Consider the following 57,671-nt stretch of genomic DNA (forward strand, 5'->3'; position numbering starts at 1 on the left):
GCATAGAGAGGAAATCACAAAAGATCCTGGCCTTGATAGAATCCGGAATTTCTACAGGCAATGAACTGGCAAAGGAGTTTTACAAACAAAAGTATATAGCAGAATTCCCGCTCGTCATGTCAGAAATCATCGGCCATTTGGATTATTTGGAATATCAGGGGAAGGTCACGAAACAACTCGTTGAAAATGTAGTTCATTATCAAGCTAAATGACATCAAAAAAGGCTGAAATCGATAAGGATTTCAGCCTTTCCTTTACTGATGAAACCTACACGCACACGACAATCTCTCTGGAAAAAATGCCTTTCCTGGCAACACATCGATCAGCAATCTCAAATCCAGCTTCTTCAATCATATGATCCATCGTATCGATCGTTACGACAACGACCTTATCAGCAAAGCTCCTTGCGTGCTTAAGGATTGATAGCTGATCCTCCGGCGTCGCATGTGTATATAGATTATAAGGCATATCGATAATCGCTACATCATATTTACTGGTGACCTCCGAAATCGGACCTGTAGTTACATCACCTTCGAGTCCGAAATAGGCAATGTTCTCCCTTGAACCGTCGGTAACAAGCGGGTTGATATCCCGGCCATCAATATTGATCCCCATCGAAAGGGCTTCCACCAATACCGTTCCAATTCCACAGCATGGATCAATTGCCTTCACCCCATCCGGATGTGGAACGGCAATGTTGGCAATGGCCCTCGCCACTCTCGTGCTAAGCGCAGTTGAATATTCACGGGGCTTCTTCATATGTTTTAACCAAACCGCTTCAGGTTTGACATACTTCCCAAAATACCAACGACCGCCAAGCGTCACGATTCCAAAGACCTGATCAGGATTACGCACATCGGCATTTCCCTGAATGTGCCAGCCAATCTGACGTTCAATTTCACGCTGTCCATCATAATCTATCTTTGCTTCTTTATTCAAATCATTAATTTTCACGAATAATACTTTGAATGTCGAGTCAGGCAAATGAATACCTTTTACTTGCTCAACGATTTCGGATATGCTTTCCCCTTCAAACATGATGTCGACCCGCCCTTTTATAAAAGGGCTCCTGCTCGGTTCAATGGCTATATCACTTTTCAAAATATCCCCTGAAGTCTCAAAGCCAAAGAAAGAACGCATCTCCATTTTAGATAATGAGCGTTCGTCAGGGGTGCATGTAAATGTATATATATATGCCGGTTTGCGGCTATGATTAGTCAATCCATTCCCATCCTTCATTACTTTAGATTATACCTTTCTATCAAACATAGCTGTAATAGTATAGAAAAGCAAATGGAATCGTGCAGAAAAAAACAGGAATGCTTTTTATTCAGCATTCCTGCCACTATATTTTTCATTGTTCCATCTCTAAACGAAAGGAATTATTAATCCAATTTATACAGATGGCTATTTATATACTTCGCACGGGCCTCAATGAATTTCAGGATGAATTCGGGCTCATCATCAAATTTCTCCTTATTCCCCTTGATATATGGATCTTTTGATACATAAGGTCTTAATTGATCATGCATTTCCTGAATGATAGGTTTCATATAGGCCACTGTATAATGATTGTTCAAAATCTCCTTAAGAAGTTCTTGGTACCTGACACGAAATCCCCTTACATCAAGGATTCTAGCAGTCAATGTATTGAACCCCCCGATTCCCACATAATCCTCTTCCATCACTTTCCCGTTAACATCCCTGCCCCATGTCGCATCATAATCCCATGGAATCATTTCAAATAGACCGGTATCTCCATTTCGATACAAAGCATAGTTATGAACGAACCCATCATAGTTTTGCGTGAATATGACACCGGCCAGCCAGCGCAGATACTTTTCCACATCGACATATTTTACGATTTCCTTTTCAAAATCCACTCTTGAAATTGTATTGATTTGGAGGATCAGCTCTTGTAAATATAATTCCTCCTTTTCTGTCCCGCATTTTTTTTGATAGCCCATCTCCAATGATTTTTTGATTCCTTTATCCAAATCGCTCATCAATGAGAAATTGGCATCACCATCCACTGCATAGAAAATGGACCCATTGGGGAGCCCCCTTTTCTTCAAATAATATTCATCCACTGATTCCAATTCCAGATATATTCCCTCATCCTTTCCGTTTAGATTTAGGAAAACGAACTGGCCTTTCGGTGATAAAGTCCCTATATCTGCAAAAAAATCTAAAGATAATTTATTTCTTAGTAAAGATTTATCTTTATATTCGGCATTTAAATGAACTTCCTTGGCATTCTTAAAAGTATTAGGTTTATAAAAGACTACATTATAGGATTTTTTCCGAAAACTTCGGATATGTGAGCCACGGTAAGCAATATCAATATCAAGTTTTTTTTTGTTGATTGTTAACTTTGCAGGTAAAGGATCATTGCACCATATATCTCTGCGAAGCTCCATTAAATTAACTGGTGGAATAAAAAGCTGATACACAGGCAGCTTCTTGTCAGCATTCATATAACCTAACCCTTCCCTTTCACTTTCCTATTAAATTATGGAAAAAAAGCGAGGGGTGTCACCAAAAACAAATATTTAATAAAAATGTGCTTTTATCTCTGGCATATTACGTACAAGCGCATAGTTTAACGTATAGAAAGGGGGATATATAAATATGTCTGACATCAATCGTGATATACAAAATGCGGTGGATAGAGCTAATTCCTTCGGGTTAAGCGATTTCATGCATAATGACCCATGTTCAAAAGGCCGTTCTTCACGTAAAAACAACAATAACAGGCGAACTTCCCGCAGAAGCACTAAACGTTGCACGAGCAGGAATCGGTCCACTTCCGGCACGCAAAGGCGCTCTTGCTGGAAACGGAGATCTACATGCAGCACACAAAGGCGCACTAGCAGGAGGAGGTCCACTTGCAGCACACAAAGGCGCACCAGCAGGAGGAGGTCCACTTGCAGCACACAAAGGCGCACCAGCAGAAACCGGTGTTCCATATGCAGCAGACAACGGCGCTCCAACAGAAACCGGTGTTCGTCCAACCACTGCAGTTGGCTTTGCGGCAATAACTTTCGCAATAAACGGAAAAGGTGCTTCTAGTTTCATGGTACCGTTTTAATGTACAACTAATATTTTTTTACTGGATATTAAGCTTTACTTTAAGGTCCAAATTCTATAAAAAAACACAAAACTCGTCCTATAGGGGCGAGTTTTGTGTTTTTAAAATTATCACGATCGTTATATCCATTCAAATGTCCCGTTCCTTTAACAATAAAAACACTCTATTTATAATGACAGTGGACTTATTTGCCATGTACCTGAACCTATAAAAAAGGATCCTACCCTCTTACATACGGTAGGACCCTTTTCGGTTTCACTTATTTAACGGAGACCAATTCGAACTGTGCATACACATCCTTCAGCCCTGCTTGAATGGCTTGACCAGCCTTCCCACGATAATGATTTTGCACACGATCAATCAATTCTTCGATACCATCTTTCAGGCAATAACCGCGCAGCAGTTGTCGTATGAATTCCCTTCCATGCTCTGTAGCAAGCGTACAGGAAGCCTCGACTATTACTCCATATTTAAAGTCAAGCTCCACCGTGATCGTGATTGAATCATATATATTTCTCGCTGCCATCCCTTGTGGAAGTTTTGCATGCCCTGCAATAAAGTATGTGTTCATCATCTGATYTGATCTCCTCTATCTATAGTTAATGTACGGAAACTTGCTCGAAGGGCCATGCAGGCAATTGCTTGCGAAGCTCTTTATCTTGTCTATAGCCAAGTGCGTATTCACCCTGCATTACAGTATGAATCTCACGGGTTCCTTCGTAAATGACCGGAGCTTTTGAATTCCGCAGAAAACGTTCGACTGGATATTCATCCGAGTAGCCATAGGCACCATGAATTTGAACAGCATCATTGGCCGCTTCATTAGCAGCATTACATGATATCCACTTGGCAAGTGATGTTTCCTTCGTATTCCTTTTTCCTTGATTTTTCAAGGTGCCCGCTTTAAAGACCAGCAATCTGGAAATCTCTAAATTTGCTGTCATCTTGGCAATCATCTGTTGAACGAGCTGATGCCTGCCAATCTCTTTTCCGAATGTGCTTCGTTCATGGCAATACTTCAAGCTTGCCTCCAGGCTTGCTTCTATTAACCCTACAGCACCTGCGGCAACTGTAAACCGGCCGCTGTCCAATGCCGACATGGAAACTTTAAAGCCCTCACCTTCTTCACCAAGCCTATTCTCCACCGGAACTTTTACATCCGTTAAAAAGATCTCGCCTGTATTCCCGGCACGAATTCCCAATTTTCCTTTAATGGCTTTCGACTCCACTCCCTCGAAAGTCCGTTCCACGATAAAGGCAGTGATTCCCCTTGAACCGGCATCATGATCCGTCTTGGCGAAAATGAGGAAATGATCTGCATAATCACAGAGCGAAATCCATGTTTTTGACCCGTTTAAGATATAATGGTCCCCAACACGTTTTGCCGTTGATTTCATTGCTGCTACATCAGACCCTGCATTCGGTTCAGTCAGCCCAAAAGCACCAATCTTGATTCCTTTTGCCTGGGGTACTAAATATTTCTGTTTTTGTTCTTCCGTCCCCCATTGAAGCAGGGTCATGCTATTCAACCCTGTATGTACAGAAACTGCAGTTCGGTAAGCCGTATCTCCTCGCTCCAGCTCTTCACAAACGATGGCTAGGGTATTATAATCCATTCCGACCCCGCCATACTCTTCGGGTATACAAACGCCCATCAACTGCAATTCAGCTAACCTTTTTAAAATATGCGGCTGGAATTGACCTTGCCTATCCCACTCTTGAATATATGGAATAATTTCCTTATCCACAAATTTCCTTACCACTTTCTTCACACTTTGCTGCTCTTCTGTTAATTCGAAATTCATCATTAAAATTCCTCCTAAATAATTTTATTTTCCTTGAATTTGCTTATTTGATCTGGACTATATCCTATTTCAGCCAAAATGGAATCGGTATGCTCGCCATAGAGTGGCGGATGCTTTCTCATGGTAACCGGTGTTTTTGAAAGGTTCAGGGGAGATCCCGTCACTTTAAGATCTTCGATTGTGGGATGTTCCATGCTCACCAACATGCCTCTTGCGATGATTTGCGGATCCTCGAACATCTCTGCTATATCATTAATCGGACCATTCGGTATCCCTGCATCATCAAACAGCCTTTTCCATTCCTTCTTTGTCTTACCTCTCAACGCATCCTCTATTATCGGTATTAATTCTTCCTTGTTTTGCAAACGTTTTTCATTATGTTTAAACTGTTCCTGTTCCGCTAAATCAGGTCTGCCTATAACGGTTGAAAATCTCCTGAACTGATCATCATTTCCCACAGCCACGACAAGCTCTCCATCCCTTGTCCCGAACGTCTGGTATGGAACGATATTTGGATGTTGGTTCCCCATTCTTTCAGGGGTCAAGCCACTGAATAAATAGTTGCTGGCGACATTCACCAATGAAGAAACCTGACAATCCATCAATGAAATATCAATTTCCTGTCCTTCCCCCAATTTATCCCTATGATGTAAAGCGGATAAAATGCCAATGCATGTATACAAGCCAGTCAATATGTCAGCTATGGCCACTCCGACCTTCACGGGACTCCCATTTTTCTCTCCGGTGATGCTCATCAAACCACTCATCGCTTGAATGATATAATCATAGCCTGGCAAATCTTTATAAGGACCGGTTAAACCAAATCCTGTAATCGAGGCCATGATCAGTTTGGGGTTGATTTCCTTTAAATCCTCATAACCCAACCCCAGTTTTCCCAATGTGCCTGTCTTGAAATTTTGAATCACTATATCCCCTGAAGCCACCAACTTCCGGAAAATCTCTTTTCCTTCCTCAGATTTTAAATTCAAGGTCATGCTTTGCTTATTTCGATTTGCACATAAATAGTAAGCGCTTTCCCCTTCTACAAATGGCGGCCCCCACCCTCTCGTTTCATCCCCTGATTCATGATGCTCGATTTTAATGACATCGGCACCCAAATCGCCGAGAATCATTGAACAAAACGGCCCCGCCAAAACACGGGATACATCGATAATCCTGACTCCCTCCAAAGCTCCATTCATATCATCACCCCTTTCAAACTGTCGTGGATACACAAAAAAAGAGCCAGTAAAACCAACAATGTCATTACATTGAATGTTTCACTGACCCTTATCCACGAACTGTCTTCCTGCAAAGGAAGATCAAGTGAACCAAGTCAATTTTTATGGATTCCAGTTTTTTATGTCAAGCCGGCCATGCAACAAGGTAACTTGTTGTCATCGGTTTGGTAAATTAAGTATAGTTGTATTTTTTGAATTTTGCAATAATTTTGTTTGAGTGTTTTATTACATCTGTTCCGTATACTTTCCGTATGCCTCAGGACTCCCCCCCATCCAAAGTAATCGGAATTGCCTTTACTCGTTTGGCATGTGATGATTGAATAGGTATAACTGTCAATATATGAATTTTACATATTATCAATCGTCGCACTGCAGACAAGGAAATCTTAAAAAGGGGATGGCGCTATGGACAATAAAAAACTGGAAATAATCGAAGCAATCAAGAAATACCACACAATCATCATTCATCGTCATGTAAATCCGGACCCGGATGCATTGGGATCACAACTCGGTTTAAAGAAGCTATTGAAACACTCCTGCCCTTCAAAAGAAGTCTATGCGGTAGGCGAGGAAGTGGATAAGCTTCTATTCATAGGTGATATGGATGTCATTTCCGATAACAAATACAAAGGTGCCTTAGTGATTGTTTGTGATACTGCCAACATTTCACGGATCAGTGATTCCCGATATGATCATGGAGGCATGCTAATCAAAATTGACCACCACCCCGAATACGAACAATTCGGTGACATTTCTTGGGTCGACCCTTCTTATAGCTCTGCAAGTGAAATGCTTGTTGATTTATTCTTGGAATTTCCAGAAGGCTTCATCCTGAATAAAGAAGCGGCTAAATCTTTTTATGCAGGAATACTTAGTGATACAGGGAATTTCACGAATGGGAATACAACTCCCAGGACATTAAAAATGGTTTCGCACTTAAGAACCTATAATATTCAGCCAGAAAGAATCCATAACAGCCTTAATGTTAAGCCTAAAAACGCTTCCCGACTTCAAAAAGACATTCTCATGAGCTTCAAGGTAACCGATAAAGGGGTAGCTTACTTCATTATTACGGACGAGCTTTTAAATATGTATGGGGTGGATCGACTCGAAGCTTCGAATTTAGTCAATACGCTATCAAGTGTCAGGGACAATAAAATCTGGGCTTTCTTCATCGAATACCCTTCTGAAATCCGTGTCAGGATACGTTCACGGAATATTCCCATCGCATCAGTCGCACGTCAATTCAATGGTGGAGGACATTCACTGGCTTCAGGCGCTACCATCCATTCCTGGGAGGAGGTTGATCATGTTATCCAAGCATTGGATCAAATCTGTCCATAAAGGGAGTTCATGAACTGAGGTGTTTATATGGAGGATTATTTCCCCGCTTAATTAAAATGGATTAATCCGGCCTTTTAAAAAAAGCGCCAAAGCCAGGATGGCTGAGGCGCTTGCTTGTTATTTGGACACTTCTTCAAGAATTGATAAATCGATCATGCCTTTTATATCACTGCTAGGGATATAACCGGCTTCTTTGCTTATGTCGGCCATTTCTTGAATGACTTGCTCATTAACTTCAGTTGTCACTTCAAGGCGTGAAAATGCTGAAGCCACTTCTTCTTTGCTTAATTCTTTTCCAGTCAGTTCCTTCAAATGCTTAATAACCAGTTCTTGGCTTTCTTCAGGGTTTTCCTGTATGAACTTCACCGCTTTATCATGAGCTTTCAAATAGGAAGCAGCGAGCCCTTTTTTATCCAAGAACTTCTGGCTTGCAGCCACTACCGTGTTAGGTGAATCTTTTCCCCATGCAAATCGATCCCAGTCAAGCACCAGCTTTCCTTTTGCCTGGTTTTCCAATACATACCCCCATGGTTCCTGGGTCGCTGCTGCATCGACAGACTTTTGAACAAAAAGGGCGGTTGTGTCAGCAGGTGCTGCCGCATACAGTTCAACTGTGCCCCCATTTGTAGTCGGTTTTAAATCTACATCTTGAAGGGCCTTCCTAAGCATGACATCCTGTGTGCTTCCAATGACGGGAATCGCTACCTTTTTACCGGCCAAATCTTTTAAATCCGTAACCTTGCTGCCTTCGCTAGCCACAAGTACGGCACCTCCATTAACAGCCCCGGAGATCAGGTGGTATTCAGGGTTTTTCACGTAAAAGTTAAGCAATGGACCAGGCCCGACCGTTCCGACATCAATGGCGTTTGTGGCCATTGCTTCCATGAATAATCCTCCATTGGCCACTGTTTTGGTTTCAATCTTGACATCTTTACCGAACTCTTCTTCGAAAAAGCCTTTTTCAAGTGCAATGATCGTTGCACTGTGGGTTAGGTTAGGAAAATAACCAATTTTCACGGATTTCCCCCCGGACCCTTCCCCTTCTTCATCATTACTGCTGGATTGAGTGCATCCGCTTACTATTCCGATTAACAAAACAGACAGAATAAGGGCAAAGAATGATTTTTTCAGCATATTTTTCTCTCCTTTATAACTATTATTTTATTAAACTACCGTTACTTCACTCCCCATTTCAGTTGAACATTACGTTCAAGACGGGAGAAGACGACATTATCCACGATTGTTCCGATGATTGCGATGATGATCATCACGGAGATGACCAAATCCATTTGTCCAAGTGATCTGCCCATTTCCAGCAATTGGCCAAGACCGCCTCCCCCGCCAAGTAATTCACCTGCCATCAATGCACGCCAGGAAAAGGCCCATGCAATTCGGAGACCGGATATTATTTGCGGGACGGATGCTGGTAAAATCACCGTGCGAAGAAAATGAAATCCGGTCGATCCATATGTTTTGGCAACCCGCTGATACAACTGGGGTACATTCCGGAAGCCACTTGTTGCATTAACCGTCATCGTCCAAGTTGCGCCGATGGTGACGATGAAGAGGATCGAAAAATCATTCAATCCAAACCAAATGATCGCCAAAGGGAACCACACGATACTCGGAATGGACTGTAAAGCCGTCACGACGAATCCTAAAGTGTCTTCGACCAATTTAAAGCGCCAAATGAAATATCCTAATATCAGACCTACTATAATGGCAATCATAAAGCCGATCAGGATACGGCCAAGGCTTTTTCCGATGGCTTCGGTTATTTGTCCGCTCATCAGTCCCTTAAACAGAGTTTCCAAAACCTGAGTCAGGCTTGGGAACATGAAATCCGGAAGACTGGAAAGTCTAGATGTGACTTCCCATATCCCCGCTATCATCGCGATGAATATGATTCGTCTTAAAGCTGTAATCATTCCCCATTTCCTCCTTCAGCACTTTTTCAATTTCCTCCTGCAAAATCGATAGAACCCTTTGTTCTGTATGCAAAGTTACACTATCCGGCATAACTCCATCTTTCATGGAAGGAACGGAAATCGTCTCTTTGATTTTCCCGGGACGGGTAGCAAAGACGATAATTTTTTCGGAAAGCTGAACAGCCTCGCGAATATTATGGGTAACGAAAAAGATCGTCACTTTAGTTTTTCTCCAGATTTCGAGCAGCTCTTTATGCAAAACCATCCTCGTTTGCTCATCAAGTGCGGAGAATGGTTCATCCATCAACAGGATATCCGGTTCCATCACCAACGCTCTTGCGATGGCTACCCTCTGTTTCATTCCTCCTGAGAGTTGATGAGGATAGGAGTCAACATATCGGCTGAGGTGAACCATCTTTAAAATGTCCAATGCCTTGGCTTTTGCCTCTTCTTTGGGCATTTTCTTTATCTTCAATCCGTATGTAACATTTTCAAGTACTGTCAGCCAAGGAAATAAACCCGCCTCCTGAAACACGACAACCCGTTCCGGACCTGGCTTCACCACTTTTTTCCCAGCTACACGTATTTCACCCACATCTGCTTTATCAAGGCCGGCAATCAGATAAAGAAGCGTGGATTTACCACATCCTGAAGGGCCGACGATTGAAACGAAGCTTCCTTTCTCGACCTCTATGTTTATCTTATCGAGCACCTTTATGCTTTCTTTCTTTTCATTCTTAAAACTTTTTTCAATGCCATCTATTGTTAAATACATAAAGTCACCCCACTTTTATATCGCATCGATTTACTAAACATTATTTCTTAATAATGATTAATCCAATGGTTTTTGTCAACTATAAAAATGCAAAAATTCTAATTTATCGGTATTTTTCTATTCAACTGTCAATGTATTGATTAATATTCCAAACCTACATAAAAATACATATCTATAAATACCATTCAGCAAATAAAAAAACCCGAGCCCCTTTTAAGGGTTCAGGCTGAATATAACCATAATTTTCAACTTCAGTTAACCGCGGTCACAGCACTCTTTCAATTACCTTAAAAAATCCTGCTTCCATACAATTTATCCTTCATCTTTTGTGTCCTTGCATGCAGAGGCTTTTTCAAAATGACACCTAAGATGAACGTGATTATTAAAAAGAGAATCAAGATAAAAATGTCCTTGCCAGCTACACTCCAGGTTATTCCCCCAACAGATTCAYGAAGCAAACCCACAGCATAGGTGAATGGCAAGAAAGGGTTAATATGCTGAAAAAAGGGCGGTGTGACTTGAATGGGGAAGGTGCCTCCTGAACTTGATATTTGAAGGACCATCAAGACGACGCTTATCCCTTTTCCAATATTTCCAAGAACGGAAACGAAGGTGTAAACAATGAGTGTAAATACCGTACTTATCAGAACGGAAAACAGGATGTACTCAAATTTATCCGCTACATAAACACCGATAAGGACGATATTCCCAATGGAAACACTAAGGGCCTGCATCACCCCAATGATGAAAAATATTAGATACCGCCCGATATAAATTTGATACGGGCTGTAGACCTTTTGAGAAACACCCACGCTAAGCATGGAAATCAATATTGTACCGCCGACCCAAAGGGAAAGTGCCGTAAAGAAAGGAGACATGGCGGATCCATAGTTCGGAATCGGAAAGAGACTGTGTTTATTGAGCAGAACTGGTTCTGAAAAAAATTCACTTTCTTGTTCAATATCATTCCTTAGGAAATCGATCACTTCTTCCATATTATAAGACTTATCAATTTCCCTCATTTTAGAAGCCAGAGCCTTTATTTTCGTTTCGATTTCCGGAAACTTATTCTGTAACTTATCAATATCCGCTGTACGTGTTTCCAATGTTCGATTGGTCTCATTCAACAGCGTCCTCACCTCAGGAAGAACCTTGGTTCCCTCCTCCATCGTAAGCTGGACATTATTCAATATTGCTTCTGTTTCATTCCAGATTTCATTGAATTTTGGCCCCGTTTCCTTTGAATAGCTTTCCTGGAAGCTTGCCAAGACTTGATCGTTGTTCCTGCCAAGTTCGATAAGATTGCCGTATGCTCGGTCATTCAGCGCTTGAAGTTGGTTCGAAGCATTATCCCTAAGTTCATCAACCAGCTGTATTTCTGGCTGAAGCACGTTTTTCTCATTAAATTGATTGACTCTCACCAATAAATTATACATACTGTCCAAAAGGTACAACTCTTTATTTATCCTCGTTACACCTTGTTCCACTAGCTGATCCGACTCATTGTCAGGTAAATCCTGACCCGTTAACCGGTTAGCCAGCACTAAAATGGATTCATTATCGCTCCTTATGTTCTCGATATCATTTTTCAAGAGGGGATTGATTCCTTCGAATGCCTGCCTTGTTGAATCTACATAACTAGAAACGTCCGATACCAATTTGTCCTTCTGTGATGTTATTCCTTCTATCGAATTCAGGCCATCATTGACCCTCTTAATGATATCTTCAGCCTTTTTGACATGTGTTTGAACGGTTTTCATATTTTGTTCAAGCTCAGGCAGTTCAGCCTCTAATAAATAAACCATATTCTTCATTTTTTGAATCGTCGGCAACTCGTTTTGCAAGGTGATTCCCAGTTCATTAAAAATTGCAAGGATACTCCCACTGGCTGATTTGATAAAGGTTTTGCTCACATTGTCCACAATGCTGTTGGCACCCGCTGCCGTAATTTTAGGAGCAATGGAATTGATTTTTTCATTAACATAGTAATCAATCCCCGCCTTCTTAGGGTCATCGGTCATGATCGTCGCAATATGTTCGGAAAAGTTCTCCGGAATGATGATGGATGCATAATAATCACCCTTTTCCACCTTTTCTATCGCTTCTTTTTCCGATGTGAACCTCCAGCCCAGATCCTTATTCTCCTTTAACCCTTCCATTACTTCCTTGCCTATGTTCACGGCTTTGCCATTTAACTCCGCACCTTTATCATTATTGGCAACACCGACAAGAATTCCTTCCGTGTTTRCATACGGGTCCCATGATGCAACAATATTAAACCACGCATAAATGGAAGGGATGAACATGAGAAAGACGACTACGATACAAACAAAGAAATTTTTATAAATGCTTTTTAAATCGTCAATGAAAATTTCCTGAATATTTCTCAAAACATACCCCCGTGCAAATGTATTTTGATACTATTATTCGTAGAAATTTCTTAATCGATACTAAGTAAACATATCCATGGATTCATCAAATCAAATAAAAAAGAAGCAAGTAAAGGGCGGCTTGCTTCATGATATTTCACTAATATGAATGCCTGGTTTATTGAATGTTGTTTCATAATTCATTTTTTTATGTATCGCACCAATCGTTTAAATCTATTAATTCAAGAGGGGTTCCCAAATCAAAGACGGGGTTTCTTGTCTGTTTCCTTTACAGAATAAAGAGCAAGGTGTAAGAACATACTATCTCAAACGAACTGTCGGGAGTTTTGTAAGGGAGAAATCGTCATGTCGGAATCTGTTGAAATCATCTTTCGAACCTTTACCTCTTTTATTTTATTATGGGTATTTGTCCAACTTCTTGGTAAACAGACAATTGCCCAGAGGACCTATCACCTTTATATCGCTTCCATTACGATGGGGACAATTGCCGGAAATCTAGCATTCAATATTAAAATTAAATTCCTGTATTTTATCATTTCCATAATTATTATGGGTACCGTCGTTTTCATGCTCAATCTTCTAGCGGTTCGAAATCCGCGTTTCGGGAAATGGATTGCCGGAGAACCTGCCACTTTAATTCAAAAAGGAAGAATTCTTGAAGAGTCAATGGAACGGATGGGGTATTCACTGGATTCTCTTAAACAGGCTTTGCGGGGAAAAGATATCTTCAACATAGATGAAGTTGAATGTGCCATTTTAGAGATAAATGGCTCACTCTCTGTATTAAAAAAAGAACAATACCAAAATGCTACCAAGCAGGATTTACCAATACTGCCCCCAGCAGGTTCTGTACCGATTGAACTGGTCTATGAGGGGAAGATCTTATATGATAACTTATCCAAAGAAACCTACAATGACGAATGGCTGATGGCTGAGCTCAAAAAAATAAACCTTGCTGTTTTTGATATCTCGTATGTTGTCGTAGGGACAAAAGGAAATTTGTATATTGATTTGATTAAGGATCAATCAAGGGTATGATCTTTAGCATTTCAAAATCAGCATTAAAAAATAAATTCGGGTATGGATAGAAAAAGTGGTTTTTCCAGAAGGAAAAACCACTTTTTCACCGTACTATGGATTTAACCCTTTTCAATCACGTTTATCAATTCTCTTAAATAATCCGGCAGATCAGGTGGACGTCTGCTTGACACAAGGTTTCCATCTACGACGACGGGCTCATCTATCCAAGTTGCCCCTGCGTTTTCCATATCATCTTTAATGCCAGGTGTACTCGTTACATTCTTCCCCTGTAAAATTTTCGCGGATATCAACACCCAACCAGCGTGACAAATTTGCCCAATGGGTTTTTTATTTTCTTCCATGCTTTGGATAAGCGATATCACTTCAGGAAACCGGCGAATTTTGTCGGGTGCCCAACCGCCTGGTACAAGAATGGCATCATATTCTTCAGTTTTGATACTGCCATACTCATAATCAGATATGGCTGGTACACCATATTTTCCAATGTATGTTTCATTCGCCTTTTCTCCGGCGAGATGAACAATCGCCCCTTCTTCTTTTAAACGTAAAATCGGATACCAGAGTTCTAAATCTTCAAAATCATGGTGCACAAGACTGATTATTTTCTTTCCTGCTAATCTCATGAAAATCTCTCCTTCTTTCGTACTTTCCGCTTTACCATTCTTCCCTATTACTTCCCTTTTTCTACTGCCTGTACACATTACATGCATTAACACATGCATCAATAACCGGTCTAAAAATCAACCTTTACCAAGTATAACCCAGATGCCTCCGCCATACGGCCCGTTTGGATTCTTTCTTTTGACTCAATAATACTTGGTATATTTTCAGCATCTATTTCACCCAATCCAACTTCTATCAACGTCCCGACAATCTTTCTAACCATATTATAAAGAAATCCATCGCCTCGTACTGTAATTTCGATGAAACCGGCATTTTCTTCTATATCAATGGAATATATTTCACGTACCATGGATTTTTTCTTGGATTTTGCATTTGAAAAAGCAGTGAAATCATGTTCACCTACAAAATATTGACATCCTTTTTTCATTCTAGTGATATCCAGCTTTTTCTCTACATGCATACTGTACTTTCGCATAAAAGGATTTGTATATGGCTCGTTCCAGATTTTATACAAATAGGTTTTATCCTTAGCATTATAACGGGCATGAAACCGTTCAGGGACTAGCGTAACCTCGACAATGCTGATATCTCTTGGTAAATATCTATTCAAATAATCCATGATTTCAACTTCAGTCAGATTTTCACCGATCTTAAAATTGGCGATTTGAGCAAGGGCATGAACACCGGCATCCGTTCTGCTGCATCCGATGATCTCGATTTTTTCCCCTGCCATTTCCGTTAATACATTTTCTATTTTCCCTTGGATCGTATCATCACTATTACCAAGTCGCTGCCAGCCTTTATAGCGCCCGCCATCATATTGAATGGTCAATTTATAATTGTTCATTGCTTCCTCCTTATTTCATCTAAACAGAAAATTCTCAATAAAATACAAGCCCCCATACAACTCCTGCTGTATGAGGGAACAGATGGTTTTCTTAGAAAAACTTTTATATTGTTAAGCTTTTGTACCATATTTCGTTCGGGAGCACCCCACCGCTTACAAAGACCATGAATTATGTAAAGGTGACAGCATCTTATCTATCATTCGATAGTCAATCCTAGCTGAAATGCACTTCTGCATAGTGTACCAAAGTGGCTAGCGTCATGCAACGAACGATTCACCTTCACATGCAGTTTCTATGCAACTTTGTGCAATGCATAAAAACACACAGGAATGATATTTGGATATGCTGTAATATCAAGGATTTGAGCCTTTGTTAATTGATGACCTGTGAGGGCCCTAAATATTAAGGACAGAACTCTATCTTAATTATAAAAAAATGTAATACTTGAAAGGTAATATTCTAGAAAAATATTACTAATATGATAAGAAATGTATGATCTAATACGATATAATAAGGATATTAGCAAGTTGATAAATCAAGAAGGAGCGCAGATAGACATAGTGTCACTGGGGTCATCTGTTTTCCCATTTACTCTAGGAGGTACATTTTGAAAGAATCTATATCGAAAAAAGGATGGTTAAGTTTGGGGGCCATCGGGTTATTTTTCCTGGGGAAAATGAAATGGTTGTTTGCGCTATTGAAAATAGCTAAAGTAGGTTCCCTGATTTCTATTTTCGTTTCATTAGGTGCGTATGCCTTGGTTTACGGTTGGAAATTTGCCGTAGCCCTAGTCTATCTAATTTACATCCATGAAATGGGGCATTTACTTGCTGCAAAGAGAAAAGGCATCAAAACATCCAATGCCATTTTCATCCCTTTTGTCTGAGCATTAATTGCCCTTAAAGAAGAACCCAAGAATGCTAACCAAGAAGCTTACCTTGCCTTCGGTGGTCCTTTATTAGGTACATTAGCATTTCTACCAGCCATCCCCCTATTTATGATGACGGAAAATCCATTTTGGCTTTTAGTTATTACACTGGGAGCCATGATTAACCTATTTAATCTAATGCCTGTGCATCCTCTTGATGGAGGACGTATAGTGGGAGTCATCTCCACAAAGCTTTGGGTAGTAGGGATTATCGGGATGGTTGTATATTTATTTCTCCATCCAAATCCATTCTTAATTCTTTTCTTATTATTGGGCATTTCTAAGTGGTGGAAAGAAATTCGTAGCGAGACAACCAGAAATCAAAGAGACATCATCATAGAATTGAATCAATTTGGATTAAGGCAAGTAGAACAATATGCAGCTGCAACAGATGAAGAAAAAATTCGCCTGGTTAATATTTGGAATATGGAATCAAGCCAACAATATGAAAAGTTTAACAACATGAAGAGTTGGCATATCCCGCTATTTGATGATAATAAACTAAAAGAAAAACAGCTGACCGAGGTGAAATTAAATATTTATAGATCCTTAATGGATGCTGCTAATACGAATGAATACCAGAACGGACCGACCGATTTTGAAAATATAGGCACCTATGAACGAATAGCAGCAAAGTTCTTTAAAGAAGTGCAAGAACAAACTGAAATTAGGGATAAAGAGAAATCCTATTACTCATCGAGTCTCAAAACAAAATTCATCTGGTTCTCATTATACATTGGGCTTGCCATTTTCTTAATGATAACAAGCTTATATGCAGGTGATTTAATGGAACAATATAAAACTTTATTACCGTAATACATTATGAAAGGGGGACCTCAATATATGAGTGTCCCCTTTGACTGTCCATTTATTTAGGCTTGTGAAACATTAATGTTAATTATGTATAAATAAAAGAGATTACTTCTTGTACTCTCTTTTAACACCTATAGTACTAAAGCCCCTGTTAATCGAAGAAAGATCATCAGTATTAGCAAAAACTTAAACACCAAATATCTCAAGTCCTAAAATCAAATATACAAAAGGAAATATTACCGAAATTACAATGATAGCACTAAGCATCCAAATCTATGCCCATAACATTGACGGTTCTGATAATACCATCTTATATAGCAAGAAATTATTCTCGATTAAATTGCTTCAAGTTTGGCTGGATAAAAACATCGTAATTTTGTCTGCTGTATCTAAATTACTGCCATGAACATAAGTTTGATGAGCAGGTCATAATACTTATCTACGCAATCGTTCTCTGGAGCCGCTTGACCAATAATCTCTTTCCTCTTTATCTAGTATATGTTGTTCATTAAAACCTCTCTTCAGAGGTATGTTCAGTCCAGTGTATTTCTTTTGTCAAGCAATCGATATCTCTTAAAAACCGCGCACAAACTTTGAACTTGATTTTCTCTTTGTTTATTCATCAATCTTTCTAAGACAACTCCTCTTTCTCTGGGTCTTGTCTTATTGGATACCAGTTTAATTTCTCACTCAAAATTCAGCCAGAGAGATTCTCCAAGGAGGCTTCTTTTTCTTGTTTTAGTTTAAAGTCGGGTCTCCATTTTCTTAGAGTACATTAATTTATTAACATTTTATCCAATTCACGAACTTTATCATATGACTCCAATAGGTGTTCAGGTATTAATGTTCTCCCATAATCCCAAGCATTAGTTTCTATTTCAGATTTCAGCTTTTCTTTTTCTTCTTCGTGACCATACATTAAAATCCTTAAATCATGTTTGTTTTTCTTAAAATCTAAATAATAACCAATCATACGATAAAGAATAATTTTAACAAAATCTTCCTCCGTCTCTTTAATTCTAATTTTCCCTTTATAACCGTTAACTTGAAGGTAATTGAATTTTATAGTATTGGTCGATACGTTATAACTCATAGGTGCACTTAGATTATTGTCAAATTCATAAATAATATCCAAATTGAGCTCATTTAATGTGTTATTAATTATCTTTTCGATATCGCTTATATAAAGCATTTAACAATCACTTCCCTTTTAAAGACTTACCAAATTATAGTAGTAGATTAAATTCTTCATCCTTTATCAATATAATAAACTGTTGAGGTATTAAAATCATCCGTTAAAAACAAAGGGAATATTTACTATATAATACTGAAGTGGAGGGTAAGGGTTGTAATTCTTCTCTATATTGTTCTACCATCATTTTAAGTGAAGGCATTGTATTATACTTTTCAAGCCAAGAAACATCGTTTGCTGATATTTTGCATAGTCTTCATGCGTCATATTCAGAGCTTCCAGGAAGTATTCCCGTGCATGGTATTTAGTAGTGAGTAATCCAACACATTATAGTAAAGTGAATTTTTACCGAAGAATATGATTATGTACCTTTTAAAGAAAAGCCAAAAAGAAGGTCTTCTTTTTAACCTCCAACGTTAGCTGAATAAGCGAAAGGCTTTGCCTACAGTTCATTGAAATATTAATCATTACAAATAATTGACCTGTATTAGGGTTTAAATCCTGCTCTATCCGCCACCAATTCAGTAAATAATACATAATGAACTATATCTTTAAAAACAAAAAAAAGACCCAAACCCTTGTTATATCAAGGATTTGAGCCTTTGGCAGTTGATGACCTGTGAGGGATTCGAACCCACGACCCCTTCCCTGTCAAGGAAGTGCTCTCCCACTGAGCTAACAAGTCGTATGTAAATCAAGCTCTATAGAGCTTGGTTTAAAACTTACTTAGTTGCTGACTTCTTTTCTGAACAAGATTTATTATATAGTGGTATTCAAAATAAAACAAGTAGTTTTGCTAAAAAAGTTTTTTTCCGTAAAGTGTGGTCTTAGGCGTTAATCCCTGAAAGTTCGATCTGACCCCAAAAATTTCTCGGAATAGAATCCACCTCACCTTTTTCAAGGAGAATCCAAGGCTCATAATCATACGTTTACTCAACTTTAATTAACAAATATGATGTCCATTTACACAATCTAAGACTAAAGCAGAAAGATCTTACATTGGAGAAGGGAATCTAGCAGCCTGAAAGTTTGTTAAAGATGCTTCTGCTAAAATTTCTCCGTTTGCATCTGCGCTAAATAATACTTGTACCCGATCTCCTGCTTGTAACTGAAGGATTGTAGTAACCGATAGTCCAATAGGTCTTGATTTCTCCAAGAAGTCATTAACAATATCTAAATTATCTCCGTTTACGTTAATGGAAATGGATGCGACATATCCTTTTTTTGAAGAATTCCTTTTTTTGTCTATTGAAGAATGATGTTTTCTGCAATAATCACAGTTGCAACTATTTTTACTACAATAATCACATTTGCAATTATCTTTTTTGTTTTTTGAGGAATCATTGCTTTTACTTTTTGACGGACAAAACGAGACTTTTGCTGTTATCTCATAAATTCCATCCTTAGTTGGAATAAATGTTGATATGTGCGGATTATATTCATCCGCTAAATCAAACTGTTCAGTTTGGAATAAAACTTTTACAGAGGGAGTTAACGCTGCTTCGTAAAGTTGTGGTGTATTCTTATTAGCCCTGAACGCAGATGCTCTTACTAGTTTATGTTTCTTATTGTCACAGTGACAGTCATTATGTTTCTTATGGCACAAATGACAGTCATCGGTTTTCTTTTGCTCACAAATACAGTCACTGTGTTTTTTATGACAACAATGACAATCATCCGGTTTCTTTTGATGACAAATACAGTGTTTCTGATGGCACAAATGACAGTCATCATCTTTCTTTTGCTCACAAATACAGTCATTGTGTTTCTTATGACAGCAGTGACAATCATCCGGTTTCTTTTGATGACAAATACAGTCATTGTGTTTCTTATGACAGCAGTGACAATCATCCGGTTTCTTTTGATGACAAATACAGTCATTGTGTTTCTTATGACAGCAATGACAATCATCCGGTTTCTTTTGGTGGCAAACACAGACATTGTGTTTCTTATGGCAGCTATGACAATCATCCGGTTTCTTTTGGTGACAAATACAGTCATTGTGTTTCTTATGGCAGCTATGACAATCATCCGGTTTCTTTTGCACACATTTCTTAAGATATGTGGTGTCTATAAAGGAATTACAATGTGAAATGGAATAATGATTTTTAATTATAATCACCTTTTTCTTTTTTTATTTTCAGGTTATTTTATTCATTAAAAGAAAAGATGTTTGTACATATGTTACAAATTTGAAAATAAATCTAACTCAAACAGCAAAAATCTACTGGATTTTATATCCTATTAAGAAGGTGGTCGTTAACAATAAGGAAGGGATTTTTGTGGATATAATCGGGGAAACAGATTCTTTATTCTCAATCTGAATATGAGGTGAGGTATAATCGCACTTCAGTTTTGGTTGATGAAGAACCTAGCTACTGCGATTCTAAGGGGACTGTTAGAAGAAGGTCAGAAATTCAGTACATAAATCGTTTTTTGTTTATTTGTTAAAAAGTCTATATATTATATTAAATAAGTTATAATTTCATCTTCTTCCATTCACCCTCACAACAAAACAGAACCAAGGTTCCCTTTTCACTTGCATACAAAACGTATGTTCGCATATAATGTTAGCAAGCAAGTCAGCAAAGGAGTGACCGGGAATGAAATATATACTTCGTAAACATTTGGAAGAAAATGCTCCATTAGAAATAATTTATCTCTCCGAACAAGGTAAGATTACACAACGGAAAATCCAGGTGCTTGAAATTTATCCAGGCCATATTCACGCATTCTGTTTTCTAAGGCAGACAAAACGGACATTTAAAGTAGCCAACATCCTTTCTGCCCGCCTCATTAAGGCCAGGTTTTACAGGTCTGGCTGAAGATTGCTCTTCAAGGTTCAACCTATTAACTCTTCTTCTTCCTGGATGTCCTTTTCCTGTTCAGTTAACGATTCCTCTTCATCTCTCAGACGATGAGCTAACCTTGAGGCGGCACTCGCGGCAATGCTTGCAACGATGTCATCCAGGAAGGTATGCACGATTCCTTCTTGCTTCTTATCAAGTTCGTGTATGACGCCTATTTTATTTTTATCCAAATGGCCAAAGGTTGTTACAGCAATGCTTCCATAACCGAGTACTGCACCAAAGGCAATCGTTTCATCCACTCCGAATAGCCCTTCATCCGATTCAACAATCGATTGCAGGGGTTCTGATAGTTTTTTTTGCTCTGCCAGTTTATCCAGCTCCACACCGACTAAAATGGCATGTTGAATTTCCCTTTTCAACAGGACACGCTCAACGCTGTGGATGCATTCCTCCAGCTTAAGATCAGCCTTGTACGGGAACTGCAATTCATAAACGATTTTTGCAATTGCCTCCACACTGACACCACGCTCCAATAATGTTCGTTTAGCCGCCTTTGTCACTTCCCTGCTGTGCACGTGTACATCTGCCATTTTATTCGCCACCTTTTTTTGTATTTTTTTCTATATCCTTGTATTATAGCACCTTATAATTTAAATTTTTAGAAAATATAACGAAAATTTTATATTCCAAATTCTTGTCGCGGGAAAAAGTTGCAAGGCTATGCTAAAATAATCAAGTAAGTTGTTTTTCATTATTAATTATCATTGAGGTGCGGGAGAATGAGTTTACGCAAAGGCACAATTAAAGAGTACATGTTTAAAAGCGAAGCTTTAGCAGAAGAATTGGAATTGCTTGTCTACTTGCCTGCTAATTATTCGCCATTGTATAAATATTCGCTTGTGATTGCTCAGGATGGCCGTGATTATTTTCAAATGGGCCGAATCGGTCGGGTAGCAGATGAACTGTTAGGGAACGATGAGATCGAGAATATCATCATTGTCGGCATTCCTTATAAAGACCGCTTTGACCGCAGGCGCAAATATCATCCGGACGGGGAACAGCATATTGCATACATACGTTTTCTTGCCCATGAACTAGTTCCGTTTTTAGATGATGAATTCCCAACCTATCAAATGGGACATGGTCGAACTTTGATCGGTGACTCTCTTGGCGGTACAGTTTCTTTATTGGCCGCTTTGCAGTATCCGCATACATTCGGTAAATGCATCATGCAGTCCCCGCTTGCCAATGAAGCAGTAATGGATGCTGTACGTAATTTTGAGGATCCGCATCTCCTCGAACTTTACCATGTGATCGGGACTGGTGAAACGGATGTACCGACGACGGATGGCAATAAGGCAAACTTCATAGAACCAAATAGGGAATTGCATAAATTAATAAACCAAAAAGGATTTCCTTGCTTCTATGAAGAATTTGAAGGTAATCATACCTGGAAATACTGGCAGGCAGATTTGAAACGAGCACTATTGGAAATGTTCTAATTACTCGAAATCATCTGTTTAGGATGGTTTCAAGAAAAAAACATGTCCAACTATAATACAACAATAAAAAATATCAGGAGGTTTTATTTATGAAATATGGTGTTGCAATTTTCCCTTCAAAAAAACTTCAAGATTTAGCTAACTCCTATCGCAAACGGTATGATACGAAGTATGCTTTCATACCACCGCATCTAACGCTTAAACCAACGTTCGAAGCGACGGATATGGAAATTTCAACAATCGCGGAACAATTAAAAGGCATCGCTCAAAAGTGCAGACCTTTTACGATGAGCGTAACCAAAACGAAGTCTTTCCAACCCGTAAGCAATACGATTTATTTCAAAGTAGAATTATCCGAAGGGCTTCAAGAGCTGCATGATGCGCTTAACAATGAGGATTTCATAAAAAGTGAAAGTGAACATGCATTTGTCCCGCATATTACAATCGCTCAAGATTTATCCGATAATGAGCATTCTGATGTTTTAGGCCAATTAAGCATGCTTGACATCAGCCATGAAGAAGAGGTGAAACGAGTTCACTTGCTGTATCAACTTGAAGATGGGGCATGGACCGTTTATGAAACATTTAGATTAGGAGCTGAATGATTTCGTGTTTGTAAAAATCGCAGAGAACAGCCAAGAGCTTGAAAACGCATATATGATTCGAAGAAAAGTGTTCGTCCAAGAGCAAAACGTCCCTCTTGAAGAAGAGATCGATGAATATGAAAAAGATTCCACACATTTCGTTTTATATGATGAGCAGCATCAGCCAATCGGTGCTGGCCGCTTCAGGGTCATTGACAACATCGGTAAAGTACAGCGCATTTGTGTACTGTCATCGGGCCGTAAGAATGGTGCCGGCGCCATGATCATGAATGCTATTGAGGAATACGCAATCCAGCAGGAAGTGCCTCAATTAAAGCTTGATTCCCAAGTGCATGCCATCCCTTTTTATTCAAAATTAGGTTATGAGATCGTTTCCGACGAATTCATGGATGCTGGCATTCCTCATAAAACGATGAAGAAAACCATTTTTTGATCTAAAAAAGCTGTCCTTTCAGTCTTCTGATTGGACAGCTTTTTTTGTTCGTTCATGGACTTAAATTATCGTTTTATGAAAAAAACCATTTCCGTTCAATGGCAAACTCATCAAAAATACATAGTCTATATATAGAAAGCAAGAAGGAGGGAAAATTTTATGGGTAACAATGATTTTAACCTAGATGAGTCTCAAAAAAGACTGATGGAGCTGCTGGTTTCGAGGACTTTGAGAAAACATGGTTTCAAAAAGGAAAAGGTCGATCTAACTGAAAAAGAGAGAAACAACCTTAAAGAAACCGTACGTTATTTACAAGAGCAATCACTAAAAATCATAAACCAAGAAAAGAACATCACGGAACATGATGTTAATCCAGTTACCAATTCCATTCACAACAAATTCACGGATTCCAAAAATAAATGACGCACCATATCACCTAATCACCTTACTTGCTGGCGAGAAATAAGTAAACCGAGACATAGAAGCACTTACATTTCATTCCTAAAGCTCCAGCTTCTTTATTATTCATCCCCCACACACTAATACTATCTCTAAGTATTTAAAAAATAGACGAATGAACTGATTTATTCGTCCAACCCGATTTACCATCAAAGCATATTTTAATAGGGAATAAAACCTAAGGAGGAAAAAACAACATGAACCAAAATGTATATCGTAGCAATTGTAACACACATGATGACTCTGAAAGGTCATGGTCGGCTCTAGATTCCGCTTCCAGACATCCCCTTTCAGGATTCTGTAACGACGATGACACAAGGATTGACCAAGATGCAAGACAGGATAATAATCAAGTTCAGCTTTCTGAAGAACTTATTTACATTAAAGATTCTTGTAATGTAAATATCACTTCAACGGATGTTAAAGCGGCCCTCTCACTACAAGCTGCTCTACAAGCTGCAATTGCGGTCATCGTAAGCATTTCCGTTGCAGATGCTGATAATGCTGATAAGATCACTCAACAATTAATCCAATCTTCCAATGTTAAACAAATCACGCGCCAAAAAACAATTGTTGAAAACAGCCGTGATATCGATATTACAACAACTGATGCACAAATCGCTCTAAACATCCAACTTTTATTGCAACTATTGTTAGCCCTAATCGTGGAAATAGACATTCTTTAAGAAGTCAGCACAAAAAGGACACTTCACGTGTCCTCTTTTGTCTTTCTGGAGGAACTAGACAATTTCGTTGATGAACCTGCCTTTTCCTGTCATTCCAGCCGTTAAATCGTTCCTGACGCTCCTGCCCATTTCATGTTGATATGTGCCTGCTCCATATGCACTTACCCGGACATTATCTTGAATTTGATTTAATCCTTCAACGCTTTCCCTTTCCCTTTCCAACACCTGATCAAAACGGATGGGTTGAATGGGTGCCGCTCCTTTAACAATTCTTACTTTCCCTGCAGCTTCGACCGTCCGGTTGGCATATTGAATATAATCAAATTGTGTGACAGGTGCTATATAGTAACCCCTCCTTATATTGAAATAGTTATGTTGTCATTTAATTACCCTGCCAGAACAATATTTAAACATGATTTCCACATTCTTTTTTCCTAATCTTCTGGTATGATGAGTATTGCCGATATTTTTAATAGATTAGAGGTATCCATTTATATGAATCAAGCAAAATCTGGCAATGAAATCGTACATTTACATACCGTTTCAGCTGGTGAGCTGCAGACACTTTTTGAAAAAGGAAAACGTGATCAGCTTTCTTGTATCATTTGTCATAAACCAGTTAAATTATTTATTGGAATCCATGAGACACCTTATTTTTATCATAGCGACCCATCGCAGGGACCCTGTGAAATGCCAATTTCAGAATCCATAAATGAAGATAAGCCCTTAGAATATATGGAACAGAATGGATTTAGGATTCCAACATCACGAACCATTACTGAAACGAAAACCATTACCGAACCTTTCCTTAAAAGCCGCCCCATAACCGGCAATCCGAAATATTCAGATAAACCATATGACATGGCACAATCAGAGGAACCATACTTTCAAGAATTATCCTCTTCAGGGGTTGTTCTCGATGCAGAGCAACTCAAGGCGGTAATGACGATCGATGGACCCATCCTTGTCCTTTCAGGAGCAGGTAGCGGGAAAACCCGCGTATTGACGGTACGCACTGCCTATATGCTCACAGTGAAAAAGATTGATCCCAAAAGTATCATGCTTGTAACATTTACGGCGAAATCCGCAAAGGAAATGCAGCAGCGTCTGCTCGGTTATCCCTATATGACACCCTCCCTTGTTTCTCAAATCGTTAGCGGGACATTTCATAGCATCTTTTATAAAATCCTGATTTTCCACGAACCAGCCAAATGGCAGCGCGATTTCCTATTGAAGTGGGAGTGGGAAAAAGAAAAGGTATTGAAACAGGCTGGCAGGGAATTGGAACTTGATGATAAGGAATTTGCATATGATCAGGCCCTTCAACAAATCGGGCTTTGGAAAAACTCTTTGGCCTTTCCAGAAGATATTCACCCTAAGGACGATTGGGAGAAATCGTGTTTATTTTTATATAAGAAATATGAAGAATATAAACAGCAAACAGGGAAGTATGATTTTGATGATATGCTTGTAGGCTGTTATGTATTTTTAAAAAATCACCCAGATTATTTAAAGAAATATCAGCAAAGGTTTAACTATTTTTTGGTAGATGAGTTTCAGGATATCAATAAAGTTCAATATGAATTGATAAAACTCCTCTCTGCTGAATCAAAAAATGTATGTGCGGTTGGAGATGATGACCAATCCATCTATTCATTCCGCGGAAGCGATCCGAAGTATATTTTGAATTTCAATCATGACTTCCCTCGATCCCAAGTGGTGAAGCTGACGGAGAATTACCGCTCTTCCCATGAAATTGTCGCTACAGCGAACCGCTTGATCAAGCGAAACCAGAACCGGATGGAGAAAAAGATGAGGGCACAGCATGATTCAGGAAATCCACCTGTTTTATTTTATCCTTATGATGAAGAATTGGAAGCGACGATGATCGTATCCGATATCCAAGAGAAAATATCCAAGGGAGCAAACCCTGGGGACTTTGCAGTATTGTACAGGACACACACGATGTCCAGGGCCATTTTTGAACGGCTTGCCGCTTCCAATCTGCCATTCGTCATTGAAAAGGATGCGGATTCGTTTTATCAGCGCAAGGTCATTCGCGGCATGCTTGCCTTTATGCGCTTGAGTTTGTTCCCGCATGACAGCAAGGCAGCATCTGAAGTCCTTTCCTCCCTATTCTTAAAGCAAAGTATATTACAAGAGTTAAAAGCAATGACAATATTGCAGGATTGTGACTTCATCGATGCATTTGCTTTTGTTAAGACTGRACATGCTTTTCAAGAACGAAAATTAAAAACGATTCCTGAACAGATTCGGTCTTTAAAAATTATGTCGCCACTCGTAGCGTTAGAGATCATAGAGAAAGATTTAGGATACCAGGAATATGTAAAAAAACGCGGTAATGATGCGAACCTGGAAAAAGGATCCGATGACATCCGTGACTTAAAGGTGGCGGCAAATCGTTTTCCAACCGTCGCCGCTTTCATTGAACATGTCGATCATATGACTGCGATGGTCCAAGAGATTAAACAGCTATCGAAACACTTTAAGGACGCCATACAGCTTACCACCATACATCGTTCCAAAGGGCTTGAATATCAAACCGTATATGTCCTTGCTGCTGTCGATGGCAGCATTCCTCATGATTTCGCACTTGAATCTTACCGAAAAGGGGAACTATCCCCTCTTGAAGAGGAAAGACGATTGCTCTATGTAGCGGCAACCAGGGCTAAAAAGGATCTTTACCTTTCCATCCTGCAAACTAGACGCGGACGGACTGCCCATCCATCACGTTTCCTGAAGCTTTGACCAAAAGCCGATACTATAAATCTTGCAAATGGACTTTTTTAGTTTAAAAAACTGCAGGCAAACTCGCTTTTTTTCAAGTTTGTCTGCAGTCTGAAGGCCTGCATGATAGCAGGCCCTTTTTCATTTTTTATTTATCATATTGGATATCGTCCCGAAATCAAGTTTATTCCCTTCAGCTACGATGGAATGAACGATTTTATCTTCCGTTTCCTTATTGACCGGTTTATTCGCTATTTTTGAAACACGCTTAATGACGTTTCTAACCGTTGTTTCATCTTTGAAGTTGGCTCCTTGCAGCGAGTTTGCCAATTCTAATACATCTTTCATATTTACGCCGGTTTTACCTTCTATGTTTTTAAAAAAGTTATTATCCATACTTAAGCCCCTCCCTTTTCTGTACCTATCCTATGGCATTATCAGAAAAAAGTGCTAGGCCCATACAAAAAAAATAAAAGGAATAGGCTTCTTCTGCCTATTCCTTTTACGCCTTAGCAGAAAGAAGCCCCTACAATGATCAATAGGATGAACAATACAACGATTATCGCGAAAGTAGAACCGCCGCCGTAGCCTCCGCCATATCCGCCGCCGTAGCCATAACCGCCGCCGCCACAACAACCGTAGCCACCAAAACCAAACATACATATCACCTCGCTCTCGCTAAAGCTTACTGATAACATATGTAGGTCTGGACAAATATGTATAGGCCATGTCCCATTCCAAGGCTGCCTATTTCGCTAATTTTATCCTTTTGGCCTGAAAACCAATGCTCCGATGAATCCAAAAATGATTGCTGCAGAGATACCGGAACTCGTAATTTCAAACATACCTGTCAGTACGCCAACGAGCCCATGTTTTTCCGATTCCATCATCGCCCCGTTCACCAGCGAGTTCCCAAACGAAACGATCGGTATGGTTGCTCCTGCACCGGCAAAGTCAACCAGCGGCTCATATAAATCAAATCCGCCAAGAACAGCTCCTATTACAACGAATAAGCTTAACGTATGTGCTGGGGTCAGCTTAGCAACATCGAAAAGTAGCTGGCCTACTACACAAATCAAGCCACCGATGACAAAGGCCCAAAAAAACATTGCTAACATCGAAATCCCTCCTTTTTCATGAATTCATCCCATACTCAATGGACACTGCATGGGCGATGCACGGAATCGTATCTTTTTGCTGGACAGAAAGCGGCGACAATAACGCTCCTGTTGCGACAAGCAGGATTTTTTTATATTTACCGGAAATCATTTCATTTAATATATGACCGTATAAAACGACTGCCGAACATCCCGCACCGCTCCCGCCAGCCAAAACAGGCTGGTCCTTTTTAAAAATCATCAATCCGCAATCCTTGAATTTTTCCTGATTGATATTACAGCCCTTTTGTCTCAATAAGTCATGGGCTGTCTCACTCCCTATTTGACCTAAATCCCCAGTAATGATGAAATCATAATCATCCGGGGTCAAACCAGTATCTTTGAAATGGGCAAGTATCGTATCGACTGCAGCCGGGGCCATTGCTCCCCCCATGTTGAAAGGATCTTTCAATCCCATGTCAATGACCTTACCAATAGTGGCCGAGACAATATGTGGATATTCCCCTTGCTTGCTTCCATTAGGAGCAACCAGCGCCACCCCTGCTCCTGTTATCGTCCATTGGGCTGTAGGTGGCTTTTGCCCGCCATATTCAGTTGGATAGCGAAATTGTTTTTCAACAGCTGCATTGTGGCTCGATGCACCTGTCAACACATAGTTAGCCCCGCCATAATTAGTGATGAAGGCAGCTAGAGCAAGACCTTCCATCGATGTGGAACAGGCTCCAAACAAGCCGAAATATGGAATTCCATTGGTTCTTGCCGCAAAGCTTGTCGGTGTAACCTGATTGATTAAATCACCAGCCAAGAAAAACTGTACCTGCTCCTTGTCAATCTCCCCTTTCTCCAAAGCAAGCTCTACCGCTTTCTCCATCAAATGGCGATGAGCCTTCTCATATGAATCCTGCTCCATCCATAAATCGTCGTAAAGAATATCGAAATCACCCGCGATTTCTCCATTAGCTTCAAATGGCCCTCCTGTTACCCCTGTTTCCAAGATGACCGGTTTATTGGTGAACATCCATGTTTGTTTTCCCTTTAACACCGCTTAGCCCCCACTCATTAGGTAAATCGTTTTTATCAACGCCACGACAAAGGCTGAAAATACTCCGAATAAAATAACCGATCCGGCCAATTTAAACATATTGGATCCAACTCCAAGTACAAATCCTTCCGTCCGATGTTCGATTGCTGCAGAAATGACTGCGTTTCCGAACCCAGTGACAGGGACAGCACTCCCTGCCCCAGCAAACTGGCCAATGCGGTCGTAAAATCCGAAACCGGTCATCAAAAGGGCCAGAAACACCATGGTAGCCGTTGTCGGACCTCCAGCTGTCTGCTCTGTAAAGTTGAAAAAATAAATATAGAAGTAGGAAATGGCTTGTCCCACTATACAGAAAATGCCACCTACTAAAAAGGCCTTCAAACAATTCTTCACTATTGGTCTTTTAATTTCATGCTTCCCTTGTAGCTTTTGATACGCATCCTGTATTGGGGTCGTTTTATCCTTGCCGCTCATGTGTTGAACCTCTCTTCTAAATTAATTCTTTTTGAAGTTCTTCAATTTCCTTGAACTTCTTCCTTGCCTTTTTCTCGGGAACATCCTTTTCCTTGAGTAACTCGTTCAACCTTACTGATTCCAAAAAGATTTTATAATCGCTTGAAACAATAAAATCATTCTCTGGAAACTTTTCTTCCAGATTTTCAGTCACAGTCTTTTCAATTTTCTTCATATGAAAACGTTGTAAGTGCTTAACTTTATAGGCGACGATAATCTTTTTCCCGTTTTTCACGACGATCACGTCATAGATTGTGTCTTCATTAGCAACTGTTTCCTTTACCTTTGAGATCAGTCCCTTTTCATCCTTCTCATCCATTCCATTAATGATATCCATCGGTTCAGGATTCGTACGTTTAATCATCGCGAAATTCTCGGTTTTTCCATCATTCTGATTGCTGCACGCCGTAAGCACACACAAAACAACTATAAAAATCAGCCAGCTTCCCTTAAAATATCTTCCTTGTCTGAACATAGAATCACATCCTAATTTATCGTTCTATTGTTATTTTCTTGTTTAACGTTTTTTTTATGAATGGTAGGATTAGGAAATAAAAAAACCCTTCCAAAATGGAAGAGTTTTTTCACTCAATAGCCTTTATTTTTATTGTTATTATTACAGCCACAATCTTTCTTGATTTTGATTGGCTGATCTTTTTTTATCGGTTTTGCATATGCCCATGGATTATTCTGTTTCTGATTCAATTCATGACTCCTCCTTTAAGATCTATATCATACTATATGAATGATTAGACAAGTTGTTTCCAATCAAATGTCCATAATTTTGCTGATTATGACCTCAATTATCGCTCCTACTGCTGCAACGGCAAGGATCAATATCAGTACGTCTCCTATAAACCAATGTTGGATATATAGGAAAACCAGAAAAAGGCTGACCCAGACACCCACACACCAAAAACAACTTAGCAATTGACCAATCCACCCCAGCAGGCCCTTTTCCTTGGGCATTAAAAATATTTCCACAATTCCTTCTTCATTTTTTTCCTCTATCTCTTTAAAAAAGGGGCTGCGCAGCGGCTCCATGATTTTATCGAAAACGATCAAGCGTGTCAGCCTGAAGGAAGCCAAGCCTAATATGATAAATAAGGTAAATTCACTATGTGGGGGAAACATTTAATATTGCTCCTTCACTTGGATTCTTCAATTATTTTGGCATCGATGATATCCGGCAGACCCACGAAACGGATATGGTTCCCTCTTTTAATTTTCACTGATTCCCCTCTTATGCCCAACACATGAAACCGAAGCTTTTCTCCGTTAATTACAGCCTCACATAATGGTTTTGGAAAACCTTGATGATTGGATAGGCGGGAAATGATGTCACGTGAAGATTCTTTCTTCTCCACCTTTTTCCTTTTTCTCTTAACTGGCTTTTCATTTTCCTGTTCTATTTGTTCAGGATGTTCCATTTTTTCAACCGGAGCTTGCTCAGGGACATATTCTTCCGTGATTTTCCTTAATCCCGTAATCTCTTTTTCAATTTCCATCATGGCATCATAAACACCAAATTCGCGTTTGACCTGTTCGATTTTTTCTTCTTTATGCTCGGCTTCTTCCTGAAGTTCCGGCTCAGCGCTGTCTTGAGGTTTAGCCTTTTTCGTTCGAAAATCACTTTGCATATTTCCACGCAGATCTGATATTTTTGCTTGATCGACATATATAAGTGGTTTGGATTCCTTATCGCCATTTTTCCCTGACATGAAAACCCTCCTTAATATTTCAGAATATCCACGGACTGCAGCTGTTCCATTTGGTATTGGACAACTTTTTTCCCGAATTTATGCCTTATGAACAAACTGGATTCTTTTTTTTGTTCCAATTTCCCGAATAGTGTACGGTCATTGATGATGAACTTACAAACAGGCTTAGGTGCAAAGGCTGGAAGTCGTGACAATAGCTCCACCAATTCCTCGGCGGTATATGAAGTACTGATATTTTTTCCATGTAAATTGATATGTCTCTTCAGCGTATTTTGTATAGTTTTTTTTCCATCAGCACAAGGCACACCAACTTTTTCCACGTCCATGATACCCCTCCTTCTTTTTCTCGAATAGGGTTGAAAGCCGCTTTATGCCGATTCTCGCAAACAATGAATATCCGCTCTATGTATCATTTATATGAAACTCACCCTTCTTTATGCTGGAGATGTGACACTCCTTCAAAAAAGGACATCAACCAAGCTTGGATATGCTGGGCATTTATGGAGAAAACTAAAACATTTGAAGATGAAAAAAATCGGATAGATTTCAAATGAGGATGCAGCAATTAAGGATTCCTGAGGAGTGGAAAATCAATAAAAAAGGGGACCGATATCGGTCCCCTTCTTTTACTGTCATCCGATTATATGGTAACCAGAATCCACATGGATATTTTCCCCGGTAATCCCGCGGGACATGTCACTTAATAAAAATACTGCCGTATCCCCTACTTCTTCTGGTGTCGTTGTACGACGAAGCGGTGCTTCTTCTTCAATCTTCTTTAAAATGGTATTGAAGTCGCGAACACCTTTTGCGGATAGGGTACGGATAGGTCCCGCTGAAATAGCATTCACTCGAATGTTATCTTTGCCAAGATCACTTGACAGGTAACGGACATTGGCTTCAAGTGAAGCCTTAGCCACTCCCATTACATTATAATTAGGCATGACCCGTTCACCGCCAAGATACGTCATTGTGACGATGCTGCCGCCTTCCGGCATGATTTCTTTCGCCGCTTTAGCTACAGCCGTTAAAGAAAATGAACTGATATTATGGGCAAGCAAGAACCCTTCACGGCTCGTATTGACGAACTCACCGTCCAGTTCTTCCTTGTTAGCGAATGCGACACTGTGTACCACGCCATGAATGATACCTGTTTCTTCCTTAATCGTCGCAAAACATTTTTCAATGCTTTCATCCTTCGTTACATCACATTGTAAAATGATGGAGGGCTCCCCTTCCAATGTAGAAGAGAGTTCCCTAACGCTTTTTTCCGTACGGTCTTTTCCGTAAGTGAAAATCATCTTTGCACCTGCTTTATGTAAGGAACGGGCAACTCCCCAAGCAATACTTCTTTTATTCGCAACACCCATTATGACAAACGTTTTTCCCTCTAATGAAAAAGTCATCGTATGTGACCTCCTATTTTTAATACAAGTTATTAGTACCTGCTACTAATGACAGTATATCAAATTTCCTTTGATAAAAACACCGTTTTCTAAAGTCCTCTGGGAATGACCCTCCAGGAGGGCCATCTTTGACTTATAGTAAATAGCCCATTAATAATGTTGCTAATCCAAAATAAATAAGAATACTGATAAGGTCATTTATAGTTGTAATGAAAGGACCTGAAGCTACTGCTGGATCGATTTTCATTTTATGCATGAGAAGCGGGACGATTGAACCGGCAAGTGTGGCAACGATCAGAGTTATGAAAATCGAAATACCGACCAATAACCCCAGCATTAAATCTTTTTGCCAAAAATAGACGATGAAAATGATGGCAATTCCGCATGTCAGACCAATAATAAGGCCAGTTCCAGCCTCTCGAAGGACTAGTTTCCACTTGCTTTCCTGTTCTAATTCACCTGTTGCGATTCCTCTGACCGCCACTGCCAATGCTTGTGTTCCTGTATTTCCAGCCATGCCGCCAATCAATGGAATAAATACAGCCAGAATCGCTTTTTGGCTTAGTGTCTCTTCGAATCGCCCGATCAAACTCGCAGTCAGCAAGCCTAAGAACAAGAGGATGACCAACCATGGCAGCCGTTTTTTTGCAGCTGAAAATGGACTCTTATCAACATGATCCAGATCAGATATACCGGCGAGTTTAGAATAATCATCGGATGCCTCTTCATCCATGACATCAATGATATCATCAACCGTAATTATCCCTAACAAATGGTTCTGGAAATCGACGACCGGCACGGCAAGGAAGTTATAGTCCCTTATTTTTCGTGCCACCTCTTCCTGGTCTTCAGATACAGGTACGGAAACTACCCTGTCATCCATTAAATCACCAATTAAAGCATCTTCATCTGCAATGATCAAAGTCCTGAGCGATAAAACACCAAGCAGCTTCTTTTCCTGATCGGTAACGAACACATAATATATCGTTTCCGCATCCGGAGCTTCTCTTTTTAAGATCTGCATGGCTGATCGAGCCGTTTCATTTGCTTCAATGGCAATGAACTCTGTCGTCATGATACTTCCTGCCGTAGATTCCTCGTAATTCAGAAGTTCCTGGATTTCGCTTGCCGCTTCATCATCCATGATGGTCAAATAGCTGACGGCCTGCTCATCATTGATTTCATTCAGGACGTCAGCAGCATCATCCGCATACATATGGGAAAGCATATCGGCAGCGTAAGAAGGATTCATTTCAGCCAACAGGCTTTCATAATCCTCTTCATCTATTTCTATATTCTCAAAAAGGTCCGCCATTTCTTCCGGTGACAAATATGTGTAAATGACGGATCTGAATTCATCTGACAAGCTTGTATAAAATTGAGCCTGATCATAAGGATGCATTTCGAGGAACTCCGTACGGAACTGATCTAGATTTTCCGTTTTAAGCGCTTCAAGCAAAAACTCGTTATTCACTTGACTACTCTCCCGCTCCCTCTCCCGGTCCTTCATCTCCTCCATAACCATACACCTCCTAAAACAAATTTTTCATTTCTTCGTTTATATTTTATTTTTTAAATAATACTATACTAATACCATAAACATATACAAAACAAACAAAGGATGTGTCAAATGAACATCGATATCATAGGGGACATTCATGGATGTTTCGCTGAATTCAGGCAGCTGACCGAAAAAATGGGCTATACATGGGAGACTGGGGTTCCTGTACATCCCTCTGGAAGTATTCTCGGCTTTGTAGGGGATTTAACCGATCGCGGCCCCAATTCCCTTCAAGTAATCGAGGTTGTCCATGAATTAGTCATTAACCAAAATATAGCAAGGTATGCCCCAGGTAACCACTGCAATAAATTGTATCGTTATTTTTCAGGCAATAAAGTACAAATATCACACGGTTTAGAAACTACTGTAGCTGAATATGAATCACTGAACAGTCGGGAGCAGAAGAAAATCCGAAAAAAATTCATGGATCTATATGAACGCTCCCCACTTTATCAAATCATGGATGAAGGGCGATTGATCATTGCCCATGCAGGAATTCGCAGTGACTATATTGGTCAATATAGCAGTAAAGTAAAAACCTTTGTCCTCTATGGTGATATAAATGGCTCCAAACATCCGGATGGGTCTCCGGTCAGGAAAGACTGGGCCAAATCATACAAAGGGGAATCTTGGATCGTATATGGCCACACACCTGTCCCTGAAGCTAGACAAGTCAATCATACATACAATATTGATACAGGCTGCGTCTTCGGTGGAAAACTGACGGCTGTCCGTTATCCCGAAATGGATCTTCAAGAAGTGCCTTCAACCATGCCATATATAGCGGAAAAATTCAGGACATCTTTTGATTAACCAAAAAAACTCGCCATCTTGGTGAGTTTTTTTGCGTCCATGATTTTTTTCAAAATCCTGAATCGTTCGTTTTAATGTGCCCCGTTATAAAATCAGGAATGCCATCCTTTACTTCCATCGAGCAAACGGGACATATCTTCTGGCAACTCTTCTTGAAACAACATCATCTTCTTTGTGAAAGGATGTAAAAATTTCAGCTCAAAACAATGCAGGGCTTGGCGAGGTATACCTCTCCTGTTCCCTCCATATAAATCATCACCAGCCAGCGGGTGACCAATATGAGCCATATGGACCCTGATTTGATGCGTACGCCCTGTTTGGAGTTCCAAATCAAGGAATGTATGGGACTCTGTGTGTGCCAATACCTTAAATAGGGTACAGGCATGCCGGCCATCCTCCCTAACTTCCCGTTCGATGATGCTGGTCGATTTTCGTCCGATTGGCGCCACTATCTCTCCTACAGGTCCTTCAACGATCCCCTCAGCTATGGCTTGGTATCTCCGTTTAACCTGTCCTGATTTTTGCTGTTCACTTAATAGGTGATGGATATGCCGGTGCTTGGCAATTAAAACCAGACCTGATGTGTCCCGGTCAAGACGTGTAACTATATGGATCGTCGCCTGTACTCCCGTCTTCCTATAATAACCCGCCAAGCCATTCGCCAGACTGCCGTTGGGATGCTCGCGGGAAGGAATGGTATTCATGAAAGGGGGCTTGGCCACCACCAATACAAACTCATCTTCATACCTGACATCCAGGGGGATCGGTTCCGGTAAAAGGCCTTCGCTTGCCTGCTCCGGCGGGAATATGACGGTGACGGTGTCACCTGTTTCAATCCGTTCCCTTACGGTTACTTCTTCACCGTTCAACCGGATATATCCACCTTTAAACTTAATATCCGTTAATGCTCGTTTTGAAATATCGCATTTGCTGAGAAACTCTCGCAATAAAGAGCCAGAATCCTCTTCAGAAACCGACCAGGTCAAAGAAAAGTTTTGATTTGACATGAGGTGAGTCTATCTCCTTAATTAGCAATAAATGAATCATGCACTCTTTTCCAGAAAGGAAAAGGGCGGAATCTGGCAAATCGGATCTTTTCATCTGCCACCCGGCACTGTATCGACTTTACATTTTCCTGAAGCAAGGACAAATGGTCGACCGTAATTTGAAAATTGACCGCATTGACCGGCCTGAACATACATGTATGATGTGCCGGCAGCAGAAGTGGAGATCCTACCGTTCTAAACACCCGGTTATTAATGGATGCCAATTCGGTAATCTGGATGGCATCGATTGATGGATGGACGATGGCCCCGCCAAGCGCCTTATTATACGCCGTGCTTCCAGATGGGGTCGCAATGCATAAACCATCTCCACGGAACGTCTCGAAATGCTGGCCGCGTATTTCAACGTCCATTACGAGCGTCCCTTCAACACTTTTGACTGTCGATTCATTCAAAGCCAAAAATCTGTTTTCCCGTCCTCCATGCTGATAACGGACAATCGTTTCGAGCAGTGGATATTCCACTATTTGAAATGGGGTTTTGGCTAAAGCTATCACCAATTTTTCAATTTCATCAGGGGTCCAATCTGCATAAAACCCAAGATGTCCTGTATGTACTCCAACAAAGGCGGTTTTATCCAATCGATTCTTATAACGGTGAAAAGCATATAATAAAGTGCCATCACCACCGACAGAAATGACAATATCCGGCTGATCTTCGTCATATTCCAAATGAAAGTCCTGAAGATACGTTCGCATCCTTTGCATTAAAGTATTCGATTTCGCATCTCCTTTTGACGTAATCGCAAATTTCATGTAATCCCACCTTCAATTTAGATTTCTTCTCGTTTACCCATTTATTTGTTCAAGAATCTTTCTTCCGGGAAAAAAGACGCTGTGCTTCCTGGATTTCCGTACGGATTTGCGACATCTCTGCATCAAGCAGGAAGGCAGCTTCAGCTGCACGTTTGAGTCGCAGTTGAATATCTTCCGGGAAAATGCCTTTATATTTATAATTTAAAGAATGTTCAATCGTCGCCCAAAAATTCATCGCAAGAGTCCTGATTTGAATTTCGGCAAGGATATTCTTTTCGCCATGGATCGTCTGGACCGGATAGCGGATTACAACATGATAAGAACGATAGCCGCTAGCTTTTTTATGGGAAATATAATTCCTCTCCTCGACTATCTCGAAGTCATTTCGACCTCGTAAAAGTTCAACCACCTGTTCGATATCATCCACGAACTGGCACATCATGCGAAGCCCTGCAATATCCTGGATCTCAGTTCCCAATTTATCAATGGGAATGTCCTTTAGGCTCGCCTTATCCAATATGCTGACAATCGGCTTTACCCTGCCTGTTACAAATTCGATCGGTGAGTGAATATTCTCTCTCTCAAACTGTTTCCTTAAACCCTTTAGCTTAACCTTCAATTCTTCGACAGCCTGAGTATAAGGCGCCAAGAAATCGTCCCAACTCTCCATTGCCACACCACCTATATCTATCTAAAAAGCGCCTGTTCAACTCTGGTATGGGCAGAACGCTCTCCTAAACCCAGCAGCCAAATGACTTTATGCCAATTCACCACTGGATCCTATTAAATCTTTCTCTAGCAAAGAATATGTATTAAATTTCTATATATACGATTGACCAATTCTCGTGCTCAACGTTTATATTTTATCATATCCTGCAATTGATTCCTAAAAATTCAAGTACAATAGCAAAAAATTATTGAATTCAATTTGACAGCTGGAATGGTTCTTATATGATTAACCTAAGAATAAGCGAGAAAGGATGGGACACATGAACCAGCATATTGAAATTGAATTTAAAAACCTCTTAAGCGAAAAAGAATTTCGTCAACTGATCGAATACTTTCATGTCGGGGCATCGAACTTTAAAACACAGAAAAACCATTACTTCGATACACTTGGATTCTCTTTGAAACAGCAAGACTCTGCACTTAGGATCAGGGAGAAAAATGGGCGATACGAGCTGACTTTAAAACAGCCCGCTAAAGAAGGATTATTGGAAACGAATCAAGATATTCCTGAAGAAACCGCATATGGCTTCCTGAAACATAACATATTCCCTGGTGGCGAGATCCGACATCTTATCCTCGAGTGCGGAATTGATCCAAAAGACTTTACCTGCTTTGGGACACTACAGACAGACCGTTTTGAATTTCCTTACAAAGAGGGTCTGCTCGTTTTAGACCATAGTTCGTATTTGAATCAGGAAGACTTTGAGCTTGAATATGAAGTGTCGGATGCAAAAGCCGGGAAAGAAAACTTCCTGACCCTCCTTGAATCCCTTAAAATTCCGGTAAGGGAAACCGAAAATAAGGTTAAGAGGTTTTATCGTGCCAAATTCCAAAAATAATCCTGTTGAACCCATTCGGAGGTGGAGAGTTTGAAAATCCAAGATTTCAAAACGTTTATGGAATTGCAGGCAATCGAGCAATTCACGAACGGCAACATCAAAAATACAAATTCATCTCGATCCGTTTTCCAGGACATGCTCTCGGCATTGGTTTCGGGTGATGCTCTAGGCACTTCGCAGACATTGGGTTCCTTATTATCCAATGTGGAAACGGAAGCGAAGAAGTCCTTTCTTCAACCCATCGGCCTGACATCCATGAACATCAACCCGATTTCCGCTGCCCATGCTAACAATCAGAGCAGCGGAAACGCAACAAACTATGATCATATCATCAGCCAGGCGGCAAGTTTATATAATCTCCCGGAAAAACTGATTAAGTCTGTCATTAAACAAGAATCCAACTTCAACCCTGAAGCCACCAGTTATGCGGGTGCAACCGGCCTTATGCAGTTAATGCCAGCAACTGCAAAAAGCCTTGGGGTGGATGATGCAACCGATCCAGAACAAAACATCATGGGCGGGAGTAAATATTTAAGTCAAATGATGGCTCGTTATGACGGGGACATTCAGGTTGCCCTTGCTGCATATAATGCTGGGCCAGGAAATGTCGATAAATATAACGGCATCCCTCCTTTTAAAGAAACTCAGAACTATGTCCAAAAAGTTTATGGCACATTTTCAAGCTAAAGCAAGCTGACCCTGTTTATTTATGATGGGTCAGTTTTTTTCATGTCTATATATGCTTCTTCCACGCACCTTGAACAAATGGTAAAGCTCCTCAAATGCTGTCATCTTCGATCATTTCCTTGTGTCATACTACAGATGTAAAATTTTCTTTAAGCTATATATTTGTTATATCAGTACGTCATTGATAAAATATGATTAAATATCAACCATCTTTCTTTAAAAGGAGTAATCAACATGATGCAAGGGAACCCTACACCATATGAATTAATTGGAGAAGGGCAATTACACAAATTAATTGATGTGTTTTACTCCAACGTTAGTCAACACCCGGATCTGCAGCCACTATTCCCTGACAATTTAACTGAAACGGTCCGTAAGCAAAAACAATTTATGACTCAATATTTAGGCGGTCCCTCTTTATATACCGAAGAGCATGGCCATCCTATGTTGCGGGCTCGACATATACCTTTTGAAATTACACCAGAACGTGCGAAAGCATGGCTCTCATGCATGTATCAAGCCATGGACGAAGTTGGCCTTGAAGGTGAGATTAGGGAGTTTTTCTATCACCGCCTCTATTTGACGGCACAGCATATGATCAATACATCCGGAACTGACGGGAAAGGAGAAGACAGTTGAGCGCACAAAAACCAGTTTTCAATATTTCCGATTGGATCAAGACGCAGCATTGCTATGAAATAGGAAAAAAGCCAATTGAAATTTATGTTTTTGTTGATCCGCTTTGTCCCGAATGCTGGGGCTTAGAACCAATTATTAGGAAATTACAGATAGAATATGGCCAACTGTTCAGTTTACGCCATGTTTTAAGCGGTAAAATCGATTCTCTTAATATGGGGAAAAATAAAAATTATGAAAACCTTGCTCAAGTTTGGGAAAAGACAGCCAGCCGCTCGGGAATGTCCTGCGACGGGAGCCTTTGGTCTGAAAACCCAATCTCTTCTCCATATACAGCTTCCATCGCAATAAAGGCAGCGGAATTGCAGGGCCGTAAATTGGCCATTCGTTTTTTAAGGCAGCTTCAAGAATATGTATTCATAGGTAAAAAGGATATATCCAATATCGAGGTCTTGACCGAATGTGCCAAAATGGTCGGTTTGGATGTGGAGGAATTCCTTTATGACATCAATTCTTCCAGTGCAGCAAAAGGCTTTCAATGTGACATGAAAATCACAAGTGAAATGGAAGTGACTGAAATACCTTCCCTTGTCTTTTTCAATCAAAATATTGAAGAAGAGGGAATAAAGGTTTCAGGTGTCTATTCTTACGAGGTATATGTTCAAATTTTAGAAGATATGCTGAATGGTCTTCCAGCACCCGCACCCCCTCCCTCTCTCGAAGAATTTCTAAGCTGTTTCAAACTAGTGGCCACAAAGGAGATTGAAACGGTTTATAATATGAGTAAGAATACCGTCGAGTTGGAAATGAAAAAGCTTGTTTTAAAACAGTTGGCAGAGAAAATTCCTGCTAAATACGGAACGTTTTGGAGATACACAAAGAAGCAGTCATGAATTTGACTGCTTCTTTGTTATATATTAAAAAGGAAAAACCATGCAAATCAAAAGATTGCATGGTTTTTTTATTATAAGAAATAAGGGGATGGGAGAACTTTTTCACGATCAAACAAAGGGGTATAAGTTTGTTTGTGATTCACTTCACAATATATAATATAACAGATAACCCATTTATGTTTCAACCATATGTGTAACTTTTCACAAATTGTTCACAATATATATTTTTCGTCTTTTATTATCCTTTCTAGTATATATAGCTAAATAAGAGACGGTTTTAATTTTTAGGCCATACGTGTTTTGATAGCTGATTTAGTATGGGATTGAGTCTATTTGTGAAATGCGTCACAATAATAACTAAACATTTCTTTTTATTCATTCAGCTTACGTTCAACTTTTATTACTACCGGTACCATTATATTTCATGCACATGAAAAACCCCGGCAAATCAAGAAATTTGCTGGGGTTTTCACCTATTTATACGATTAAGGGGATAGGAGAAATTTCACGACGAACAAACAAAGGGGTATATGTTTGGGATGTGATAACTTCTATATCTGTACTATAGCAGATTACACACCTTATTTGCAAGAACTTTGTGCGCGACTTCACATTATTGTCATATTCTTAGAATACTGCTTATTCTAAAACATACTATCTAATAATGAGCAGATGAGTTTTTACTGCTGCCAGGTTGGAGGTGACCAAATTGAAAGGCTTTATTCTACTCATACTCTTGATGGGGTCGCTATTTGTCCAGCTACTCGGTATCATGGACCTCATTCCTCTGTATTTTACCTCCCCTATTTTATTTTTTGTTTTGTTCATAATTCTTCATAGCTTAAATCAGAGAAATCGTTTTAAAGGATTATGACGGACATCCAGATAAAGATGAAAAGGACCCGAAATGTTCGGGTCCTATCCACATCCTATTTATTCAAAAGTTCTTCCAACTCATTTAATTTTTCTTCGAATACATTCATGGCTTCTTGTACAGGCTCGGCTTTTGTCATATCGACGCCGGCCTTTTTGAGTACTTCAATCGGATAATCGGAACTTCCTGATTTCAAGAACTCCAGATACCTTTTGACAGCAGGCTCTCCTTCTTCAAGGATTTGCTTGCTCAATGCTGTTGCTGCACTGATTCCAGTTGCATATTGATAAACATAGTAATTATAGTAGAAGTGTGGAATACGAGCCCATTCCAAACCGATTTCTTCATCAATGGTCACGTTCTCGCCAAAGTATTTCTTGTTCAGCCCATAATATTCCTTAGTAAGCATATCCGCCGTCAACGCTTCCCCATTTTGAGCTTTTAAATGAATGGTATGTTCAAACTCAGCAAACATCGTTTGTCGGAACAATGTGCCACGGAAGCCTTCCAGGTAATGGTTCAGTAAATAGATGCGTTTCTTTTCATCTTCGATCGAATTCAGTAAATAATCATTCAACAGGTTTTCATTACAAGTGGATGCAACTTCCGCTACAAATATTGAATAATTCCCGTATGGATATGGCTGATGTTTACGTGTATAGTAGCTATGGACCGAATGCCCAAACTCATGAACGAGCGTGAATAAGTTATTGACGTTATTTTGCCAGTTCATTAGAATATAAGGGTTCGTCCCGTATGTCCCCGAAGAATAGGCACCGCTTCGTTTCCCTTTGTTCTCATGCACATCGACCCAACGGTTTTCAAATCCCTCTTTCAAAACGTTCAAATAGTCCTCCCCTAGCGGAGCAAGACCTTTAAGGACATAATCTTTGGCCTCGTCATATGTCACTTCCATCTTCACTTCTTTAACAAGAGGAGTGAATAAATCATACATATGAAGTTCATCTAATTCCAGTACCTTTTTACGTAAATCAAGATAACGGTGCAGTAATGGCAAGTTGTCGTTGACCGTTTTAACGAGATTATCGTATACGGTCTCCGGAATGTTATTATTACTTAACGCCGCTTGGCGTGCTGAATCATATTTTCGAACCGTGGCATTGAAGTTGTGGTTTTTCACCTCACCTGACAGTGTTGAAGCAAATGTATTACGGAACTCCCCGTACTTGCTGTATACCCCTTTAAATGCCTCCTCACGTACACGGCGATCWTCACTCTCAAGAAATCTGATATACCTTCCGTGAGTAATTTCCACTTCATTTCCCTCTTCATCCTTGATGGTCGGGAATTTCAGATCGGCATTGTTAAGCATACCGAAAGTATTTCCCGATGCATCGAGTACTTCTGATGCCTGCGCCAATAGTTCTTCCTGCTCTGCTGATAGGATATGGGGTCTCTGAAGATTAATTTCCTCTAAAGAATGTTTATATAATTTCAATTCTTCTTTTTCTTCCAAAAACCCTTCCACTTTACTTTCGTCAATACTCAATAGTTCAGGAACCATATATGAAAACGCAGCCGCTGCCTGTGCGTATAAAGCTTTTGCCCGATCCTCCATACCTTGATAAAATGGATTGGTTGTATCTTGATCATTGCGCATATGTGAATAAGAATAAACTTTTCCTAGCTTCTCGAAAACCTCATCTTGAAGTTGGAGGGCCGCAAATAGCTTTTCTGCGCTTTCTCCCAACGTCCCTTTATGCGCCTCCGCCTTCTTGAGGTCTTCCTTTACCGCTTTGAAGGCAGCTTCCCAATCTTCCTCGGTTGCGAAGATATCTTCCAGTCTCCACGTATCTTCAGGAGCTATTTCACTTCTTGAAGGTAATGTATTCGTTTTTGTTTCCTGTGCCATAAAAATTCCTCCCCATTCTATAGAAACTTGCCATTGGGCTAACTCATTAAACCGGATTGAACACTACAATGCTTCATTCTGTTTAATTCCCAGTTCTTATTACTATTTCTCCATTTACAAAAAAAATCCTGCCATTTCATCTGAATTCAAGATAAATTGAGATGTCATCACTGATTATACTGGATATTCCCCTTTTCCATCATCAATTTATGCTTATCATAGAAATCTTTTTCCAAAATTTGAGCTTGATCACTGGTGAAGGGAAGGGTAAATTCCTTTTCAACTTTAAAAACCCCTTCTTCCAGCTTTGATAAATAACCCAATTGTTCCAAAATCATGATATATTGATCTATAGGATACTCGATGGTTTTTTCATGAAGCAATGGCAACGGTCTGAACTTTATTTCCCCTTTTTTTGAACGCTTTCTAAAAATGTGGATAATATCAGCCATATAAATCTTTTCCCCTGTTCTTTTCTCTTGAAACGCATCCATGTATAACCATGCCTGCCATTCGATTGAGGCAGTTTCGATCAACAGCATCCCTCTGACGGGAACACCCACTTCAATTGGAAGTGTCGCAGGTGAAATATGATGTAAATATAGGGCTTCGAAAAAAGGATCGCATCTGCGTGCTGTTTTCACTCGATGGAGCGACCAGCCATTTCGTTTATATCTCCATACAGGCAGGAAAGGGAAACGAAAGCAGTTTTGGGGCACTGCCCGACTAGGGGGAAGGAGCTTTAGAGAAGCTGTTGTCAATTCGGCAAAGACGGTTCTAGGGGTAAAAGGAGTGAGGTTCTTCAATACTGATAAATGATCAGTTTCCGGGCAATACATCCAAAGAAACGGATGATGGAAGCTGCCGGTGACGAAGAGCCATTGGAAGCGGGATATACTGAATTCATAAAAGCTTTTCCTTTTTAAGCTTTTTGCAGCGAGGATCCAGATTGGTTTAATGCCTATGCTTTGATAGGCTCTTGACCTTTCCATGAATTCCGCCTCGGGGATAACTGAGCATTGAAATTCTATCGCATAACGATTACCTCCTATCCTCACTAAAATATCAGTCCTTTTCTTAATTTCGGGAAGGTAGGCTTCTAGATCCACTTGATAACCATGTGATAAAAACCACTGAAACAATTTTCTTTTTCCCATTAAATGATAGGCGGATTCCGGTTCTGAAGAAGCACGGCATGAAGAACTATTTTTATGGGCGAAATGCGGAACCCTTACACTGCCCGCTTTGATGGTCAATTCCATCTTGCAGCATGGACAGTAATAATCTGCTGACTTTCTCCAGTCATCAATCATGTTTGCCGGTATCTTTTCAGGGAGGGTAATCCAAGTCCCTTTTTTATTTATCGCAGTTAGCATACATCTCCTCCTCACCCACTACATTCGCCTGGTTCGCTTAGGATTCCTTTTAATGTGAAAAAAAAAATGCCTGATCGGCATAAAAGAGAGTTACTATCTAAAGAAGGGGTGAAAGCAATCGGCAAGTGGACTCCAATAATTTCAAACCGAAATTCCGTTTGGAAAACTCATCAATCTCCACTTCCTTGGATACCTTTATATCTTCCATGTAATCATTCACCAGCTGCTGAGCACTTTCCGTCCGGTAAAGAAATGCATTGACTTCGAAATTCAGGTGAAAGCTTCTCATATCGATATTGGTTGTCCCAATTGATGCCATTTGGTCATCCACTATGATGATTTTACTATGCATGAAGCCTTCATTATATTGAAATATACGAACTCCAGAAGCAAGCAATTCGGGAAAATAAGTTCTCGAAGCATGAAATACGATACGTTTATCGGGGTTCTTCGGGACGAGAAGCCTGACATCCAAACCACTTAAAGCAGCCACCTTCAACGCTTGTAAGATATTGTCATCAGGAACGAAATACGGGGAGGCAATCCAGACGGACTTTTCTGCTGAAGTGATCATCTTAAAAAAAATGCTTTTAATGATCGTCCATTCACTATCCGGCCCTCCGCCAATCAATTGAACTCCGCCATATCCGTGATGGTTCGGCATTCCGGTCATGAGGTATTCATCGCTTAAAAAACTATTGTTTGTGCTATAATACCAATCCTGCAGAAATATGAGCTGTAACGTCCTGACCGCTTCCCCCTTTATGATGAGATGCGTATCCCGCCAAGAACCGAATTTCTGGTCTTGTCCCAAATATTCATCCCCTATATTGAGGCCGCCGATGAAACCGACAGAGCCATCTATCACAATTATTTTACGATGGTTGCGAAAGTTGAATTTATTATTTAATAAAGGGAGATGCAACRGACCAAAGGCCACCATTTCGGCTCCCGCATTCTTCAGTTCATCGATATAAGATCGGGCTAACTTCCAGGAACCAACCGCATCATAGAGAAAACGGACCTTTACCCCTTCTTTTACTTTTTGTATCAAGATGTCTTTTAGCAGTCCGCCAATGCGGTCATCCCTAACAATATAATATTCTAAATGAATATGATGTCTTGCTTTTTTTAATTCTTCGATGATATTGGAAAATGTCTCCTCACCATTCCGTAAAACCCTGGTTTCGGTCGTAAATGATACAGGGCTATTCCCCAGCCTATTTGCAAGAGTGATTAACTGCTGAGGGTGCTCGCCCATTTCCATAATTCGTTCATTATATCCCGCTTCGCCGCTTATTTTCACGAAAGTCTGTTTATCCAAAAAATACTTCTTGCGAAATATCCTATCTTTCCGAAAATTACGGCCAAACAAAAAGTAAAAAATGAAACCGATGAATGGGAAAGCGCAAAAAATAACAAGCCATGTTATGGTCTGGATGGGATCTCGATTTTCGAGGAAAATGTTGAATCCAATTATCACCAAGAAAATGGTCAAAATAAGGCTAGAATAAAAAATCAGCCCGCCATCAACGTCATTTAACAGAAAATGCCAAGTGCTGACCAACATGAGAATAAGCAGACCGATGCCAACTATATTCTTCACCTAGACTCCCTCCAATTAACAAACACAGGAACACTAAAAAAACCCCCTTAGACGAAAAGGCCGATTTCTACTGAAATCGGCCTCAACAGTCTATGCGAAATATTTATCGACCGTTGTRAATACATCATTTTCGATAACTATCTTTCCGTACTCTTCAAGCATGTGCACCGTTATAGGCGACTCCTGGCTATATTCCAATAAAAGACTTAGAACATTATCGATTTCTTCCTCATCAATCTCCGCTTCGGAAAATTCGATATAAAGATAATATTTATTCTGATAAACATAAAGTTTAGTCGTCCAATCATCCAAGCCATGACGTTTGCTTAATGAAATGACATCTTCGAAATCCTCGAAAGTCGTGATGAATTCAATCATACCATCTTCGAATGTCATACCGCTTTCTTCATCTTTGCCATGAAAATGTTGATCAAGAAGCGTATCCATCTTGTCTGATACATTCAAATCCCTTAACTTATCATCTGAAAGAGGCAGCTCGAGTTTCTGACCATCTTTGGCAAGCTGGGCTTTTGTGACCAAAACTTCCAAGCCTTTTTCAAGGGCTTGAACTTGAATCCATAAAGGTCCTTCAATCATGAATTCTTCTTCCTGATGCACTTCATCCATCATTTCCCAAAAAAGTTCCTCACTTCGCTCGCGGCTGTACCAAATTTCTTCGCGATCAAAGCCTCTTTCCTCAATATCTATATAGGAAATATAAAATTTTACTGTATCGTCATTAATGCGTTCGATTTCCATGATTCCCCTCTCCCTTCCTTTCTCATTTTGAAGGGATAATAACCCCCAAGCGAAAATTGCTCTTAAAAGCTCTTTACCCGTAAGTGAATACTGTAAATCATGATAGTCATTAAAACAGACTATTTTACATCAWTTTATGACAAAACCTTGAAGAAGGGAAATAAAAAACATTACTTATCTAAAAAACAATTGTTTGCCTAATATTCCATTCATTCTATAAAAAAATACATCCGCATGCAACTATCATAATGCTTTATTAAATTTCACTCTTACTGCCGTCAATGTCATATTATATACATGGCATGATGAGCTGCATTCTTATTTTTTCTTTAAATGATGACCGGTTCAAGGGACCAGTTGCAGCTAAGAAACGACCGCTGTCGCCTATCAATCCTGTTATGTTCCCCGTCATTAAGTTAAAAAAATCAGCGGAAAATCGGATATGTATAAAGAAAAAGCCCTGCACATTTCCTGGCAGAGCTTGAAAGACCTTATTAGTTGACCATACGTTGTGCTTCCCGTAATTGGAAGGTACGAACTTTACGTGGTAAAAATCGTCTTATCTCATCTTCATTATAACCAACTTGAAGCCGTTTCTCGTCAAGGATAATTGGACGTCTCAACAGTCCAGGATTCTCCTTGATCAATTTATATAATTCTTGAAGAGGCAGGCTCTCTAAATTTACGTTTAACTTTTGGAAAGTTTTTGACCGTGTTGAAATGATTTCATCGGTTCCATCTTCTGTCATTCGAAGAATTTCTTTAATCTCATCAATCGTTAACGGTTCTGAAAAAATGTTTCTTTCTTTATATCCAATCTCATGTTCCTCTAACCATGCTTTTGCTTTTCTGCATGAAGTACAACTAGGTGATGTATATAATGTTACCATGCTTACTCACACTCCCTAAATATAGAATCGGTGATCTATGAGGGGAAATCTACTATTAGTATTCATAAGTACCACTCTAATTTGAAATAATTTTAAATAAGTATTTCATGTTCCTTATTATACACTAATTTTTTTAAAATGAATACCCTTTTTGATATTTGAAAAAATCCTTTAAAACTTCCTGTTCAGGCTGTACTATAGCTATTTCATTTTTTTATGTAATACATTAAGACCACATTTTCTAATTGAAAAAACATACCTGCCATTCTCATTTAACTCTCAATTCGGCCCTCATGATTATTTAATTATCTCGTTACTTTTATTTACCCCCAATCCTTGTCAATAAACAAGATCATGTTAATATATTTTCTTTAATAAAAAGCAAATTCCTCCTTTTACAAGAAAAACCATTCTTTTAGCACATATATTTCCAAAAGTAAAAAAGGTAATTCGAAAGAATCCGCAATAAGGGAGTAATCTACCATCCAAGAAGTTATGGATATTCATTTGCCTGCAGAATATGCCAATAAAAGATAGTCTTCAGTCTAAAAAAAGATTCAGTTGATTCCAGAAATCCGCTCCCTTTCCGCCGACTGTCTGCCAAGCCTCCTCGACGCAAGCGTCTGCGGGGTCTCGGCTAGCCGGCTTCTCGGCAGGAGTGTCGCATATTTCTTCCATCCTTTAAGGATTACAGTAAAAAAACATCAAGGATCACCTTATCTTAAATTTGGTTCGGGATGAGTCTAGCCTACGGTTTTTTCTGTTAATTACATTTCAGTTGATTCCAGAAATCCGCTCCCTTTCCTTTGACTGTTTGCCAAGCCTCCTCGACGCAAGCGTCTGCGGGGTCTCGGCTAGCCAGCTTCTCGGCAGGAGTGTCGCATATTTCTCGATATATTGGAGGTTACATCCAATATGACTTTATTGAATATTAACCAAATTATCCTTTTAAAAAACATGATCTCGACAAACTAAAAAGGGCAGGTTAACAACCGGCCCTTTTTACTCAAACTTCCATCTCTTTAAAAATATCGGCTTCCTGACCTGCATTCAAGCTAAGTACATCATCTACATCTTGATAAGATTTACCATAAAGATCATCATCTTTGTAAGTATGGATTTCAGAATAAATCTCTTTCATGAAATCAAATACATCTTCTTCATCGACAGATGGATTTGCCGGCCAATACAAGATTTCCATAGGCGTATTCTCCTTGGTGGCAAGCGATTTTCTGCTGTAGGAAATCGAAGAGGCGTGCTTGAATCCTTCCCTTTTATAAAATTTCAGCCTTTTAAATGTATCATCATCATTTTCTTGTACTGGTTCTACTTCCAGCAAGATCGTTTTCTGCTTTTTTTGCAACTTTTGAATTAATTTCCTTCCAAGTCCCTGCCCCCTTGATTTCTTTGATACAAAAAGGTAATCAACGAATATAAACTCGTCCCCTTCCACATATAATAAAACATGGTCGGGACCTTCATCCTTTTTATATATTTCCTGCTTATCTTCTAAAAGAACTTCTATGTGTTCTTTTGACTTCATTTCTTCAATAGGGAAATACTGGTTTAGCTTTTCATACCAATTCATAATTTAATCTCCTCATTTGCTAGTTTATACTTTCCAGATTTTTTCTTATCCACTACAATGGAACTTGAATAGCTTGAAAATATTAGGAGGGTTTTGATGATCAACTACTTTTTGGACTTTTTTTTAGTCGCCGCTTGCGTTATTGGCATTACGGCTGTGAATGGCGTTGTGACGAATGGCATCGGCGAAAAATGGTTTGGCGGGAAACGTCACTCTCATATTTTCGATCAATCGAAACGAATTCAGTCAGGGTGGAGTCAAGTTGGCGGGAATAAAAAGCGGTAATTCAGAGAGAATTTCGGATGACCGGAAGGAACTTCCTAGGTCATCCTTTTTTTCATGGGGTATAGTCTACTCCCTTTGTATATCGATTTGCTGCATTCCACAATAGGTATTCATCAATACCATTATCATTCAATGCTTTTATTTGGGCTTCCACTTCTTCCTTACCATACCTTTGGTAATTACCATCACCTAAATATGAGGCAGTAAAATCTTGGAGCCAAGGTCTTGAAGTAGGTGGTGTTTTTAATTCCTTCAGCTTCCCGTTCTCCAATTTCGCATATTCCTTAACGAGATTATAAGGCTCCAAATCAGGCTTTTCGATACCAAAATAAGATGTCCAGTGGCTCGGATAGATCATCGAGGAAATTACATCAACATTCTCAGAGATTTTTGTGAAGTTTTGCCCAATTCCGGGAGCTTCAGGCAATGTAGCCGCATATCCAAAAATATCCACCGACACTTTGACATCGTATGGTTCCAGTTGTTTCCTCGCATAACTTACGAAATCCGTAACTGCCTGAACCCTTTTGGCTGTATGACTCATTTTCGCTTCATCATATTCACCGACATCATATTTCAAATCATCTTCTTTATTTTCGAATCCTTCGGGAAAACGGACATAGTCAAATTGAATTTCTTTAAAGCCCATCTTTGCCGCTTCAATGGCAATACCGACATTATAATCCCACACTTCTTTTAAGAATGGGTTAACGAAGGCTTCCCCTCGACCATTCTTCCATACCTTTTCACCATCTAAAAAAGACAACTCAGGTTTCTCTTTGGCCAAAAGGGAGTCTTTAAAGACGACAACCCTTGCAATCGGATAAATCTGTTTATCCTCAAATTTTTTCAGCATTGCCCTTGGGTTTTTTATGTAGTCTTTACCAATCCCAGCATATGGAGAGTCGGGATCTTCCGTTTTATACGTTACGTTCCCCTTGTCATCCTTAATGTCAATGACCATCGCATTCAAATCGGTTTCATCTACATATTTGATAAGTTCATTCAGTTTATTGCCACCCGCTGCAGGCCCTGTCACATATATTCCGCGTACAGCATCCGGATAGTCGAATTTCAACCCCGAATCAAAAACAAAACGCGGTACGCTCGCAGGCAATTCTTTATTTTCTAATGCTACCTGCCTCGTTTCGTTCATGCCTTGCGCATGAACTGGCTGTTGAATCAGGAATATGCACATACCTGTCATCAACCATTTACACATTGGTTTCATTTTCTCCACCTCATTCGCCATCAGTCATCAATATTCAACAAATATAATAAACCCCTTTCTTTAATACCACAAACAATTAACTTTACTCCTATATATGATAAATAATTAAAAAAACTGCTTTACAAAGTTTCAGCTTAAGAATACGTTCACAATCCTGTATTCCCTTGTGAGTATCCTTCCCTAAAATGGTCTGCTCATTGTGGTATATGTTAAACGGTTTGATTTTCCTCGAACCCTTCATTTCTTCCATGTCAAAAAAAGAAACGGAAATCCTTTCTAATGGCTTGATTTCCGTTTCGATTATACATTTAATATGAATAAATGCTAAAATACAGTATAGTGGACATTTCGTATTCTCAGAATGGCATCGATACAGGACAAAACGGCCCTCCACAAGATTCAAATGAGCGTTTCCCCACACAGGAACATGCACATTTCTTTCAAAGAATGTGGATTCATTTTCTATTTATCCTTACAATAATGAAGAGCGAATATCCATTTATCAATAAACGTATTTAGAGGAGTGACTAGCAGTTGAAAAGGATTTTCTCCGGCATTCAGCCATCCGGTTCCGTTACTTTAGGAAATTACATCGGAGCCATGAAACAATTCGTTAACTTACAAAATGAATATGAATGTTTCTTTTGTATTGTTGACCAACATGCAATTACAGTTCCACAAGACCGCATCAAGTTAAGGAAAAACATTAAAACATTGGCTGCTTTATATCTGGCCATTGGCCTGGATCCTGAAAAGAATATCATCTTCATTCAATCAGAAGTACCAGCGCATGCACAGGCAGGCTGGATTTTACAGAGTATATCCTATATCGGGGAACTTGAGAGAATGACACAATTCAAGGACAAATCCGCTGGCAAAGAAGGGGTATCCGCAGCACTGCTCACTTACCCGCCGTTAATGGCTGCCGATATTCTCCTTTATAGTACAGATGTGGTCCCTGTCGGGGAAGATCAAAGACAGCATCTTGAATTGACACGCGATCTGGCTGAACGATTCAATAAAAAGCATAATGACATATTCAAAATCCCGGAAATCAGCCTCCCTACAGAAGGGGCACGTATCATGTCCCTTCAGGAACCAACCAAGAAAATGAGCAAATCCGATCCTAATAAAAAGGCGACGATTGCCTTATTGGATGATCCGAAGCAAATCGAAAAAAACATCAAGAGCGCAGTTACCGATTCGGAAGGAATTGTCCGTTACGATAAGGAAAACAAAGCAGGTGTTTCCAACCTGATGTCCATATACTCCATTTTCAGTGGAAAATCCTATTCAGAAATTGAAGAGATGTATGAGGGCAAAGGCTATGGTGACTTTAAAAGTGATTTGGCTGAGGTGGTTCTTGGAGAAATCCTACCAATCCAAGAACGCTATAATGCATTGATCGATTCACCTGAATTGGATGAAATTCTGGACCGCGGTGCAGAAAAGGCAAATATTGAAGCCAATAAAATGATCAGAAAAATGTATAATGGCATGGGACTTGGCAGAAAGAGATAAAAGAAGACGATTCTCAACGAATCGTCTCAGTGTGTAAACAAAAGGTTTCGGAATGGTATCATTCCGAAACCTTTTGTTTGTTTGGAGAAGTTGACCTCTCGTGATTCTTTTCACATTCTTGCCAAATATGTCACTCCTCCGCGGGCTCAGGCAAATTTTCAAATTGCACATAAAAAACTGTAGACAGATTTGATCTGACCCAATAAAGTTAGACATATAATTTAAGCAGCTTCTAAGACCTGAGTTCGGTATTCTATCGGACTCAGGTCTTTTAATTTTACCTTCATTCGTTTGTGGTTATAGTAATGTATATAATCATCTAATTCCTTTTCAAAGTGCTCCATACTTTCAAACTCTTGGAGATAAAGCAATTCAGACTTTAACAAGCCAAAAAAGTTTTCAATGACTGCGTTATCTAAACAATTTCCCTTACGGGACATGCTTTGTATAATGCGGGAATCTTTTAAGGTTTTTTGATACTTCTTCATTTGATAATGCCACCCTTGATCCGAATGGAGGATGACCKTATCTTCTGGTTTTAGGTGTTTAATCGCCTCATCTAACATATCTCCAACAAGTTTATAAACAGGGCGTTTCATCACTTTGTAGGCAATAATTTCACCATTACATAAATCAAGGATAGGGGATAGGTAACGTTTCTCCCCAAATAAATGAAATTCCGTTACGTCTGTTACCCATTTTTGATTCATTTTCTCGGCTTGAAAATCACGTTGYWAAATATGGGGSGCAATTCGACCAACACGCCCCTTATACGAACGATACTTTTTCATACGGACTAAACATTTTACGCCCATTTCATTCATGAGGCGGTTGATGGTCTTTGGATTGTGAGAAAACCCATATTTTTTTAACTCTTTTGTGATACGACGATAACCGTRACGTCCTTTATGTTCATGATAGATAGACTGAATAGTGGCTTTTACCTTCGAATACTTATCTTCTCGATTCAAGCGTTTTTCCCAATAATAGTACGTGCTACGTGGAATATCAGCGACTTTAATTAAGGCCACAACCTCATAAATGGACTTTAGTTCATAAATTACTTGCGCTTTGATTTGGGTTGTRATTTTTCCTGCATTTGAACTAAAGTATTTAACTTTTTTAAATACGCATTCTCCATTTCTAGTTGYTTAATTCGTTCTTCAAGATCTTTAACCGAACCTTCAATTTGTTTGGATGGATTGATATCTTTTTTCATGGATGGTCTCCCCTTTTTCTTAGAAATTAGGGCATCTAATCCATAGGCATTAACATTTATTCTCCACGTCMGAATTAGCGCTGGAGATGAAATATTAAACCTTGCGGCTGCGTCGTAAGAAGATATACCCGTTTCATTCATATAATTAAGTACATCCATTTTAAACTCCGTAGAATAACTTGTATAGGATTTCTTAAATCCATCGGCTCCTTGAATTTGGTATAAACGAACCCATCCTTGAATCATTTGATACGAAACTTCAAATATTTTCTGAAGATCCATATAACTGTGCTTTCCTTCTAGGTAAAGTCGTGTAATGAATATTTTCTGTTCGGCAGAAAAATTAGCCATAAAAACACCCCGTAAATGTTAGTTTGGTGTCTAACATTTACGGGGCAGTTCAACTCGTTTTTTTTCGAGTTGATCTGCAGTCTGGGGTTCCGAGTGAATTCGGAACCTGTTTCACGTTATTTCCAATAAGCCAATGAACGGGTTTTCATGGATGCACGGAACTGTTTTGTTGATTCCGGCAAGGCTTTATTCGTTGCATAATCGATGATGACACCATACCGGCGAATGACATCGAGACTATCCAGCTCGCCATTGGCGAATTTATCTTCCACGCTTTGTATGTTTTTCTCAAGCCTGTTGTTCCTGCTATTTAAGTATGCTTACACAACAATATTATTTATCAGGTGTTTCCGATGTGCCTTCCTCGCTGTTTTTGAGGTAAACTTCAGAAATTCCATTCATACCTTCCATTAGTTGCGCTTTAGTATATTCCATACTGCCAACCAGTTTATGAAGCTTCTTATCATTATTCTCTTCTGTAAGTTTAGATTCTGGATCAGTCACATTTTTTCACCTCCATCATTTAGGATGGCAAATCAAGATGGAAATATGTACGACAGGCGTCGATGGCAGACACCCTCTTACAGTATACTTTAGGTAAAAACAGGTAACTTTCATTAATATCTGTACTTCAAATAAGCAGGAAAAGATGATTTTATGAATCTTTTTTAAAAAATCAGCTGTTTTCAAGCCACTAAAGGGATATACTATAGTTTAGCTTTTATTACATTTTTGTTAGTATTTTTTCTCGTCTCACATTGTGTAATATTTTACAAGTTTTTCTAATTACATCAACAAAATGCTTATTGCAAAGGAGAATTGGATATGTCAGAAACGATTACCCAATCACAAACTGAACAACTTAATGCCCGCCAAAAACAATTAGATGTACTGGACCAATTATTAAAGCCTGAGGTTCAGGAATCATTGAACACTTTAGTCGAGCAGTTACCAAAACTAACTGAGTTAGTGAATATTTTAACAAAGTCTTATGATTTCGCTCAATCGGTTGCGACTGATGATGTGTTGAAAAATGATACGGTCAGCGCCATTTCGGAGATCGCGACACCTGTGGTCCATTCAGTGAAAGGGCTTGCTGCTAATGCCATCGAGGCTAAGGATCGTGCAGAAGCGAATAATGATGTRATCGGTCTTTTTGGTYTGYTAAGRATGATGAAAGATCCGGAAGCACAAAAGCTTTTCCGTTTCGCCCAAGCATTTCTTGAAGTCTCTGCAGAACGTAAAAACCAAAAATAATTTGATGAACTTTCAATCAGTAAGGACGGGGGATTAACTATGTCAAAACAAATCGTCATCTTAGGTGCAGGTTACGCAGGATTACTATCTGCCTTATCCGTACGTGAATATTACAAAAAGGATGAAGTGCAGGTYACAGTGGTGAACCAATTTCCAACGCACCAAATCATCACCGAATTGCACCGTCTTGCAGGCGGATCCATTTCTGAACAAGCCGTTTCCATTCCTTTGGAAAAGCTTTTCAAAGGAAAAGATATCGACCTTGTCATTTCCAAAGTGGAGTCATTCTCGGTCGATAATAAAGAAGTGAAACTTGCCAATGGTTCCACATTATCTTATGATGCCCTGGTTGTTGCTTTGGGAAGCCAAACAGGATTCTTCGGCATTCCGGGACTTGAGGAAAACAGCATGGTCTTGAAATCCGTWAATGATGCTAACAAGATTTACAAACATATCGAAGATCGCATCCGCGAATATTCTCAAACGAATAATGAAGCGGACGCAACCATCGTGATTGGCGGCGGCGGATTGACGGGCGTTGAGTTAATCGGTGAAATCGTGGATCATTTCCCTAAAATCGCCAAAAAGTTCGGAGTGGACTTCAAGGACTTGAAAATCAAGCTTGTGGAAGCTGGTCCAAAAATCCTTCCGGTMCTGCCTGATCACTTAATCGAACGTGCCATGACAAGCTTGGAAGCACGCGGCGTTGAATTCCTGACAGGTCTGCCTGTAACGGGTGTTAAAGGAAATCAAATCGAATTGAAAGACGGACARACGATAACGGCCAATACGCTTGTTTGGACAGGCGGAGTTGCGGCTCTTCCTATCGTAGGCGAATCAGGCCTTGAAGTGGATCGCGGMAAAGCAACCGTCAATGAGTATTTGCAATCCAAATCCCATAAAGACGTATTCGTTGTCGGCGACAGTGCCGTTGCGTTCCCTCCAGAAGGCGGCCGTCCATATGCTCCTACTGCACAAAATGCTTGGCAAATGGGKGAGCTTGTTGGATACAACCTATATGCAGCATTTGAAGGCAAGAARCTTGAAGAATTCTCACCTGTAAACTCAGGTACACTTGCGAGCCTTGGCCGTAAGGATGCRGTGGCAACCGTTGGGGCCAATAACACGTCCCTTAAAGGCCTTCCGGCTACATTGATGAAAGAAGCAAGTAATGTTCGTTACCTATCACACATCAAAGCCCTATTCAGCCTGGCTTATTAATTCATGATCACCGTGACCTGTTCACGGTGCATGCCCTTTATTCCCGTTTGGGAGTAAGGGCATTTTTCATATCAAAAGGCTGTTTTCGCATACTTTGTTGCTATTTACGAAGTAGTGCAGTGTGGTTGATTTCCCCTCCAGGTGCTCGCTTTCCGCGGGGCGGGCGGTGAGCCTCCTCGGCGTAAACGCCTGTGGGGTCTCACCTKTCCCGCTGCTCCCGCAGGAGTCTCGCACCTCCGCTCCAATCAACCTAAAATAGATTCGTTTTAAAAACAACAATCTTTACGAAAAGAGCCTATCAAAAAAAGGCGGGYACCCGCTGAAGGGGTCCCGCCATATTTCACTCTACATTACTATGTTTGGAATAAGTAAGCTCGTGGCTGATGGACTCGGTTAGTGAATAGTCCAAGCATACTGCATCACATAAAACATGTACACATTGATCAAACAAAGAACTTAACGGCTGGACGCTTTTCGTTTCATGTTCCAAGCGATTTTTCGTTGCTGCAGGTATCACCAAGACCTCATGAGAGACATTCGCTAATTCTGATTGGTCATTCGTCGTGATCGAAAACACCTT

60 protein-coding genes, 1 tRNA gene and 3 pseudogenes (1 of these 64 running past the window's edge) are annotated in these 57,671 nt (G+C 39.8%); 22 read left to right on the top strand and 42 right to left on the bottom strand.

All coding sequences use genetic code 11. The annotated features are described in order from the left end of the window. Positions 1-212: pseudogene (locus AC1DVB_RS05595) on the top strand (MBL fold metallo-hydrolase); the annotation flags it as partial. Positions 213-267: 55 nt separating this feature from the next. Here AC1DVB_RS05595 and AC1DVB_RS05600 read toward each other — a convergent pair. Both AC1DVB_RS05600 and AC1DVB_RS05605 read right to left on the bottom strand, forming a co-directional pair. Then, entirely contained in the window at positions 268-1,239 is a 972-nt protein-coding gene (locus tag AC1DVB_RS05600; RefSeq protein ID WP_098864065.1) for a TRM11 family SAM-dependent methyltransferase, read from the bottom strand. A 146-nt stretch (positions 1,240-1,385) separates the two neighbouring features. After that, positions 1,386-2,477: a CotH kinase family protein gene (locus AC1DVB_RS05605; RefSeq protein ID WP_057278921.1), complete on the bottom strand. Its 1,092-nt coding sequence runs from the start codon at positions 2,475-2,477 to the stop codon at positions 1,386-1,388. Between the two features lie 154 nt (positions 2,478-2,631). Here AC1DVB_RS05605 and AC1DVB_RS05610 point away from each other — a divergent pair. Next, positions 2,632-2,685, top strand: a pseudogene (locus AC1DVB_RS05610) (hypothetical protein); the annotation flags it as partial. 22 nt (positions 2,686-2,707) lie between these two features. Then, complete coding sequence (locus tag AC1DVB_RS05615) at positions 2,708-3,091, top strand: hypothetical protein (protein ID WP_057278920.1); 384 nt, start codon at positions 2,708-2,710, stop codon at positions 3,089-3,091. 259 nt (positions 3,092-3,350) lie between these two features. Here AC1DVB_RS05615 and AC1DVB_RS05620 read toward each other — a convergent pair whose 3' ends face one another. Genes AC1DVB_RS05620 through AC1DVB_RS05630 form a run of 3 tightly spaced genes read right to left on the bottom strand, consistent with a single transcriptional unit; the run spans position 3,351 to position 6,098 of the window. Further along, complete coding sequence (locus tag AC1DVB_RS05620; protein WP_095679647.1) at positions 3,351-3,662, bottom strand: DUF3870 domain-containing protein; 312 nt, start codon at positions 3,660-3,662, stop codon at positions 3,351-3,353. 28 nt (positions 3,663-3,690) lie between these two features. Further along, entirely contained in the window at positions 3,691-4,896 is a 1,206-nt protein-coding gene (locus AC1DVB_RS05625; RefSeq protein WP_477588533.1) for an acyl-CoA dehydrogenase family protein, read from the bottom strand. A 14-nt stretch (positions 4,897-4,910) separates the two neighbouring features. Then, the gene (locus tag AC1DVB_RS05630) at positions 4,911-6,098 is read right to left on the bottom strand and encodes a CaiB/BaiF CoA transferase family protein (protein ID WP_477588486.1); all 1,188 of its coding nucleotides are present in this window, start codon (positions 6,096-6,098) and stop codon (positions 4,911-4,913) included. A 444-nt stretch (positions 6,099-6,542) separates the two neighbouring features. Here AC1DVB_RS05630 and AC1DVB_RS05635 point away from each other — a divergent pair, with 444 nt between their 5' ends. Then, a complete protein-coding gene (locus AC1DVB_RS05635; RefSeq protein ID WP_328097647.1) occupies positions 6,543-7,481 on the top strand; it encodes a DHH family phosphoesterase in 939 nt (312 codons plus the stop codon). A gap of 117 nt (positions 7,482-7,598) precedes the next feature. On the opposite strand, the gene AC1DVB_RS05640 is transcribed toward AC1DVB_RS05635, so the two are convergent. The 4 genes from AC1DVB_RS05640 to AC1DVB_RS05655 all read right to left on the bottom strand — a co-directional run bounded on the left by AC1DVB_RS05640 (position 7,599) and on the right by AC1DVB_RS05655 (position 12,574). Next, positions 7,599-8,615: an aliphatic sulfonate ABC transporter substrate-binding protein gene (locus tag AC1DVB_RS05640; protein ID WP_477588488.1), complete on the bottom strand. Its 1,017-nt coding sequence runs from the start codon at positions 8,613-8,615 to the stop codon at positions 7,599-7,601. A gap of 41 nt (positions 8,616-8,656) precedes the next feature. After that, complete coding sequence (locus AC1DVB_RS05645) at positions 8,657-9,409, bottom strand: ABC transporter permease (protein WP_034314377.1); 753 nt, start codon at positions 9,407-9,409, stop codon at positions 8,657-8,659. Beyond that, a complete protein-coding gene (locus AC1DVB_RS05650; RefSeq protein WP_057278916.1) occupies positions 9,342-10,184 on the bottom strand; it encodes an ABC transporter ATP-binding protein in 843 nt (280 codons plus the stop codon). The genes AC1DVB_RS05645 and AC1DVB_RS05650 overlap by 68 nt, the downstream gene beginning before the upstream one ends. A gap of 287 nt (positions 10,185-10,471) precedes the next feature. Beyond that, positions 10,472-12,574: a YhgE/Pip domain-containing protein gene (locus AC1DVB_RS05655; RefSeq protein ID WP_477588490.1), complete on the bottom strand. Its 2,103-nt coding sequence runs from the start codon at positions 12,572-12,574 to the stop codon at positions 10,472-10,474. Between the two features lie 345 nt (positions 12,575-12,919). Between AC1DVB_RS05655 and AC1DVB_RS05660 the strand changes: the two genes are divergently transcribed. Continuing rightward, entirely contained in the window at positions 12,920-13,612 is a 693-nt protein-coding gene (locus AC1DVB_RS05660; RefSeq protein WP_477588492.1) for a DUF421 domain-containing protein, read from the top strand. 101 nt (positions 13,613-13,713) lie between these two features. Here AC1DVB_RS05660 and AC1DVB_RS05665 read toward each other — a convergent pair whose 3' ends face one another. Together AC1DVB_RS05665 and truA are read right to left on the bottom strand one after the other, a co-directional pair. Further along, complete coding sequence (locus AC1DVB_RS05665; RefSeq protein WP_057278913.1) at positions 13,714-14,238, bottom strand: type 1 glutamine amidotransferase domain-containing protein; 525 nt, start codon at positions 14,236-14,238, stop codon at positions 13,714-13,716. Positions 14,239-14,348: 110 nt separating this feature from the next. After that, entirely contained in the window at positions 14,349-15,086 is a 738-nt protein-coding gene (gene truA / locus AC1DVB_RS05670; protein WP_057278912.1) for a tRNA pseudouridine(38-40) synthase TruA, read from the bottom strand. Positions 15,087-15,706: 620 nt separating this feature from the next. Between truA and AC1DVB_RS05675 the strand changes: the two are divergent. After that, positions 15,707-16,217: pseudogene (locus AC1DVB_RS05675) on the top strand (site-2 protease family protein); the annotation flags it as partial. Positions 16,218-17,603: 1,386 nt separating this feature from the next. On the opposite strand, the gene AC1DVB_RS05680 reads toward AC1DVB_RS05675, so the two are convergent. From AC1DVB_RS05680 to AC1DVB_RS05695, 4 genes are all read right to left on the bottom strand, one after another. Continuing rightward, positions 17,604-18,020 carry a hypothetical protein gene (locus tag AC1DVB_RS05680; RefSeq protein WP_057278910.1) on the bottom strand — a complete coding sequence of 139 codons (417 nt, stop codon included), beginning with the start codon at positions 18,018-18,020 and terminating at the stop codon, positions 17,604-17,606. Between the two features lie 613 nt (positions 18,021-18,633). Then, positions 18,634-18,705, bottom strand: a tRNA-Val gene (locus tag AC1DVB_RS05685). Positions 18,706-19,014: 309 nt separating this feature from the next. Then, positions 19,015-19,626: a hypothetical protein gene (locus AC1DVB_RS05690; RefSeq protein WP_095679626.1), complete on the bottom strand. Its 612-nt coding sequence runs from the start codon at positions 19,624-19,626 to the stop codon at positions 19,015-19,017. Beyond that, entirely contained in the window at positions 19,572-20,051 is a 480-nt protein-coding gene (locus AC1DVB_RS05695; RefSeq protein WP_141242750.1) for a hypothetical protein, read from the bottom strand. The genes AC1DVB_RS05690 and AC1DVB_RS05695 overlap by 55 nt, the downstream gene beginning before the upstream one ends. A gap of 572 nt (positions 20,052-20,623) precedes the next feature. On the opposite strand from AC1DVB_RS05695, the gene AC1DVB_RS05700 reads away from it, so the two are divergent. Continuing rightward, positions 20,624-20,845, top strand: coding sequence for a hypothetical protein (locus AC1DVB_RS05700; protein WP_057278907.1), 222 nt, complete (start codon positions 20,624-20,626; stop codon positions 20,843-20,845). 17 nt (positions 20,846-20,862) lie between these two features. On the opposite strand, the gene AC1DVB_RS05705 is transcribed toward AC1DVB_RS05700, so the two are convergent. Beyond that, entirely contained in the window at positions 20,863-21,420 is a 558-nt protein-coding gene (locus AC1DVB_RS05705; RefSeq protein WP_034314446.1) for a phosphatidylglycerophosphatase A family protein, read from the bottom strand. 189 nt (positions 21,421-21,609) lie between these two features. Between AC1DVB_RS05705 and AC1DVB_RS05710 the strand changes: the two genes are divergently transcribed. From AC1DVB_RS05710 to AC1DVB_RS05730, 5 genes are all read left to right on the top strand, one after another. Next, the gene (locus tag AC1DVB_RS05710; RefSeq protein ID WP_054397157.1) at positions 21,610-22,332 is read left to right on the top strand and encodes an alpha/beta hydrolase; all 723 of its coding nucleotides are present in this window, start codon (positions 21,610-21,612) and stop codon (positions 22,330-22,332) included. A gap of 89 nt (positions 22,333-22,421) precedes the next feature. Further along, positions 22,422-22,937 carry a YjcG family protein gene (locus AC1DVB_RS05715; protein ID WP_034314450.1) on the top strand — a complete coding sequence of 172 codons (516 nt, stop codon included), beginning with the start codon at positions 22,422-22,424 and terminating at the stop codon, positions 22,935-22,937. A 4-nt stretch (positions 22,938-22,941) separates the two neighbouring features. Beyond that, the gene (locus AC1DVB_RS05720) at positions 22,942-23,370 is read left to right on the top strand and encodes a GNAT family N-acetyltransferase (RefSeq protein WP_034314452.1); all 429 of its coding nucleotides are present in this window, start codon (positions 22,942-22,944) and stop codon (positions 23,368-23,370) included. A gap of 159 nt (positions 23,371-23,529) precedes the next feature. Then, a complete protein-coding gene (locus AC1DVB_RS05725) occupies positions 23,530-23,793 on the top strand; it encodes a hypothetical protein (protein WP_034314453.1) in 264 nt (87 codons plus the stop codon). Positions 23,794-24,026: 233 nt separating this feature from the next. Next, on the top strand, positions 24,027-24,515 hold the full coding sequence (locus AC1DVB_RS05730) for a spore coat protein (protein ID WP_057278906.1): 489 nt from the start codon (positions 24,027-24,029) through the stop codon (positions 24,513-24,515). Positions 24,516-24,569: 54 nt separating this feature from the next. Here the strand turns inward: AC1DVB_RS05730 and AC1DVB_RS05735 are convergent, their stop codons facing one another. Next, on the bottom strand, positions 24,570-24,737 hold the full coding sequence (locus AC1DVB_RS05735; RefSeq protein WP_230136206.1) for a hypothetical protein: 168 nt from the start codon (positions 24,735-24,737) through the stop codon (positions 24,570-24,572). Between the two features lie 273 nt (positions 24,738-25,010). On the opposite strand from AC1DVB_RS05735, the gene AC1DVB_RS05740 reads away from it, so the two are divergent. Further along, the gene (locus tag AC1DVB_RS05740) at positions 25,011-27,284 is read left to right on the top strand and encodes an ATP-dependent helicase (protein WP_477588497.1); all 2,274 of its coding nucleotides are present in this window, start codon (positions 25,011-25,013) and stop codon (positions 27,282-27,284) included. 120 nt (positions 27,285-27,404) lie between these two features. Here the strand turns inward: AC1DVB_RS05740 and spoVIF are convergent, their stop codons facing one another. The 11 genes from spoVIF to mgtE all read right to left on the bottom strand — a co-directional run bounded on the left by spoVIF (position 27,405) and on the right by mgtE (position 34,573). Continuing rightward, positions 27,405-27,659 (bottom strand): sporulation-specific transcription regulator SpoVIF, encoded by a 255-nt coding sequence (gene spoVIF / locus AC1DVB_RS05745; RefSeq protein ID WP_034314458.1) that lies wholly within the window; start codon positions 27,657-27,659, stop codon positions 27,405-27,407. Positions 27,660-27,772: 113 nt separating this feature from the next. Then, positions 27,773-27,922 (bottom strand): YjcZ family sporulation protein, encoded by a 150-nt coding sequence (locus tag AC1DVB_RS05750; RefSeq protein WP_082609450.1) that lies wholly within the window; start codon positions 27,920-27,922, stop codon positions 27,773-27,775. Positions 27,923-28,024: 102 nt separating this feature from the next. Further along, positions 28,025-28,381 (bottom strand): stage V sporulation protein AE, encoded by a 357-nt coding sequence (gene spoVAE, locus AC1DVB_RS05755; RefSeq protein WP_057278904.1) that lies wholly within the window; start codon positions 28,379-28,381, stop codon positions 28,025-28,027. 16 nt (positions 28,382-28,397) lie between these two features. Further along, entirely contained in the window at positions 28,398-29,423 is a 1,026-nt protein-coding gene (gene spoVAD, locus AC1DVB_RS05760) for a stage V sporulation protein AD (protein ID WP_057278903.1), read from the bottom strand. A gap of 3 nt (positions 29,424-29,426) precedes the next feature. After that, the gene (gene spoVAC / locus AC1DVB_RS05765) at positions 29,427-29,897 is read right to left on the bottom strand and encodes a stage V sporulation protein AC (protein WP_057278902.1); all 471 of its coding nucleotides are present in this window, start codon (positions 29,895-29,897) and stop codon (positions 29,427-29,429) included. 16 nt (positions 29,898-29,913) lie between these two features. Next, on the bottom strand, positions 29,914-30,411 hold the full coding sequence (locus AC1DVB_RS05770) for a YhcN/YlaJ family sporulation lipoprotein (protein WP_057278901.1): 498 nt from the start codon (positions 30,409-30,411) through the stop codon (positions 29,914-29,916). Positions 30,412-30,704: 293 nt separating this feature from the next. After that, positions 30,705-31,070, bottom strand: coding sequence for a DUF1360 domain-containing protein (locus AC1DVB_RS05775; RefSeq protein WP_057278900.1), 366 nt, complete (start codon positions 31,068-31,070; stop codon positions 30,705-30,707). 14 nt (positions 31,071-31,084) lie between these two features. After that, the gene (locus AC1DVB_RS05780; RefSeq protein WP_095679621.1) at positions 31,085-31,657 is read right to left on the bottom strand and encodes a hypothetical protein; all 573 of its coding nucleotides are present in this window, start codon (positions 31,655-31,657) and stop codon (positions 31,085-31,087) included. Between the two features lie 11 nt (positions 31,658-31,668). Further along, positions 31,669-31,983, bottom strand: a complete 315-nt coding sequence (locus tag AC1DVB_RS05785) for a hypothetical protein (protein WP_095679620.1) — start codon at positions 31,981-31,983, stop codon at positions 31,669-31,671. A gap of 306 nt (positions 31,984-32,289) precedes the next feature. Further along, positions 32,290-33,063, bottom strand: a complete 774-nt coding sequence (gene fabI / locus AC1DVB_RS05790; RefSeq protein WP_034314473.1) for an enoyl-ACP reductase FabI — start codon at positions 33,061-33,063, stop codon at positions 32,290-32,292. Positions 33,064-33,196: 133 nt separating this feature from the next. Next, positions 33,197-34,573: a magnesium transporter gene (mgtE, locus tag AC1DVB_RS05795; RefSeq protein ID WP_034315491.1), complete on the bottom strand. Its 1,377-nt coding sequence runs from the start codon at positions 34,571-34,573 to the stop codon at positions 33,197-33,199. 120 nt (positions 34,574-34,693) lie between these two features. On the opposite strand from mgtE, the gene prpE reads away from it, so the two are divergent. Further along, a complete protein-coding gene (gene prpE, locus AC1DVB_RS05800; RefSeq protein WP_477588501.1) occupies positions 34,694-35,437 on the top strand; it encodes a bis(5'-nucleosyl)-tetraphosphatase PrpE in 744 nt (247 codons plus the stop codon). A gap of 92 nt (positions 35,438-35,529) precedes the next feature. Here prpE and AC1DVB_RS05805 read toward each other — a convergent pair whose 3' ends face one another. From AC1DVB_RS05805 to yjbM, 3 genes are read right to left on the bottom strand one after another with little or no spacing between them, the layout of a single operon-like run. After that, entirely contained in the window at positions 35,530-36,444 is a 915-nt protein-coding gene (locus AC1DVB_RS05805) for an RluA family pseudouridine synthase (protein ID WP_057278896.1), read from the bottom strand. 17 nt (positions 36,445-36,461) lie between these two features. Continuing rightward, on the bottom strand, positions 36,462-37,256 hold the full coding sequence (locus tag AC1DVB_RS05810; RefSeq protein WP_034314482.1) for an NAD kinase: 795 nt from the start codon (positions 37,254-37,256) through the stop codon (positions 36,462-36,464). 49 nt (positions 37,257-37,305) lie between these two features. Next, positions 37,306-37,926 carry a GTP diphosphokinase gene (gene yjbM / locus AC1DVB_RS05815; protein WP_034314484.1) on the bottom strand — a complete coding sequence of 207 codons (621 nt, stop codon included), beginning with the start codon at positions 37,924-37,926 and terminating at the stop codon, positions 37,306-37,308. 319 nt (positions 37,927-38,245) lie between these two features. Between yjbM and AC1DVB_RS05820 the strand changes: the two genes are divergently transcribed. The 4 genes from AC1DVB_RS05820 to AC1DVB_RS05835 all read left to right on the top strand — a co-directional run bounded on the left by AC1DVB_RS05820 (position 38,246) and on the right by AC1DVB_RS05835 (position 41,040). Then, the gene (locus tag AC1DVB_RS05820) at positions 38,246-38,824 is read left to right on the top strand and encodes a CYTH domain-containing protein (RefSeq protein ID WP_057278895.1); all 579 of its coding nucleotides are present in this window, start codon (positions 38,246-38,248) and stop codon (positions 38,822-38,824) included. 21 nt (positions 38,825-38,845) lie between these two features. Beyond that, positions 38,846-39,511 carry a lytic transglycosylase domain-containing protein gene (locus tag AC1DVB_RS05825; protein ID WP_443931566.1) on the top strand — a complete coding sequence of 222 codons (666 nt, stop codon included), beginning with the start codon at positions 38,846-38,848 and terminating at the stop codon, positions 39,509-39,511. 234 nt (positions 39,512-39,745) lie between these two features. Beyond that, entirely contained in the window at positions 39,746-40,150 is a 405-nt protein-coding gene (locus AC1DVB_RS05830) for a globin domain-containing protein (protein ID WP_239860545.1), read from the top strand. Continuing rightward, on the top strand, positions 40,147-41,040 hold the full coding sequence (locus AC1DVB_RS05835; RefSeq protein ID WP_082201283.1) for a ClpXP adapter SpxH family protein: 894 nt from the start codon (positions 40,147-40,149) through the stop codon (positions 41,038-41,040). The genes AC1DVB_RS05830 and AC1DVB_RS05835 overlap by 4 nt, the downstream gene beginning before the upstream one ends. A gap of 929 nt (positions 41,041-41,969) precedes the next feature. On the opposite strand, the gene pepF is transcribed toward AC1DVB_RS05835, so the two are convergent. From pepF to AC1DVB_RS05865, 6 genes are all read right to left on the bottom strand, one after another. Then, positions 41,970-43,787, bottom strand: coding sequence for an oligoendopeptidase F (gene pepF / locus AC1DVB_RS05840; RefSeq protein ID WP_477588504.1), 1,818 nt, complete (start codon positions 43,785-43,787; stop codon positions 41,970-41,972). 167 nt (positions 43,788-43,954) lie between these two features. Further along, the gene (locus AC1DVB_RS05845) at positions 43,955-45,163 is read right to left on the bottom strand and encodes a competence protein CoiA (RefSeq protein ID WP_477588506.1); all 1,209 of its coding nucleotides are present in this window, start codon (positions 45,161-45,163) and stop codon (positions 43,955-43,957) included. A gap of 97 nt (positions 45,164-45,260) precedes the next feature. Continuing rightward, positions 45,261-46,769, bottom strand: a complete 1,509-nt coding sequence (gene cls, locus AC1DVB_RS05850; protein ID WP_477588508.1) for a cardiolipin synthase — start codon at positions 46,767-46,769, stop codon at positions 45,261-45,263. Positions 46,770-46,859: 90 nt separating this feature from the next. Continuing rightward, positions 46,860-47,528: an adaptor protein MecA gene (mecA, locus tag AC1DVB_RS05855; protein ID WP_034314498.1), complete on the bottom strand. Its 669-nt coding sequence runs from the start codon at positions 47,526-47,528 to the stop codon at positions 46,860-46,862. A gap of 494 nt (positions 47,529-48,022) precedes the next feature. Next, a complete protein-coding gene (gene spxA / locus AC1DVB_RS05860; protein ID WP_034314502.1) occupies positions 48,023-48,418 on the bottom strand; it encodes a transcriptional regulator SpxA in 396 nt (131 codons plus the stop codon). A 1,006-nt stretch (positions 48,419-49,424) separates the two neighbouring features. Continuing rightward, positions 49,425-50,006: a GNAT family N-acetyltransferase gene (locus AC1DVB_RS05865; protein WP_063577057.1), complete on the bottom strand. Its 582-nt coding sequence runs from the start codon at positions 50,004-50,006 to the stop codon at positions 49,425-49,427. A 96-nt stretch (positions 50,007-50,102) separates the two neighbouring features. On the opposite strand from AC1DVB_RS05865, the gene AC1DVB_RS05870 reads away from it, so the two are divergent. After that, positions 50,103-50,291, top strand: coding sequence for a hypothetical protein (locus AC1DVB_RS05870; protein ID WP_057278888.1), 189 nt, complete (start codon positions 50,103-50,105; stop codon positions 50,289-50,291). Between the two features lie 52 nt (positions 50,292-50,343). Here AC1DVB_RS05870 and AC1DVB_RS05875 read toward each other — a convergent pair whose 3' ends face one another. Next, positions 50,344-51,489 (bottom strand): putative glycoside hydrolase, encoded by a 1,146-nt coding sequence (locus tag AC1DVB_RS05875; RefSeq protein ID WP_057279035.1) that lies wholly within the window; start codon positions 51,487-51,489, stop codon positions 50,344-50,346. A gap of 567 nt (positions 51,490-52,056) precedes the next feature. Between AC1DVB_RS05875 and trpS the strand changes: the two genes are divergently transcribed. After that, positions 52,057-53,043, top strand: a complete 987-nt coding sequence (trpS, locus tag AC1DVB_RS05880) for a tryptophan--tRNA ligase (RefSeq protein ID WP_057278886.1) — start codon at positions 52,057-52,059, stop codon at positions 53,041-53,043. Positions 53,044-53,264: 221 nt separating this feature from the next. Here trpS and AC1DVB_RS05885 read toward each other — a convergent pair. The 3 genes from AC1DVB_RS05885 to AC1DVB_RS05895 form a co-directional block, all read right to left on the bottom strand. Next, positions 53,265-54,613, bottom strand: a protein-coding gene (locus AC1DVB_RS05885) for an IS3 family transposase (RefSeq protein WP_477588511.1) whose coding sequence is annotated in 2 segments (ribosomal slippage) — positions 53,265-54,130 and positions 54,130-54,613 — 1,350 coding nt in all. Because the reading frame shifts where the segments join, the coding sequence is not laid out codon by codon here. Positions 54,614-54,729: 116 nt separating this feature from the next. Further along, entirely contained in the window at positions 54,730-54,885 is a 156-nt protein-coding gene (locus AC1DVB_RS05890; RefSeq protein ID WP_156404402.1) for a hypothetical protein, read from the bottom strand. A gap of 61 nt (positions 54,886-54,946) precedes the next feature. Then, complete coding sequence (locus AC1DVB_RS05895) at positions 54,947-55,117, bottom strand: hypothetical protein (RefSeq protein ID WP_264639460.1); 171 nt, start codon at positions 55,115-55,117, stop codon at positions 54,947-54,949. 321 nt (positions 55,118-55,438) lie between these two features. Here AC1DVB_RS05895 and AC1DVB_RS05900 point away from each other — a divergent pair, with 321 nt between their 5' ends. After that, positions 55,439-55,870 carry a DUF1641 domain-containing protein gene (locus AC1DVB_RS05900; protein WP_048687523.1) on the top strand — a complete coding sequence of 144 codons (432 nt, stop codon included), beginning with the start codon at positions 55,439-55,441 and terminating at the stop codon, positions 55,868-55,870. A 39-nt stretch (positions 55,871-55,909) separates the two neighbouring features. Beyond that, entirely contained in the window at positions 55,910-57,091 is a 1,182-nt protein-coding gene (locus tag AC1DVB_RS05905) for an NAD(P)/FAD-dependent oxidoreductase (protein ID WP_063575153.1), read from the top strand. 340 nt (positions 57,092-57,431) lie between these two features. Here AC1DVB_RS05905 and hxlB read toward each other — a convergent pair whose 3' ends face one another. Next, positions 57,432-57,671: the 3' end of a 6-phospho-3-hexuloisomerase gene (gene hxlB / locus AC1DVB_RS05910; RefSeq protein ID WP_244645310.1), read on the bottom strand. The gene runs 312 nt beyond the window's last position; the window shows 240 of its 552 coding nt (coding positions 313-552); its start codon lies off the right edge, out of view; its stop codon occupies positions 57,432-57,434.

The sequence above is a fragment of the Peribacillus sp. P4_D6 genome (assembly GCF_056401795.1).

What these genes read in the sequence shown, in the direction of transcription:
- AC1DVB_RS05785 (WP_095679620.1), bottom strand. Translation starts at nt 31,983, where the DNA reads ATGGACGTGGAAAAAGTTGGTGTGCCTTGTGCTGATGGAAAAAAAACT.
- AC1DVB_RS05780 (WP_095679621.1), bottom strand. Translation starts at nt 31,657, where the DNA reads ATGTCAGGGAAAAATGGCGATAAGGAATCCAAACCACTTATATATGTC.
- AC1DVB_RS05680 (WP_057278910.1), bottom strand. Translation starts at nt 18,020, where the DNA reads ATGCTTTATATAAGCGATATCGAAAAGATAATTAATAACACATTAAAT.
- AC1DVB_RS05805 (WP_057278896.1), bottom strand. Translation starts at nt 36,444, where the DNA reads ATGTCAAATCAAAACTTTTCTTTGACCTGGTCGGTTTCTGAAGAGGAT.
- AC1DVB_RS05875 (WP_057279035.1), bottom strand. Translation starts at nt 51,489, where the DNA reads ATGTGCATATTCCTGATTCAACAGCCAGTTCATGCGCAAGGCATGAAC.
- AC1DVB_RS05645 (WP_034314377.1), bottom strand. Translation starts at nt 9,409, where the DNA reads ATGATTACAGCTTTAAGACGAATCATATTCATCGCGATGATAGCGGGG.
- AC1DVB_RS05705 (WP_034314446.1), bottom strand. Translation starts at nt 21,420, where the DNA reads ATGGCAGATGTACACGTGCACAGCAGGGAAGTGACAAAGGCGGCTAAA.
- AC1DVB_RS05845 (WP_477588506.1), bottom strand. Translation starts at nt 45,163, where the DNA reads ATGCTAACTGCGATAAATAAAAAAGGGACTTGGATTACCCTCCCTGAA.
- fabI (WP_034314473.1), bottom strand. Translation starts at nt 33,063, where the DNA reads ATGACTTTTTCATTAGAGGGAAAAACGTTTGTCATAATGGGTGTTGCG.
- spoVIF (WP_034314458.1), bottom strand. Translation starts at nt 27,659, where the DNA reads ATGGATAATAACTTTTTTAAAAACATAGAAGGTAAAACCGGCGTAAAT.
- AC1DVB_RS05650 (WP_057278916.1), bottom strand. Translation starts at nt 10,184, where the DNA reads ATGTATTTAACAATAGATGGCATTGAAAAAAGTTTTAAGAATGAAAAG.
- AC1DVB_RS05640 (WP_477588488.1), bottom strand. Translation starts at nt 8,615, where the DNA reads ATGCTGAAAAAATCATTCTTTGCCCTTATTCTGTCTGTTTTGTTAATC.
- yjbM (WP_034314484.1), bottom strand. Translation starts at nt 37,926, where the DNA reads ATGGAGAGTTGGGACGATTTCTTGGCGCCTTATACTCAGGCTGTCGAA.
- spxA (WP_034314502.1), bottom strand. Translation starts at nt 48,418, where the DNA reads ATGGTAACATTATATACATCACCTAGTTGTACTTCATGCAGAAAAGCA.
- prpE (WP_477588501.1), top strand. Translation starts at nt 34,694, where the DNA reads ATGAACATCGATATCATAGGGGACATTCATGGATGTTTCGCTGAATTC.
- AC1DVB_RS05810 (WP_034314482.1), bottom strand. Translation starts at nt 37,256, where the DNA reads ATGAAATTTGCGATTACGTCAAAAGGAGATGCGAAATCGAATACTTTA.
- AC1DVB_RS05700 (WP_057278907.1), top strand. Translation starts at nt 20,624, where the DNA reads ATGAAATATATACTTCGTAAACATTTGGAAGAAAATGCTCCATTAGAA.
- spoVAE (WP_057278904.1), bottom strand. Translation starts at nt 28,381, where the DNA reads ATGTTAGCAATGTTTTTTTGGGCCTTTGTCATCGGTGGCTTGATTTGT.
- AC1DVB_RS05730 (WP_057278906.1), top strand. Translation starts at nt 24,027, where the DNA reads ATGAACCAAAATGTATATCGTAGCAATTGTAACACACATGATGACTCT.
- AC1DVB_RS05695 (WP_141242750.1), bottom strand. Translation starts at nt 20,051, where the DNA reads ATGATTGTCATAGCTGCCATAAGAAACACAATGACTGTATTTGTCACC.
- AC1DVB_RS05615 (WP_057278920.1), top strand. Translation starts at nt 2,708, where the DNA reads ATGACCCATGTTCAAAAGGCCGTTCTTCACGTAAAAACAACAATAACA.
- AC1DVB_RS05830 (WP_239860545.1), top strand. Translation starts at nt 39,746, where the DNA reads ATGATGCAAGGGAACCCTACACCATATGAATTAATTGGAGAAGGGCAA.
- AC1DVB_RS05710 (WP_054397157.1), top strand. Translation starts at nt 21,610, where the DNA reads ATGAGTTTACGCAAAGGCACAATTAAAGAGTACATGTTTAAAAGCGAA.
- AC1DVB_RS05665 (WP_057278913.1), bottom strand. Translation starts at nt 14,238, where the DNA reads ATGAGATTAGCAGGAAAGAAAATAATCAGTCTTGTGCACCATGATTTT.
- truA (WP_057278912.1), bottom strand. Translation starts at nt 15,086, where the DNA reads ATGAACAATTATAAATTGACCATTCAATATGATGGCGGGCGCTATAAA.
- AC1DVB_RS05660 (WP_477588492.1), top strand. Translation starts at nt 12,920, where the DNA reads ATGTCGGAATCTGTTGAAATCATCTTTCGAACCTTTACCTCTTTTATT.
- AC1DVB_RS05625 (WP_477588533.1), bottom strand. Translation starts at nt 4,896, where the DNA reads ATGAATTTCGAATTAACAGAAGAGCAGCAAAGTGTGAAGAAAGTGGTA.
- AC1DVB_RS05605 (WP_057278921.1), bottom strand. Translation starts at nt 2,477, where the DNA reads ATGAATGCTGACAAGAAGCTGCCTGTGTATCAGCTTTTTATTCCACCA.
- mgtE (WP_034315491.1), bottom strand. Translation starts at nt 34,573, where the DNA reads ATGAAGGACCGGGAGAGGGAGCGGGAGAGTAGTCAAGTGAATAACGAG.
- AC1DVB_RS05750 (WP_082609450.1), bottom strand. Translation starts at nt 27,922, where the DNA reads ATGTTTGGTTTTGGTGGCTACGGTTGTTGTGGCGGCGGCGGTTATGGC.
- AC1DVB_RS05630 (WP_477588486.1), bottom strand. Translation starts at nt 6,098, where the DNA reads ATGAATGGAGCTTTGGAGGGAGTCAGGATTATCGATGTATCCCGTGTT.
- AC1DVB_RS05715 (WP_034314450.1), top strand. Translation starts at nt 22,422, where the DNA reads ATGAAATATGGTGTTGCAATTTTCCCTTCAAAAAAACTTCAAGATTTA.
- AC1DVB_RS05725 (WP_034314453.1), top strand. Translation starts at nt 23,530, where the DNA reads ATGGGTAACAATGATTTTAACCTAGATGAGTCTCAAAAAAGACTGATG.
- AC1DVB_RS05635 (WP_328097647.1), top strand. Translation starts at nt 6,543, where the DNA reads ATGGACAATAAAAAACTGGAAATAATCGAAGCAATCAAGAAATACCAC.
- AC1DVB_RS05775 (WP_057278900.1), bottom strand. Translation starts at nt 31,070, where the DNA reads ATGTTTCCCCCACATAGTGAATTTACCTTATTTATCATATTAGGCTTG.
- AC1DVB_RS05820 (WP_057278895.1), top strand. Translation starts at nt 38,246, where the DNA reads ATGAACCAGCATATTGAAATTGAATTTAAAAACCTCTTAAGCGAAAAA.
- AC1DVB_RS05600 (WP_098864065.1), bottom strand. Translation starts at nt 1,239, where the DNA reads ATGAAGGATGGGAATGGATTGACTAATCATAGCCGCAAACCGGCATAT.
- AC1DVB_RS05770 (WP_057278901.1), bottom strand. Translation starts at nt 30,411, where the DNA reads ATGTTCAGACAAGGAAGATATTTTAAGGGAAGCTGGCTGATTTTTATA.
- AC1DVB_RS05620 (WP_095679647.1), bottom strand. Translation starts at nt 3,662, where the DNA reads ATGAACACATACTTTATTGCAGGGCATGCAAAACTTCCACAAGGGATG.
- AC1DVB_RS05870 (WP_057278888.1), top strand. Translation starts at nt 50,103, where the DNA reads ATGATCAACTACTTTTTGGACTTTTTTTTAGTCGCCGCTTGCGTTATT.
- spoVAC (WP_057278902.1), bottom strand. Translation starts at nt 29,897, where the DNA reads ATGAGCGGCAAGGATAAAACGACCCCAATACAGGATGCGTATCAAAAG.
- AC1DVB_RS05865 (WP_063577057.1), bottom strand. Translation starts at nt 50,006, where the DNA reads ATGAATTGGTATGAAAAGCTAAACCAGTATTTCCCTATTGAAGAAATG.